Annotated in this window: 41 protein-coding genes; 15 read left to right on the top strand and 26 right to left on the bottom strand. The window is 68.7% G+C overall.

Annotated elements, in window-relative coordinates:
• Nucleotides 1-78 precede the first annotated feature (78 nt).
• The 11 genes from denD to KL771_RS26430 all read right to left on the bottom strand — a co-directional run bounded on the left by denD (nt 79) and on the right by KL771_RS26430 (nt 10701).
• Nucleotides 79-1059 carry a D-erythronate dehydrogenase gene (denD, locus tag KL771_RS26380; RefSeq protein ID WP_261971503.1) on the bottom strand — a complete coding sequence of 327 codons (981 nt, stop codon included), beginning with the start codon at nt 1057-1059 and terminating at the stop codon, nt 79-81.
• Nucleotides 1060-1099: 40 nt separating this feature from the next.
• The gene (locus KL771_RS26385; RefSeq protein WP_261971504.1) at nt 1100-1480 is read right to left on the bottom strand and encodes a DUF5615 family PIN-like protein; all 381 of its coding nucleotides are present in this window, start codon (nt 1478-1480) and stop codon (nt 1100-1102) included.
• Complete coding sequence (locus KL771_RS26390) at nt 1477-1725, bottom strand: DUF433 domain-containing protein (protein WP_261971505.1); 249 nt, start codon at nt 1723-1725, stop codon at nt 1477-1479. The genes KL771_RS26385 and KL771_RS26390 overlap by 4 nt, the downstream gene beginning before the upstream one ends.
• 58 nt (nt 1726-1783) lie before the next feature.
• Complete coding sequence (locus tag KL771_RS26395) at nt 1784-2539, bottom strand: SDR family oxidoreductase (RefSeq protein ID WP_261971506.1); 756 nt, start codon at nt 2537-2539, stop codon at nt 1784-1786.
• Nucleotides 2540-2713: 174 nt separating this feature from the next.
• On the bottom strand, nt 2714-3172 hold the full coding sequence (locus KL771_RS26400) for a GNAT family N-acetyltransferase (protein ID WP_261971507.1): 459 nt from the start codon (nt 3170-3172) through the stop codon (nt 2714-2716).
• Entirely contained in the window at nt 3169-3837 is a 669-nt protein-coding gene (locus KL771_RS26405; RefSeq protein WP_261971508.1) for a GNAT family N-acetyltransferase, read from the bottom strand. The genes KL771_RS26400 and KL771_RS26405 overlap by 4 nt, the downstream gene beginning before the upstream one ends.
• Before the next feature lie 116 nt (nt 3838-3953).
• The gene (locus KL771_RS26410; RefSeq protein ID WP_261971509.1) at nt 3954-5633 is read right to left on the bottom strand and encodes a methyl-accepting chemotaxis protein; all 1680 of its coding nucleotides are present in this window, start codon (nt 5631-5633) and stop codon (nt 3954-3956) included.
• Between the two features lie 201 nt (nt 5634-5834).
• Entirely contained in the window at nt 5835-7265 is a 1431-nt protein-coding gene (locus KL771_RS26415; RefSeq protein ID WP_261971510.1) for a homospermidine synthase, read from the bottom strand.
• Between the two features lie 268 nt (nt 7266-7533).
• On the bottom strand, nt 7534-8112 hold the full coding sequence (locus KL771_RS26420) for a GNAT family N-acetyltransferase (RefSeq protein WP_261971511.1): 579 nt from the start codon (nt 8110-8112) through the stop codon (nt 7534-7536).
• Nucleotides 8113-8327: 215 nt separating this feature from the next.
• Nucleotides 8328-9458, bottom strand: a complete 1131-nt coding sequence (locus tag KL771_RS26425) for a type III PLP-dependent enzyme (RefSeq protein ID WP_261971512.1) — start codon at nt 9456-9458, stop codon at nt 8328-8330.
• An 826-nt stretch (nt 9459-10284) separates the two neighbouring features.
• Nucleotides 10285-10701: a DoxX family protein gene (locus tag KL771_RS26430; protein WP_261971513.1), complete on the bottom strand. Its 417-nt coding sequence runs from the start codon at nt 10699-10701 to the stop codon at nt 10285-10287.
• A gap of 143 nt (nt 10702-10844) precedes the next feature.
• On the opposite strand from KL771_RS26430, the gene KL771_RS26435 reads away from it, so the two are divergent.
• From KL771_RS26435 to KL771_RS26445, 3 genes are read left to right on the top strand one after another with little or no spacing between them, the layout of a single operon-like run.
• Complete coding sequence (locus tag KL771_RS26435; protein ID WP_261971514.1) at nt 10845-11795, top strand: LysR family transcriptional regulator; 951 nt, start codon at nt 10845-10847, stop codon at nt 11793-11795.
• Between the two features lie 56 nt (nt 11796-11851).
• On the top strand, nt 11852-12520 hold the full coding sequence (locus KL771_RS26440) for a DUF1007 family protein (protein WP_261971515.1): 669 nt from the start codon (nt 11852-11854) through the stop codon (nt 12518-12520).
• Between the two features lie 16 nt (nt 12521-12536).
• Nucleotides 12537-13637 carry a nickel/cobalt transporter gene (locus KL771_RS26445; protein ID WP_261971516.1) on the top strand — a complete coding sequence of 367 codons (1101 nt, stop codon included), beginning with the start codon at nt 12537-12539 and terminating at the stop codon, nt 13635-13637.
• A gap of 148 nt (nt 13638-13785) precedes the next feature.
• On the opposite strand, the gene KL771_RS26450 is transcribed toward KL771_RS26445, so the two are convergent.
• The 7 genes from KL771_RS26450 to KL771_RS26480 all read right to left on the bottom strand — a co-directional run bounded on the left by KL771_RS26450 (nt 13786) and on the right by KL771_RS26480 (nt 21029).
• Nucleotides 13786-14283, bottom strand: a complete 498-nt coding sequence (locus KL771_RS26450) for a MarR family winged helix-turn-helix transcriptional regulator (RefSeq protein ID WP_261971517.1) — start codon at nt 14281-14283, stop codon at nt 13786-13788.
• A 245-nt stretch (nt 14284-14528) separates the two neighbouring features.
• Nucleotides 14529-15110: an NAD(P)H-dependent oxidoreductase gene (locus KL771_RS26455; protein WP_261971518.1), complete on the bottom strand. Its 582-nt coding sequence runs from the start codon at nt 15108-15110 to the stop codon at nt 14529-14531.
• A 278-nt stretch (nt 15111-15388) separates the two neighbouring features.
• Nucleotides 15389-16804, bottom strand: coding sequence for an FAD-binding oxidoreductase (locus KL771_RS26460; RefSeq protein ID WP_261971519.1), 1416 nt, complete (start codon nt 16802-16804; stop codon nt 15389-15391).
• Between the two features lie 3 nt (nt 16805-16807).
• Complete coding sequence (locus KL771_RS26465) at nt 16808-18151, bottom strand: cytosine deaminase (RefSeq protein ID WP_261971520.1); 1344 nt, start codon at nt 18149-18151, stop codon at nt 16808-16810.
• Between the two features lie 10 nt (nt 18152-18161).
• Entirely contained in the window at nt 18162-18992 is an 831-nt protein-coding gene (locus tag KL771_RS26470) for an ABC transporter permease (protein WP_261971521.1), read from the bottom strand.
• 14 nt (nt 18993-19006) lie between these two features.
• Complete coding sequence (locus KL771_RS26475) at nt 19007-19798, bottom strand: ABC transporter ATP-binding protein (protein ID WP_261971543.1); 792 nt, start codon at nt 19796-19798, stop codon at nt 19007-19009.
• Nucleotides 19799-19994: 196 nt separating this feature from the next.
• Nucleotides 19995-21029 carry an ABC transporter substrate-binding protein gene (locus KL771_RS26480; protein ID WP_390867807.1) on the bottom strand — a complete coding sequence of 345 codons (1035 nt, stop codon included), beginning with the start codon at nt 21027-21029 and terminating at the stop codon, nt 19995-19997.
• 249 nt (nt 21030-21278) lie between these two features.
• Here KL771_RS26480 and KL771_RS26485 point away from each other — a divergent pair, with 249 nt between their 5' ends.
• The 6 genes from KL771_RS26485 (at nt 21279) to KL771_RS26510 (ending at nt 25567) form a co-directional block, all read left to right on the top strand.
• A complete protein-coding gene (locus tag KL771_RS26485) occupies nt 21279-21674 on the top strand; it encodes a RidA family protein (RefSeq protein ID WP_261971522.1) in 396 nt (131 codons plus the stop codon).
• A 26-nt stretch (nt 21675-21700) separates the two neighbouring features.
• Nucleotides 21701-22282, top strand: a complete 582-nt coding sequence (locus tag KL771_RS26490; RefSeq protein WP_261971523.1) for a Uma2 family endonuclease — start codon at nt 21701-21703, stop codon at nt 22280-22282.
• An 88-nt stretch (nt 22283-22370) separates the two neighbouring features.
• Nucleotides 22371-22904 carry a Uma2 family endonuclease gene (locus KL771_RS26495; RefSeq protein WP_261971524.1) on the top strand — a complete coding sequence of 178 codons (534 nt, stop codon included), beginning with the start codon at nt 22371-22373 and terminating at the stop codon, nt 22902-22904.
• Between the two features lie 25 nt (nt 22905-22929).
• Entirely contained in the window at nt 22930-24270 is a 1341-nt protein-coding gene (locus tag KL771_RS26500; RefSeq protein ID WP_261971525.1) for an 8-oxoguanine deaminase, read from the top strand.
• 2 nt (nt 24271-24272) lie between these two features.
• Complete coding sequence (locus tag KL771_RS26505) at nt 24273-25073, top strand: creatininase family protein (RefSeq protein WP_261971526.1); 801 nt, start codon at nt 24273-24275, stop codon at nt 25071-25073.
• Nucleotides 25074-25171: 98 nt separating this feature from the next.
• On the top strand, nt 25172-25567 hold the full coding sequence (locus KL771_RS26510; RefSeq protein ID WP_261971527.1) for a DUF4259 domain-containing protein: 396 nt from the start codon (nt 25172-25174) through the stop codon (nt 25565-25567).
• Nucleotides 25568-25601: 34 nt separating this feature from the next.
• Here the strand turns inward: KL771_RS26510 and KL771_RS26515 are convergent, their stop codons facing one another.
• Entirely contained in the window at nt 25602-26366 is a 765-nt protein-coding gene (locus KL771_RS26515; RefSeq protein WP_261971528.1) for a tellurite resistance TerB family protein, read from the bottom strand.
• 103 nt (nt 26367-26469) lie between these two features.
• Nucleotides 26470-27108, bottom strand: a complete 639-nt coding sequence (eda, locus tag KL771_RS26520) for a bifunctional 4-hydroxy-2-oxoglutarate aldolase/2-dehydro-3-deoxy-phosphogluconate aldolase (protein WP_261971529.1) — start codon at nt 27106-27108, stop codon at nt 26470-26472.
• Between the two features lie 189 nt (nt 27109-27297).
• Between eda and KL771_RS26525 the strand changes: the two genes are divergently transcribed.
• On the top strand, nt 27298-28086 hold the full coding sequence (locus tag KL771_RS26525) for a sulfotransferase family protein (RefSeq protein WP_261971545.1): 789 nt from the start codon (nt 27298-27300) through the stop codon (nt 28084-28086).
• 27 nt (nt 28087-28113) lie between these two features.
• Here the strand turns inward: KL771_RS26525 and KL771_RS26530 are convergent, their stop codons facing one another.
• A complete protein-coding gene (locus KL771_RS26530) occupies nt 28114-28593 on the bottom strand; it encodes a DUF2269 family protein (protein ID WP_261971530.1) in 480 nt (159 codons plus the stop codon).
• Nucleotides 28594-28942: 349 nt separating this feature from the next.
• On the opposite strand from KL771_RS26530, the gene KL771_RS26535 reads away from it, so the two are divergent.
• The 4 genes from KL771_RS26535 (at nt 28943) to KL771_RS26550 (ending at nt 33406) form a co-directional block, all read left to right on the top strand.
• Nucleotides 28943-29590, top strand: a complete 648-nt coding sequence (locus tag KL771_RS26535; protein WP_261971531.1) for an exopolysaccharide biosynthesis protein — start codon at nt 28943-28945, stop codon at nt 29588-29590.
• Nucleotides 29591-29804: 214 nt separating this feature from the next.
• Nucleotides 29805-30620: a TrmH family RNA methyltransferase gene (locus KL771_RS26540; protein ID WP_261971532.1), complete on the top strand. Its 816-nt coding sequence runs from the start codon at nt 29805-29807 to the stop codon at nt 30618-30620.
• 140 nt (nt 30621-30760) lie between these two features.
• The gene (locus tag KL771_RS26545) at nt 30761-32281 is read left to right on the top strand and encodes a S10 family peptidase (RefSeq protein WP_261971533.1); all 1521 of its coding nucleotides are present in this window, start codon (nt 30761-30763) and stop codon (nt 32279-32281) included.
• 123 nt (nt 32282-32404) lie between these two features.
• Nucleotides 32405-33406 (top strand): LLM class flavin-dependent oxidoreductase, encoded by a 1002-nt coding sequence (locus KL771_RS26550; protein WP_261971534.1) that lies wholly within the window; start codon nt 32405-32407, stop codon nt 33404-33406.
• A 1169-nt stretch (nt 33407-34575) separates the two neighbouring features.
• Here KL771_RS26550 and KL771_RS26555 read toward each other — a convergent pair.
• The 3 genes from KL771_RS26555 to KL771_RS26565 all read right to left on the bottom strand — a co-directional run bounded on the left by KL771_RS26555 (nt 34576) and on the right by KL771_RS26565 (nt 43198).
• Entirely contained in the window at nt 34576-35340 is a 765-nt protein-coding gene (locus tag KL771_RS26555; protein WP_261971535.1) for a hypothetical protein, read from the bottom strand.
• A 99-nt stretch (nt 35341-35439) separates the two neighbouring features.
• A complete protein-coding gene (gene aroQ, locus KL771_RS26560; RefSeq protein WP_261971536.1) occupies nt 35440-35886 on the bottom strand; it encodes a type II 3-dehydroquinate dehydratase in 447 nt (148 codons plus the stop codon).
• A gap of 226 nt (nt 35887-36112) precedes the next feature.
• The gene (locus tag KL771_RS26565; RefSeq protein ID WP_261971537.1) at nt 36113-43198 is read right to left on the bottom strand and encodes a calcium-binding protein; all 7086 of its coding nucleotides are present in this window, start codon (nt 43196-43198) and stop codon (nt 36113-36115) included.
• Between the two features lie 424 nt (nt 43199-43622).
• Between KL771_RS26565 and KL771_RS26570 the strand changes: the two genes are divergently transcribed.
• Nucleotides 43623-44099 carry a VOC family protein gene (locus KL771_RS26570; RefSeq protein WP_261971538.1) on the top strand — a complete coding sequence of 159 codons (477 nt, stop codon included), beginning with the start codon at nt 43623-43625 and terminating at the stop codon, nt 44097-44099.
• A 105-nt stretch (nt 44100-44204) separates the two neighbouring features.
• Here KL771_RS26570 and KL771_RS26575 read toward each other — a convergent pair whose 3' ends face one another.
• Nucleotides 44205-45008 carry a tetratricopeptide repeat protein gene (locus KL771_RS26575; RefSeq protein WP_261971539.1) on the bottom strand — a complete coding sequence of 268 codons (804 nt, stop codon included), beginning with the start codon at nt 45006-45008 and terminating at the stop codon, nt 44205-44207.
• A 250-nt stretch (nt 45009-45258) separates the two neighbouring features.
• Nucleotides 45259-45700, bottom strand: a 442-nt coding sequence (locus KL771_RS26580; protein WP_261971540.1) for a DUF4384 domain-containing protein, incomplete at its 5' end; no start/stop codon positions are given.

Here is a 45700-nt window from a genome sequence, read left to right on the forward strand (position 1 = left end):
CACCGCCCCCACAAACAGACCCCCCCGCGCCGGCCCCCCGGGCGCGGGGACTTTGCTGACCCGTTCAAGCGTGCCGGATCACTTCACCCAGCTGCCGCCGAGTTCGTCGTCGATATGGACGCGGATGATCTCGTCGAAGGTCCGCTCGGCCGTGAAGCCGAAGCTTTCGGCGCGCGAGGCGTCGAAATTGCGCGGCCAGCCGGCGACGATGCCGCGGATGGTCTGGTCGGGCTCGCGGCGGATGCGGGCGACGACGCCGTCGCCGGCGACCCGGCGCAGGGCCTCGATCTGCTCGCCGACCGTCACCGACAGGCCCGGCATGGTCAGGTTGCGCCGCGCGCCGAGCGGCGCGGTGTCCATGGTCGCCGCATGGATCAGGAAGCCGACCGCCGAGCGCGGCGAGGCGTGCCAGTGGCGGACGTCCTCGTCGACCGGCAGCACGGCCTCATGGCCGGCGAGCGGCTCGCGGATGATGTTCGAGAAGAAGCCCGAGGCCGCCTTGTTGGGCTTGCCGGGGCGGACGCAGATGGTCGGCAGGCGGATGCCGACGCCGTCGAAGAAGCCGCGGCGCGAGTAGTCGGCGAGCAGCAGTTCGCCCATCGCCTTCTGGGTGCCGTAGGAGGTCAGCGGCGTCGTGAAGAATTCGTCGCCGATCGCCTCCGGGAAGGGCGCGCCGAAGACCGCGATCGAGGAGGTGAACACCATGCGCGGCTTGTAGCCGCCGCCGACCAGGCGGATCGCGTCGAACAGATAGCGCGTGCCGTCGAGATTGATCCGGTAGCCCTTCTCGAAATCGGCCTCCGCCTCACCCGACACGATCGCGGCGAGATGGAAGATCGCGCCCGGACGGGCCGCGATCAGGCGCTCGGCCTCGCCCGGCACCGACAGGTCGCCCTGCAGCGCGACGATCGGGAACGGCGCCTCCGGACGGTCCGGCACGATCACGTCGGTCAGCGTCATGGCGGTGATCGGCGCCGCGCCGAGATGGCCGTCGCGGATCAGCCGCTCGGTCAGCTTGCGGCCGACCATGCCGGCGGCACCGATGATCAGGACATGCATGCGAAGTTCTCCTCTTGGGCGTCTTCAGCGTTTCTTGGGGTCAGTCGCGCCGGGCGGTCGACCAGGGTTCGAGCGTGACGGCGCCGGCGGCGTCGATCTCGACGAGGCAATCTGCCGGCGCGTGGTCCTCCAGATGGATCATGATGCCTTCAAAAAGCCGGGCCTGCAGCGCCAGGGCTCCGTTCGGTACGATGACGGCAAGGCCTGGATGCTGCGGCAGGCGCGCATAGATCTGCCGGAAGTCGCGCCGGTTGTTGGTGACCAGCACGGCCCCGCGCCCGACCGCCGCGCCGGCAACCAGACCGTCGGGCGTGCCGGCCAGTCCGAGCCGAACGACATGCTCCGCTCGATGTCCACGCGCGATGGCCGCATCGACAAGGCGCCGGTGCAGGCATTCGTCGATCAGGAAGTCGAGGTTCACGACGCCGACGGCCCGAGAGGAATGCCGCGTGTCTGCGCCCAGCGGCTGACCGCTTCGACCGCATCGACGGGAAGGCTCGGGTAGCCGTCGAGAATCTCCGCCGGCGAGGCGCCGGCGCGCAATTCCGCGACGATGGTCATGGCAGGAACCCGGGTCCCGGAGACGCAGGGCATGCCGCCCAGGATGTCGTCGCGCTCGACAATCAGGCTTTGGCCTGCGGAGCGTTCGCCCGATGCGGTCGCCATGATCCATCTCCTGAAACCCGGGCGCCATCATAGCCCGTTGCAGCCGACCGGCCCAGCCTCAGAGCGCGAAGCCGCCGTCGGCGAGGTGGATCTGGCCGGTCGTATAGCTGGACTCGTCGGAGGCCAGATAGACGGCGAGCATCGCGATCTCCTCGGCCTTGCCGAGCCGGCCCATCGGCTGGCGGTCGACGAAGGCCTGGCGCACGGTCTCGACGGCCTGTCCGGTGTTGCGCGCCAGCGTGGTGATGCGGTCGTCGAGCGAGGGGCTCTCGATCGTGCCCGGGCAGATCGCGTTGGCGCGGATGCCGCGCTTGATGGTGTCGGCCGCGACCGCCTTGGTCAGCCCGATCACGGCCGCCTTGGTGGCGCCGTAGACGTAGCGGTTCGGGATGCCGCGCACCGAACCGGCGCCCGACGCGATGTTGACGATCGAGCCGACCCCCTTGTCGAGCATGCCGGGCAGGAAGGCCTTGATGGTCCGGTGCATGGACTTGACGTTCAGGTCGAACGAGAAATCCCAGTCATGCTCGGTGCAGTCGAGCACGGTGCCGTGATGCACGAAGCCGGCGCAGTTGAACAGGATGTCGACCGGGCCGACCGCCTCGGCCAGCGCCATCACGGCCGGAGTCGAAAGAACATCGAGCTTGTGCACCTCGGCGACGCCGCCGTCCTTCAGGTCGGCGATCTTGGCGAGATCGAGATCGGTCGCGATCACATGCGCGCCCTCGGCCGCGAAGGCGAGCGCGGTCGCCCTGCCGATGCCGGCACCCGCAGCCGTGCAGAATGCCCGCTTGCCTGCCAGTCTCCCCGCCATTCCATCCTCCCGTGACGTTCTTGGTGACGGGACCTTCATAGGCCGGAACGGATTCGGGGAAAAGCCGGAATGCGGTATTCCTCTGATGATTGAAATGCGCGGCCCGCTCGGCGGCCACAAGCCGCTCGGCGGCCACAGCCCTGCGGCGCTCCGCTCCCGGGCCTCGCGACCGTCCTAGAGCCGGCGAACCATATGGGTGATGCGCCGGCCGTCATCCTCCTCGATCCGCTCGATCGCGAAGCCTTTGCGGGCATACCAGTCGACATTGCGCACCATCAGGGCGTTGGTCAGCAGGCGCAGCGAGTCGCGACCGCATTGCCCGGCGCGCAGTTCGGCGGCCGCGAGAAGGCGGTTGCCGAGACCCGAACCCTGCGCCGCAGGCGCGACCGACAGGTTTTCGATATAGAGATCGTCCGGCCGCAGATCGAGGATCAGCGCGCCGGCCAGCCCGCCGTCCCGGTCGGCCAGCCAGACCTCCCAGTCGCGCAAGACCGCGCCATAGTCCCATTCCAACGGGATCGGCGTGCGGCCGATGATCCGCTCATTCGCCGCATAGGCGGCCCGCTGCAGCGCTTCCAGCGCCGCACGGTCCTCCGCCCCGGCACGACGCAGGCCCGCGAGGGTTTCGGTCATCCCCGCGTCTTGCCGGTCAAGGCGCCGAGCGACTGCTTCTGGCGTCCGTCGGCGTCGAAATTCTCCGGCGCCAGCCAGGCCGCATAGGCGGCCTTCAGGGCCGGCCATTCGCTGTCCAGGATCGAGAACCAGGCGGTGTCGCGGTTGCGGCCCTTGACGATCATGTGCTGGCGGAAGACGCCCTCGGGCAGGAAGCCGAAACGCACGGCCGCACGCTTGGACGGGCCGTTGCCGTTGTCGCATTTCCATTCGAAGCGGCGGTTGCCGAGATCCTCGAAGACATACTGCATCAGGAGGTGGATCGCCTCGGTGGCGATCGGCGTCTTCTGCAGGGTCGGCGAGAAGAAGATGTGGCCGACCTCGATGACGCCGTTGGCCGGCCGGATCTCCATCAAAGTGGCGCAGCCGAGCGCCTTGCCGGTCGCCTTGTCGAGAATGGCGAAATAGAGCGGATCGGTCAGGCCGTCGCGGGTGGCGAGCCAGGCCTGGAACGCGGCCTCGTCGGCGAAGGGGCCATAGGCGAGCCAAGTCCAGACGGCCGGATCCGCAACCCCGCCGGCCCAGATGTCCGGCCCGTGCCGCGCCGCGTCGAGCTTCTCGATCCGGGCGAAGCGGCCCTCCCGCGTCACGGGTTGCGGCGGCAGGGCGGGCTTGGGCGCTGTCATGCGGGCATGTCCGGTCGTAAACGGGTTTCCGAAGCGTCAAACTAGCGCCGGGGCCGGTCGGAAGACCAGCCCCGCACAAGACATGCCCGGAATGCGACAGAACCGCGGGCCGGCGCTCAGGCCGCCTTGATGCCGGCGAAGAAGCCGTCCATCCGGGTCTCCAGCCGCTTGGCCTCCGCGGTCAGGGATTCGGCGAGCCCGAGCAGGCCTTCGGCGCTCTTCGCGGTCTCGCCGACGCCCTCATCGACGCTGCCGATGGTGTGGTCGACCTCGCCGGTCGCCCGGGCGGCCTCGGAGACGTTGCGGGCGATCTCGTTGGTCGAGGCGCCCTGCTCTTCGACGGCCGCGGCCACCTGCACGGTCAGAGCGTCGATGGTGCGGATCGTGGACTGGATCTCCTCGATGGCGGCGACCGACTGGCGGGTCGTGGCCTGGACGGCGACGACCTGCTGGGCGATCTCCTCGGTCGCCTTGGCGGTCTGGCCGGCCAGCGCCTTGACCTCGTTGGCGACCACCGCGAAGCCGCGGCCCGCCTCGCCGGCCCGCGCCGCCTCGATGGTCGCGTTGAGGGCCAGGAGATTGGTCTGGGCCGCGATCGACTGGATCAGGCCGACCACGTCGCCGATCCGCTGGGCGGCCGTATCGAGGCTCTGCATGGCGCCCGACGAGCGTTCGGCGGTGACCACGGCCGCCCGGGCGGTGGAGGCAGCCTCGGCAACGCGGCGGTTGATCTCCCCGATCGACGCCGAGAGCTCTTCGGCGGCGGCCGCGACGGTCTGCACATTGACGGTCGTCTGTCGCGACGCCTGGGCCATGGTGCGGGTGCGCCGTTTGGAATCCTCGGCCGTGTCGATCTGCGAACGGGCCGAGCCGGCGACGCGCGCGGCCAGGTCGACGACGCTCGACAGCGCGGCGGCGGCATCGCTCTCGAAATCGCGCACCGAGGTCTCCAAGCGGGTCTGGCGTTCGCCGCGCGCACGGCTTTCGCCTTCCAGCGAGAGCTTCAGGCGTTCGGAATTGGCCACCGCCTCGCGGAAGACCTCGACGGTCCCCGCCATCGTGCCGATCTCATCGCTCCGCCCGCGCTCCGGCACCGTCACCGCTGTGTCGCCGCGCGCGATCCGCTCCATCGCCGCCGACAGGGCGATGATCGGACGGGCGATGCCGGCACGGGCCATCCACATGCCGAACAGGCTGAGCAGGAAAGCCAGCAGCACCGCCCCGGCCACCAGCATGACGCCGGTCGCATGAAGCGCCTCGCCGTCGTCGGCGATCCTGTTCGACGCCCGGTCGAGCGAGGCGGCCAGAGTCTCGAGATCCTTGTTCAAGGCCGAACGGACCGCCCTGTTCTGGTCGTTGTCGCCGAGCGCCCGGGCTGCGGCCGGCCCCTCAGCCAGGCCGCGGGCCGCCATGTCCAGGCGGAACTGGCGGAACTGGTCGACCCGGCTCCGCATCTCGGTGAAAAGCGCGCGATCCTGCGGCTCCACGCGCGCCTCCCAGCCGCGCACCACCTCGACCATGCGGTCGAGATTGCGGGCCATTCCGTCGGCGAACGGCTTCGCGGCGGCGGCATCCTTGGCCATGTAGATGCCGCGTGAATCCATCACGACGGCATAGATCAGGCCGTTCAACTTCTCGATGTCGGCATTGCTGCGAAGGACATTCTCCAGGCGAACCGCCAGCTTCTGATCGCTGTTCGATTGCCAGATCGCCGCCACGCCCGTGACGAGTGTGGCCACCAAGACCAGCGCGAACAGGGCCGATAGCCTGGTCGAAATGCTCAAACGTCTCAGCATGGGAATCCAACGCGTTAACACATGTCAATTACTTGATATATTGAAATCATGAAGCGACCGTAAATTACAAAATCACATAAGAATGTGCTGATCTTTCCGTGCCCCTTCTTTCCATGTTCCCGTGGCGCGGAACGCCCAGGCAGGCGGGTCGCCTGCATCACAGCGCGAATGAGCTGCGATGCAGGCCGGTCCCGTCGGCGATCACTTCACCAGGATGTTCTTGAACAGCCAGGGATCGCCCTCGTCGATGTCTTCCGGAAACAGGCCCGGGCGGCCGACGAGCGGGGTCCAGTCGGTATAGACGCCGACGACGGGCCCTAGATACGGCCTCTGCACCTCTAGGCAGCGTCGATAGTCCATCTCGTCCGCCTCGACGATCCCCGCATCGGGATTGTCGAGCGCCCAGACCATGCCGGCGAGCACGGCCGAGGAAACCTGAAGACCCGTGGCATTCTGGTAGGGGGCCAGCATGCGCGTCTCCTCGATGGAGAGCTGCGAGCCGTACCAGTAGGCGTTCTTGGCGTGGCCGTAGAGCAGCACGCCGAGTTCGTCGATGCCGTCGACGATCTCGTGCTCGTCGAGGATGTGGTTGGCCGCCTGCTTGACGCCGGCCGCGCCGAACATCTCGTGCAGCGACAGCACGGCATCGTTCGACGGATGGTAGGCATAGTGGCAGGTCGGCCGGTATTTCGGGTTGCGGCCCTCGCCGACCGTGAAGTAGTCGGCGATCGAGATGGACTCGTTGTGGGTGACCAGGAAGCCATATTGGGCGCCCGGGGTCGGGCACCAGGAGCGCACCCGGGTATTGGCGCCCGGCTGCATCAGATAGATCGCGGCCTGACAGCCGGTCTCGTGCCGGCGGCCGTTGGAGGGCATCCAGGTCTCGTGCGTGCCCCAGCCCAGTTCGGCCGGCTGCAGGCCTTCGGAGACGAAGCCCTCGACCGACCAGGTGTTGACGAACACGTCGGCCGGCTTCGGATTGCGGGAGCGTTGCGTGTCGCGCTCGGCGATGTGGATGCCCTTCACGCCGGTGCTGCGCATCAGTTCGGCCCAGCCGGCGCGATCCTTCGGCTCCTCGAAGGCGCGGCCGGTGTCGCGGGCGATGTCGACCAGCGCCTGCTTGACGAACCAGGAGACCATGCCCGGATTGGCGCCGCAGCAGGAGACTGCGGTGGGGCCGCCCGGCGAACGCGCCTTCTCGGCGCGCACGGTCTCGCGCAGCGCGTAGTTCGAGCGCGCGGCCGCGCCGGCATTCTTGTCGAAATAGAAGCCGAGCCAGGGCTCGACGACGGTATCGATATAGAGCACGCCGAGTTCGCGGCAGAACTTCATCAGGTCGAGCGAAGAGGTGTCGACCGAGAGGTTGACGCAGAAGCCCTGGCCGCCGCCCTCGGTCAGGAAGGGCGTCAGCAGTTCGCGATAGTTCTCGCGCGTGACCGGCTGGTGGACGAAGCGATAGCCGCGTTCGTCGACCAGCTTGCGGTCGCCGTCGAAGGGATCGATCACCGTCAGGCGCGACTTGTCGAAGGAGAAGTGGCGCTCGATGAGCGGCAGCGTGCCCTTGCCGATCGAACCGAAGCCGATCATCACGATCGGACCGGTGATGGTGTGGTAGACGGGCCAGTCGGTCATCGGGCTACTCCGTGCGCCACCTCGGGCGGGCGTTTGTGATTATCGGATTGCTGCGTCGCAATAGCGCGAAGGGGCCGACCGAATCAATCGAATCGACGGTCGCAGCGTGAATGAGAGGCCGGGCTGCAACGTCGCACGCCCGAAAGGGCCGCGCGGCCAACCCATGCGGGACAGGAAACGCCCGACCGCCCGGCCGCCGTCCGCATCAGGGACGTGGCCGGGCAAGGTCCCGCACCGCAGGGACGGGAGTACGGCCGGACGCGCGGCTTCAGCCGGCCTGCCGCAGTGCGTCCGCGACCGGTGCTGTGCCGAAGACGGCCTCGACGGTCTCGACCCGTTCGGCCGGGGCGCCCGTCGGCAGGACGAGGCCGGCCGCACCGGCGAGCGCGCCGGGCTCGAGTTCCAGCGCCAGCAGACGATGCTGCTCGAAGGGACCCGGCAGGCGCATCGCTCCGGTCGCCGCCGCCGAAAAGCCGAAGCGCTCGTAATAGGTCGGATCGCCGACCAGGATCACCGCCGCATGGCCGGCCGCGGCCGCCTTGGCGATGGCCAGCCGCATCAGTCCGGCGCCGATGCCGCGGGCGCGGCGCGACGGATCGACCGCAAGCGGGCCGAGCAGCAGCACCGGACGCACATCGCCCCGCCCGAACACGGCCGCATGCCACAGGCGCACGGTGCCGACGACCGCGTCGCCGTCGCGCGCGACCAGCGACAGGCCGGCGGCCGGACGGCGGCCGTCGCGAAAACGGGCCGAGGTCTTGGTGAAGCGGGCCTGGCCCATCACGCGGTCGAGCAGGGCCTCGCGCGCGACCGCATCGGCCGCCGCCTCGGTGTCGTAGACGATCATGGCAGTGACTTTCCGGGAAACCCGCAGCGCCGGTCGGTTCCGGCTGGGATCGGACAAGCCGGCGGAGGGGTCCGCCGGACGCTCGTCGCGAGGTCGCAACGCGCCGTCAGGCGCGCCCGAACTCCTCGGAAAGGCCGGCGAGGCCGGCCGGAGGCCCGTGAGCCTCGAAAGCGGGATCGGTCGGAGGCCGTGAGGGGCCTCTGCCGGCATCCGTCTCAGATCACGTAGGCCTTGAGCGGCGCGAAGCCGTTGAAGGCGACGGCCGAGTAGGTCGTCGTATAGGCGCCGGTGCCTTCGATCAGGACCTCGTCGCCGATCGCCAGCGAGACCGGCAGATCGTAGGGGGTCTTCTCGTAGAGCACGTCGACCGAATCGCAGGTCGGGCCGGCGATCACGCAGGGCGTCTTTTCGTCCGCGTCGCGCTCGGTCAGGATCGGATAGCGGATCGCCTCGTCCATGGTTTCGGCGAGACCGCCGAACTTGCCGATGTCGAGATAGACCCAGCGCACGTCGTCCTTGACCGACTTCTTCGAGATCAGCACCACCTCGGCCTTGATCACGCCCGCGCCGCCGACCATGCCGCGACCCGGCTCGATGATCGTCTCCGGAAGGCGGTTGCCGAAATGCTTGCGGATCGCCGAGGTGATCGACTGGCCGTAGGCGCCGACCTCCGGCACCTGACGCAGATACTTGGTCGGGAAGCCGCCGCCCATGTTGACCATCTTCAGCGTGATGCCGCGCTCGGCCATCTCGCGGAAGATCGACGCGGCCGACGCCAGGGCGCCGTCCCAGGCCTCGGTGTTGCGCTGCTGCGAACCGACATGGAACGACACGCCATAGGCTTCCAGGCCCAGACGATGCGCATGCTCAAGCACGGCCGGCGCCATCTCCGGATCGCAGCCGAACTTGCGCGACAGCGGCCACTCGGCATCGGCCCCATCCGACAGGATGCGGCAGAAGACGCGGGCGCCGGGCGCCGACCGGGCGATCTTCTCGACCTCGGCCTCGCAATCGACCGCGAACAGGCGGATACCGATCTGATGGGCGCGCGCCACGTCGCGCTCCTTCTTGATCGTGTTGCCGAAGGAGATGCGGTCCGGGGTCGCGCCGGCGGCGAGCGCCATCTCGATCTCGGGGATCGAGGCGCAGTCGAAGCACGAGCCGAGATCGGCGAGCAGCGACAGCACATCCGGCGCCGGGTTGGCCTTGACCGCATAGAAGACGCGGGTGTCCGGCATGGCGCGGGCGAAGGACAGGTACTTTTCGCGCACGACGTCGAGGTCGACCACCAGGCAGGGACCCTCGGGACGGCGGGTGCGCAGGAATTCACGAATACGAGCGGTCATGGGGTCAGACTCCCGATCCTCGACGGCCACGAAAACCCCCGATCGCGCCGCCCTTTCGGGGCCTGTCGGATCGGGCTCTCGCCTGCGGACCCGCTCCTGCGGAACCGAAGGCTTTTCGGGAGACGGCCACGCGAGCGCCGGACCGCGATGGAGACGGTCCGTCGGCTCGGGGAACGCGCCCCGATGAGCCGGCTCTTCGCCGGCGGTCCCATCGACGCCTGTGCGGGGCGACGATGGCCCGACTGCCTCTGCGCCCGGACCGGTCGGGACTGGACCCCGACAAGTCCGAATGCGAAGCATTCGGTCGTTGCTGCCATGGATTGGAACGGGAAACCCGATCCGCACGTCCGGCAAGGAAGTAGTTGCCTCTTCAGTGACCCCGGCCTTTGGAGAGCCGGCAGAGACCAAAAAAGCCCTCTACGTCGTTGCTTCAAGCCGCGTTCCCGGCGTGAGACGCCGAGTGCGCCGGTTCTGATCTCCGGCTGCCGGTTTGCCCAGGCGACCTCCGGGCCTCTTGTCCCTCGGGTGTCGCCTACCGGCACGCAGCCACAGGCACGTGCGAAATTGGGCGAGGGGTGAAATAGGTCCAACCGACCCCGGATGCAAGCGCTATTTTCGTCATAATTCGATTTCGTGGATTCCGCATATCCGCCAAGGCGCTAGAGCCGGTCTGACGGACCCGTGACGGCCCGCCCGGCATCACCCGGGTTGCGGCGTCCCGCAGGCTGCCCGCGACTCGTCGGCAAAGGCCCGGCCAGACGCGGCTCGGCGCCGGATTCCCCTTCGGGAGCCGGCGCCGAGCAAGATCTTCAGAAGGCGTCGGGCGTCAGGCGAAGGCGGGCTTGCGGCCGGCTTCGGGCAGCAGCGCAAAGGCGCCGGCGCCGAGGAAGACCTGCGCCAGCGAGGCGACCGCCAGGAACACCGGATATTCCCAGCCGCCGTTCGGGGCGGAGAAGACCCAGCCGTTGCCGCCATGGCCGAAGATGGCCGCGCCGAGCATCAGCGGGACATAGAGGGCGGCGATCGGGCGGACCAGGACGCCGACGATCAGGGCGAGGCCGCCGCCGACCTCGAGCGCGATGGTCGCATAGGCGGCCACGGCCGGCAGGCCGAGGCTGCCGAAATAGCCGACCGTACCCGGAATCGTGAAGACGAGAACCTTGAGCAGGCCGTGGGAAAGGGCCATCACACCAAGGGCGAGACGCAGCGCGAGGGCGCCGTAGGCGGGATCGAGACGGTTCATGACGGGACTCCAATCTGGAATGACGGCCCGGTCAGGATCGGGAGGCGGGGGCCGTTCTTGAGCCGACAGATACCCATCCAACCCATCTATTGACAATCTTCGTATCAAGAGACGTATTGTTCGACAAACGGAGACGATCGATTTTGGATACCGTCACGCGCATGCAGGCCTTCATCGCGGTGGTCGAGGCCGGCGGCTTTTCCGCCGCCGCCCGCCGCACCGCCAAGTCGAAGGCGCTGATCTCCAAATATGTGAAGGATCTCGAAGACGAGCTCGGCGTCCGCCTGCTCAACCGCACGACCCGACAATTGTCCCTGACCGAGGTCGGCCAGGCCTATTTCCGCGAAGCCGGCGAGATTTTGCAGCGGATCGACGATCTCGCCGACAGCGTGCGCGACACCCATCGCGAACCGCGCGGCCTCCTCAGAATCTCCGCGCCGCGCAGCTTCGGCGATGCCGAACTCGGCCACGCGATCATGGAGTTCCTTGTCGCCCAGCCGCAGATCGCGGTCGACCTGCGCCTCGACGACCGCTTCGTCGATCTGGTCGAGGAGGCCTTCGATGTCGCCATCCGCATCACCGAACTGACCGATTCCAGCCTGATCGCCCGCCGGCTCGCGGATTTTCGCAGCGTGCTGACCGCCTCGCCGGCCTTCCTGGCGGAACGGGCGCGGCCGCAAGTGCCGTCCGACCTGATCGGCCAGCCCGGCATCATCGACACCAACTATCGCGGCCGGCACAATTGGGCCTTCCGGGACGGCGAGGAACGGGTCGTCATTCCGATGGCGCCGCGGATCGAGGTCAACAGCCCCGAGGTCGCCCGTCTGGCCGCGCTGAGGGGCCTCGGCTATGCACGGCTGCCCTGGTTCACGGCGCGCGAGGCCTTGGCCGACGGCCGTCTCGTCGCCCTGCTCGAAGACTACGAGCCGCGCTCGACCGCGATCTACGCGGTCTATCCGCACCGCCGGCATCTGTCCGGCAAGGTCCGCGTATTCGTCGATTTCCTGGTCGGCTGGTTCGACAGTTGCCGCCAGAAAGGCTTCTCGGCCACGCCGCCGCCGGCGCGCGTTGCCGCTCTGGTGCCATCTTCGTGATCTTCATGCTCGCCAAGACTCGGCGCACTCTTCCGCCCATCCGAACGGCAGGTCCCATGGTGAACCTCTCCCGCGCCTCCATCGCGTCGCTCGCCATCCTCGGCGCCCTGTTCGGCGCCGCCTTGCCGGCGGCGGCCCATCCGCATGTCTTCGTCGACGCCCGCGCCGAACTGGTCTTCGACGCCAAGGGCCAGATCAGCGCGATCCGCCAGGTCTGGCGCTTCGACGACGCCTTCTCGGCCTTCGCCACGCAGGGCCTGGACACGGACGGCGACGGAAAGTTCTCCAAGGAAGAGCTGCAGCCGCTGGCCAAGATCAACGTCGAATCCCTCAAGGAATACGACTATTTCACCTTCCTGAAGCTCGCCGGCAAGCGCAAGGGCTTCAAGCTGCCGTCCGAATACTGGCTACAGATGCGCGACGGCTTCCTGACCCTGTTCTATACCCTGCCGCTGATCGAACCGATCGCCGCCAAGGGAGTGCAGGTCGACCTGGAAGTCTACGATCCCGGTTATTTCGTCGACTTCACGCTGGTCGACCAGGAGCCGGCCCTGCTGGTCGGCAGCCCGCCCGGCTGCAGTGTCAACGTCCACAAGAAGGGCGAGCCGGAGGGTGCCACCGCGGCGATCCTCAGCCAGATTCCGGCGACGGAGCGCGATCTGCCTTCGGACCTTCAGGCGATCACGCGCGAACTTGCCAACCGCATCACCGTCAAATGTCCGTGACGGTCAGGAGCCGGCCATGACCCGATCGCGCCGCGTCCTGCTCCTGCTTCTGTTGGCTGCCATCGGCCTCGCCGCCGCCTCGGGCCAGGCGGACGCGGCGGGGCCTTTCGGGGTGGCGGCCCCGGAAGCCGGCGGCAGCGGAGGGTCCGGCATCTTCGGCTGGATCGCCCAGCAGCAATCCGCCTTCTATCGGGCGCTGACCGGCGCCGTCCGGGCCTTGAAGACCGACCCCACCGCCGTCGCCGGCCTGGTCGGTCTCTCCTTTGCCTATGGGGTCTTCCATGCCGCCGGCCCCGGCCACGGCAAGGCGGTCATCGCCTCCTACGTGGTCGCCAACGGCGAGACCCTGAAGCGCGGCATCCTGCTCGCTTTCGTCTCCGCTCTGTTCCAGGCATTGACTGCGATCCTGTTCGTCGCGGCCGCCGTCTTCGTCCTGAACCTGACCAGCATGGCCATGACCGAGGCGACCCGCGGTCTCGAACTGGTCAGCGGCGGCCTGATCACCGCGCTCGGCCTGTGGCTGATCTGGACCAAGGCGCTGCGGCGGGGGCGCGTCTTCGCCCCGTTGGGGCAGCCGGCCATGGCCGGCGGACCGGGTGCCCTGTCGGCGCCGGGTGGTTTCGGGCATGCCCATACGCCGACATGCGGCCACGGCCCGGCTTTCCGGCTCGCGCGGTCCGGGGAGGCGGTCGCGCGGCCCGCCGCATTCGCGCCCGTGGTCGCCTGCGAGGATTGCGGGCATCTGCACGCACCCGATCCTCGCGGGCTAACCGGGCCTCTCTCGCTGCGCCGTGCCCTCTCGGCAGTCGTGTCGGTCGGCATCCGGCCGTGCACCGGCGCCCTGATCGTCCTGGTCTTCGCCTTCTCGCAAAAGCTCTGGTGGGCCGGCGTGCTGGCCAGTCTGGCCATGGCGGTCGGAACCGGCGTGACGGTCGCCGTGCTGGCCAGCCTGGCGGTTTCGGCGAAGAGCTTTGCGGTGGGCCTCGCCGGGATCGACAGTCCGTGGAGCGCACGGATCGTGCGCGGGGCCGAGATCATCGGCGCCCTGGCAATCCTGACGATGGGGCTGCTGATTCTGGGGGCGACCCTGGTCGGCGGCGCATCGATGGCCGGCTGAGGCGCGCTGGACCATCAGACGGCACCGGGGGGCGGCGACATTCGAGCGGCAGCTCAGCGCCCGACACCGCTTCAGGCCGGGTCGACCCGCCACGCCGACCAGTCGTCATGCGACACGAGGCGGCCGTTGCCGGGTCGGGAGGACGCGGTCACTCCGCGCTTTCCTCGTCCGGAACCGCTTCCTCTTCGGCAGCCGGCTCCTCGTCCGGCGGAATGACGACGCCGGTCAGGTTGCGCTCGATTTCGCGCAGCAGCTTGCGGATGCGCTTGCGGTCCTTGTCGTCCAGTCCCGCCAGCGCCTCCTTCTCCAGACGCTTCCAGGCCTTGTCGACATCCTCGATCCGGGCGCGGCCGATCTCGGTCAGATGGACCCGGGCGAGGCGCCCGTCGGTCTCCGACGCGGCCCGGCGGACCAGACCCTGCGCAGCCAGCCGCGTGATCATCTTGGTGACCGTCGGCGGCTGCACGCTGAGCGCCTGGGCCAGTTGGCTCATGGTCTGCCCGTCGGTCTCCGCCAGCGACTTCAGGACCGTTTCCTGTCCCGGATGTAGGCCGATGCGGGCGAGATGCGTCCCGGAACGGGCGCGATGGGCCTTGGCGGCCTGGGCGAGCCGATAGGTGATCGTCTTGCGATAGCTGAAGCTCATGATGGATTGTCGCGTAACATCCTTGCATGTCAATTTCGTATCAGTCGGACGCGGATTCCGCCGCGGCAGTCAGGTCCGGCCCGACCGTGCTCCCCCGGCGCCGTCTCGATCGAAAATGCCACATTGCCGGTTCGGATCGGCCGCCTCATCCTGGCCGCGCTCGGAGGAAATGGAGCGCGGGCCGGCTCTCGGGCCGGTCCGCGTTTCCTCGCCGGGGCGCGGGCCCCCGAACCCGCGACCGAACATCAGAACGCTCTCATTTCCCGCTCGACCTGATCCAAGAACGCCTTGCGGCGCTCCGGCGTCGTGTTGTTCATGTCGTAATGGGCGATATAGCGCACCGATCCGGTCCGCCGGATCACGGCGCGCATCGAACGGGTGACGATCTTGCGCGGCGGATCGCCGGCCAGGAAGGCCCGCCAGCGGGTGCCCCCATAGGTGGTCACCGCCGCGATCTTGCGGATGTTGAAGAGGTTCGGTTTCCAGCTCCCGCCCTCCATGCGGAACGAGACGCCGGGCAGGAAGACCTTGTCGAAGAAGCCCTTGAGGATGGCCGGAAAGCCGAAATTCCAGATCGGCGTCGAAATCACGATCGCCTCGGCCGCCAGCACCCGCTCGACATAGCCGGCAACCGGGCCGCGATTGGCCGGAACCGCATGATAGTTCAGCCGATCCTCCCGGCTCATCACGGGATTGAACCCTTCCGCGTTGAGGTCGCAGTCGTCGACCTCATGCCCCGCTGCCCGCAGGGTCTCGACGATCCGGACATGGATGGCGGCGTTGAAGCTCGTTTCGACCGGATGGGCAAACAGCACAAGAATCTTCATCGGCAATCACGCTCCAAGTGGGATTCAACTTCACCGCCGATCCCGCACCCTCCCCGTCTCCCGCAAGGGGAGAAGGGGAAGGAACCGAGGGTTCACGGGCCGTTGTGGCGCCGCGATCTTCGCCTCCCCCGACCCCGATCCCGCAACCTCCCCTTCTCTCCCCAAGGGGGGAGAAGGTGCCCGAAGGGCGGATGAGGGGGACGATGGCGACAGGCGCGCGACCCCGGCGGTTCGCGGGCGATGCCGGAACCGGCAGGCCGGCCGGGGACGTGCGATCGTTACGCACCGGCGGCGGCTGCGGCGAGGCCGGGGAAGAGGAACAGCTTGCCGGACGAGAAATCGAAATCCGGGTCTTCCCAGGCGATCATCTTGCCCGGATTGAGCAGCCCCTTCGGATCGGCCTCGCGCTTGAAGGCGAGTTGGATCGGGTCGGACTGCTTCATGCCGCCCTCCTCCAGCGTATAGCGGTGCGGATTGAAGATCGGGCAGCCGTTGGCCTCGTGCAGGCGCATGATCTCGTCGAGCCGCGGCTCGCTGGTGTAGCGCACGATCGGCAGTCCAAAGCAGGTGACGCGCCCGTCGAAACGGACGAATTCGCAATGCGCCGGCACCTCGTCGCCGAAGAGGCCGACCATCCGCTCGACGCTCTCGACATGGGTCGGAAAGGGATAGAGCACCTGCAGATAGGTGATCGACGGATCGACCCTGAGGCCCCGCAGGGTGGTGTGGTTCCAGGCCAGTTCGTAGGCCGGCGGCAGGCTCTTCAGCTCCTCCGCCGTGGCCCTGTCGGAGCGGTAGACGATTTCGGCCTTGCGGCGCGCCGCGAAGGTCTCGAAGGCCCCCATGGCGTGCGGGGCGACCATCACCACGACGACCGACTGGTCGCGGCGCAGAAACTTCTGGTGGCGCAGGAAATAGTCGTAGGGCACCGGCGCGGCGATCGGGGCGATCTCCTTGACCAGGATACCGTCCTCGTTGCCGAGATCGTCGCCGAAGCGCACCGCGGCCATGAAGTCGTCGAACGCGACCAGCACGTCGATCCAGTCATAGGCGGCGGTCAGCGGCATCTCGACTTCGGTGATCACGCCGTTGGTGCCGTAGGCATGCATCACCTTGGAGAGATCGTCGCCGGTGATGTCGAGCACGCGCGGGCTCGCCTCGCAGGTCACCACCCGGGCGCGGATCACATTGCCGAGGTCTCGCAGGCCGCCCCAGTTGATCGAGCCGATGCCGCCCGATCCGCCGGCGATGAAGCCGCCGATCGTGGCCGTGCGATAGGTCGAGGGATGCAGCCGCAGCTCCTGGCCGGAATGGGCGCGGGTCGCGGCATCGAGTTCGGAGATGACGATGCCGGCGCCGGCCGTCACCGAACCGGGGCGGATCGCGCCGACCTGCTTCAGTTCGGTCAGCGCCATCACGACGCCGCCCGACAGCGGCATGGCCTGGCCGTAATTGCCGGTACCGGTGCCCCGGGTCGTGACCGGCACGCCGGTCTCGTAGGCCGCGGCCAGGATGCGGATCACCTCGGCCTCGTCACGCGGGGTGACGATCAGGTCGGCGGTGACATGGTCGAGCTGGCGCTTCAGGACCGGCGAATACCAGTAGAAGTCGCGGCTCTTCTGCTTGACGATCTGGGCATTGTCCTCGATCCGGACGCCGTCGATCAGGGCCCGGAACTTCGCGAGATCGGCCATGGGTCACTCCGCTGACGGCTCGGATCGGTTCTGCATCAGATCGTCCAGTTCGCGATAGTCCGGCAAAGTGCGGTCGATCGCCCGGCCGCGCCGGAGCACGGTGCGGTCGGCCTGCGGGCGCGACAGGAATTCGGTCCAGCTGCGTGCCCGGAACAGCACCAGATCGGCCGGCGCGCCTTCGGCGATCACGCCGAGATCGGGACGGCGCATGACCGCGGCGGGGGTTCGGGCGATTACGGCCGGCCAATCGCCCATCGGGTGGTCGAGATGCAGGATGCGCACCGCCTCGCGAAACACCTCGACCGCATCCAGATCGCCATAGGCGTAGAATGGATCGCGGGTGTTGTCGGAAGAAACCGAAACCTCAATACCCCGCGCCTTCATCTCGTGCAGCAGCGTGACGCCGCGCCAGCGCGGCGTGCGGCCGGGCACGCGGTCCTGCAGGTACATGTTGCACATCGGCAGCGAGACGACCGCGATGCCCGCCCTGGCCATCATGTCCAGCGTGCGGTCGACGGTCGCCTCGTCCTGGCGGGCGAGCGAGCAGCAATGGCCGACCGTGATGCGGCCCTGGAAGCCGGTCGCCAGCGCCGTCTCGGCGATCACCCCCAAGGTCTTGACCGTCGGATCGCCGGTCTCGTCGACATGGAAGTCGAGGTCGAAACCGTGCTCGGCCGCCTTGCGGAACAGGGTCCCGAGCCCTGTCTCCAACTCCGGCACCATATAGGTGACCGCGCCGAGGATGCCGGTGCCGTGCGCCAGCACCTCGGCCACGATCGCATCGACGAAGGCCTCGTCGACGGCGAAATTGATGCCGAACAGCGGCGAGCCCTGCAGGTCGATCCGCCCCTCCCAGGCCTCGCGCATGGCCCGGAAGACCGGCCAGGAGATGCGGTGCTGCGGGGCGATCGAGTCGATATGGGTGCGGATCGCGGTGGTGCCGTGCGCATAGGCGCTGCGCAGCGCGAAATCCATGCGCCGGCGGACATCGTCGGCCGTCCAATGCGCCAGCCGGTCGGCCAGGACGTTTTCGAGCGCGCCCTGGAAGGTGCCGTCCGGATTGCGCCGGCGCGGCCAGATATGGCCCTTGTCGAGATGGGTGTGCAGTTCGACGAAGCCAGGGAAAACCAGGCCGCGATCGAGATCGGCGACCGCGATGTCCTGCGGGGCGGCCGCGCCGGTCGGCGCGATGCGGGCGATGCGGCCGCCGGCGATCAGGATGTCGACCACGGCGAGGCCGTCGCGGTCGGGCGCCAGCTCCACGCCGTCGACCAGCGCGGTCGGCACGGTGGCGCGGGCCAGGAACAGGGTATCGGCCTCGATCGGCTTCAGGAATCCGGTCTGCATCGGTCTCGTCTCAGCTTTCGCGCCGGATCGCGCTCTCGTGCCAGCGCCGCAGCGCCAGATGGGTGATCAGGCTGGTCAGACCGTAGATGGCGACGCCAGTCAGGGCGAGCAGCAGCAACGCCACGAACATGCGCGGCACCAGCATGCGGTATTGCGCCTCCAGGATGCGGAAGGCGAGGCCGCCCTTGGCGCCGGCCGCACCGGCGGCGAATTCCGCCACCACCGAAGCGATCAGCGCCAGACCGCCGGCGATGCGCAGCCCGGTCAGCAGATAGGGCAGGCTCGACGGTAGCTTGAGGAGCCACAGGGTCTGGCCGGGGCTGGCGCGGTAGAGCTTGAACAGGTCGAGCAGGTTGTGGTCGACGCTCTTCAGGCCCTGCGTGGTGTTGGCCAGGATCGGGAAGAAGGTGACCAGCAGCGCGCAGGAATACAACGTTGTCGTGGTCTCGAAGAAGATCAGCAGGATCGGCGCGATGGCGATGATCGGCGTCACCTGCAGGATGACCATGTAGGGGGCTAGCGCGTAGTCGAGCCAGCGGAACTGGACGACCACGATCGCCAGGGCCACGCCGGACACCATGGCGATCAGCAGCGCCACGCCGGTAATGGTCAGCGTCGTCTGCAGCGCGGGCAGGAGCGACGGGATATCACGGAAGGTGGCGAGGTAGACGGTGATCGGGCTCGGCAGCAGGTAGCCGGGCACGGCATTGAGCCGCACATAGGCCTCCCAGGAGCCGATCAGCACCACCAGCAGCACCAGCGGCAGCACGACCTTCGGCAGCCAGGCGGGCAGGCCGGCCCCGGCGCGCGGCACGCCGCCGCCTTCTTCATCGTCGATCACGGGTCCGGTCGCGGTCATAGGTGATCGTTGGCTCCCATGGCGGCGTGCAGGGCGTCGGAGGCCTTGCGGCAATATTGCGCATAGACCTCGGAGGTGCGGAAATCCTCGCCGCGCGGGCCGGGCACGTCGATATCGATCTCGGCGACGACGCGTCCGGGCCGGGCGGCCATGACGACGATGCGGCTCGACAGATAGACGGATTCGAAGACCGAATGGGTCACGAAGACGACCGTCCAGCCGAGTTGCTCGCGCAGGCGCAGGATGTCGTTGTTGAGCTTGAAGCGCGTGATCTCGTCGAGCGCTGCGAAGGGCTCGTCCATCAGCAGGATCTTCGGCTGCGTGACCAGGGCGCGCGCGATCGAGACGCGCATCTTCATGCCGCCGGACAGTTCGCGCGGATAGGAGTCGGCGAATTTCGCGAGCCCGACCAGCTCGAGCGCGTGCATGATGTCGGCCCGCGCCGCCGCCTTGGAGATGCCCTTCAGCCGGAGCGGCAGCCAGACATTGCCGAACACCGTCGCCCAGGGCATCAGCGTCGGCTCCTGGAAGACGAAGCCGATCTCCCGGTCCGGGCGTCCGTCGGGATCGTAGCTCGCGGACGGCCAGTCGACCGTGCCGGTCGAGGCGGTGGCGAGACTTGCAATGATCCGGAGCGCGGTCGACTTGCCGCAGCCGGACGGTCCGAGCAGCGAAATGAACTCGCCCTGGCGGATGTCCAACGCCATGTCGGACAGCGCGACCGTCCCATTGGAGAATGTCTTGGAAATCGCCTTCAGCGAGACGATCGGCTTGCGGCTGTCGGTCATCAGGGATGCGGTATCCTCGGTCACGGACCTTTCGGTCCCGGGCGACGCAGCGCAGGGCCGCGTCCTCGTATCGTCAATCGGCCGGCCGGGATGTCGGCCCGAGATGTTCGGGCGAACCGGCAGGGTCCGGGGACCGCCGATGCCGGCACCCCCCGGAAGGTTCGTCGAACCGCGCCGCTCGGGCGCGCGCGCCGGATCAGCCGCCGGCGAGCTTCTTCTTCACATCCAGGCCGACGCCCTTGCAGACGAACTTGGTCGTGAAGGACTTCTTGTAGTCGACCGCGCCGTCGACCACCTTCGCGGACACCATCTTGTCGAAGAAGGACTTGTGCTGCGCGTCGACCATGCAGCCGATGCCCTTGGTCAGGGCTTCGCCGGATTCGACGATGCCATATTCCTTCATCTTGGCGATCGAATAGGCGATCTGGTCGTCGGACATGTCGGGATTGTCGGCCTTGATCGCCGCGTTGGCGGCCTTGTTGTCCCCGTAGAGATAGTTATACCAGCCGATCATGGTCGCATCGACGAAGCGCTGGACCAGGTCGGGCTTCTCGTCGACCAGCTTCTGGGCCGTCTCGATGGTGGTCGAATAGGTGTCGAAGCCGTTGTCGGCGAGCAGGAACAGCTTGGGCTTCCAGCCGGCCTGCTTCTCGACCTGATAGGGCTCGGAGGTGATGTAGCCCTGCTGGGCCGACTTCTTGTCGGCGATGAACGGCGCCGGATTGAAGGTATAGGGCTTGTACTGCTCGTCCTTGAAGCCCTTGTAGGCGACCTTCATCCACTGGAAGTAGGAGATGTAGCCGTCCTTGCCCATGAACAGGGTCGGCAGCTTGGCCAGATCCTCGAACTTCTCCAGGCCCTGGTCGGGATGGGCGATGAGGACCTGCGGGTCCTTCTGGAAGATCGCGCCGACGACCACGAAGGGCACGTTGTTCTTCACGCTGTCGAGCGACTGCAGCATGTTGCCGCCCATGTAGAAGTCGATCTTGCCGGCCAGCAGCAGCGTGCGGTTGGCCGCCTGCGGCCCGCCCTGCTTGATGGTCACGTCGAGGCCGTACTTCTTGTAGGTGCCATCCGCGACGGCCTGATAGTAGCCGCCATGCTCGGCCTGGGCGAGCCAGTTGGTGCCGAAGGTGACCTTGTCCTGGGCGCTGGCGCCCGCGGTCATCGCCCCCGCCAGAACGGCCGCGATCGTGCCGGTTGCCGTGATCCTGCGATCGAACAGACCCATCTTCCACTCCTCCTTGCGGAATCACGGACGCCTTGACCGCGCCGCCACCGATTTGACCGTACGGTTGAGCAAGCGACGTGCCAGTCCCGCAGCGGCATGTCCGTGCAGTCAGCCCCGCCCCCTGTGGCACCGTCCCTCCGCATACGTTCGGGAGCACGCCCAGACCGTAAGCATATGCGCGTATTTTATGCAGGTCGAGCCGATTGCTGGCGCCTTGAAGGCACCGCGACAACTGCCTAGGCTCTGGTCATGACCACGAAACGCCCGCTCGCCCCCGCCGCGATCCGCCCGCCCTTCGCCCGCTACAGCCACGGGGTGGAAGTCGCCCCCGGGGCGCGGCTGGTCTTCGTCTCCGGCCAGCTCGGTGTCCGCGCCGACGATACCGTGCCGGAAGACGCCGGCGAACAGGCGCATCTGTGCTTCGACAATATCGAGGCGATCCTTGCGGAAGCCGGCATGAGCCTCGACGACGTGGTGCAGGTCCGCGCCTTCGTCACCGACCGGGCCGACATGGCCGCCTACATGGCCGTGCGCAACGCCCGGGTCGGCACGCCGCCGCCGGCATCCACGCTGATGGTCGTGTCCGGCTTCAACCGCCCGGAGATGAAGGTGGAAGTCGAGGTCTTCGCCGCCCGCCTGCCGTGATAGGATCGGCCCGAAGGGAGCCGCCGATGGCAGAACCCGAAATCCGTCGGATGAGCGTAGACGAGTTCCTGGCCTGGGAGCCGGGGGACGGCGAGCGTTATGAACTGGTCGACGGTCAGCCGCGGGCGATGACCGGGGCGCGGATCCGGCACGATCGCATCGTGCGCCGCGTGCTGCGCCTCCTGGAGGACCGCACCGCTGGCGGGCCCTGCGAGCCCTTCTCGTCCGATATCGGCATCCACACCCCGCGCGGCGACCTGCGCCGGCCCGACGTGACGGTCGATTGCGGGCCGCGCGACCCGGACGACACCGTCGCGCGCAGGCCGGTCGTGGTGGTCGAAGTCCTGTCGCCGTCGACCAAGCACTATGATCTCCTGGTCAAGATCATCGACTACAAGGCGATCCCGTCGCTTCGCCATATTCTGTTCGTCGAGCCCGACGATCTGCGCGCGATCCTCTACAGCCGCAGCCCGGACGGTTCGTGGACCGAACTGTCCCTGATCGGCGCCGACACGGAGGTCGACCTCGCAGCGATCGGAGCCCGCGTCCGGCTCGGTGCGCTCTACGGCGGCGACCCGGGCCTTCTGGGGGGGACGATCGATGTGTGACCCTCAACGGGCGGAAGCGACGCCGGGGCTCACGCCCTCAAGCGCTCTCTGAAAGGTCGCGCCGATGGCAGAACCCGAAATCCGACGCATGAGCGTAGACGAGTTCCTGGCCTGGGAGCCGGGGGACGGCCTGCGCTATGAACTGGTCGACGGGTCACCGCGGGCGATGACCGGCGCGCGCCGGAACCACGATGACGTGGTCGTCAATGCCCCGGTGGCCCTGCGTCAGGCGTTGCGTGGCGGTCCCTGCCGACCGCATACGGACGATATCGGCGTGCGGACGGGAAGCCACACCATCCGTCGGCCGGACGTGACGGTGGATTGCGGCCCCCGGGATCCAAACGATCTCCTGGCGACCGGTCCGGTCCTGATCATCGAAGTCCTGTCGGACTCGACGCGGAAGCTCGACACGCAGTTCAAGGTGATCGAATACAAGGCCTTGCCGACCCTCCTGGCCATTCTGCTGCTCGATCCCGACGACTATGCCGCATTGCTCTATGCGCGCGAGACCGGCGGTTCGGATTGGCGCGAGATCGCGCTGATCGGGCCGGACACGATCGTTCCTCTGGCATCGCTCGAACTGTCGTTGCCTCTCGCCACCTTCTATGCCGACGTCCTGTGACGAGCGGCACCCTCGCGGAGTTGACATGCGTCTCTGGCTGAAAGACCCGATCGCCGTCCTTGCCGACGGTGCCGAACGCGGCCTCGTGGTCGAGGGGCGCCGCATCGTCGAACTGGTCGGGCGCGGTCGCGAGCCGGTGATGCCGGTCGATGCGGTCTACGAGGCCGGGCGGCATGTGATCATTCCGGGCCTGGTCAACACCCACCACCACATGTTCCAGACGCTGACGCGCGCCCATCCGGACGCGATCAACAAGGAACTGTTTCCCTGGCTGGCGGCGCTGTTCCCGATCTGGGCGCGCCACGTCAAGCCGGACAATCTGCGCCTCGCCACGCGGCTGGCCCTGACCGAACTTCTGATGTCCGGCTGCACCACGGTCTCCGACCACCAGTACCTGTTCCCGCCGGGGCTGGACTCGGCGATGGACATCCAGGCCGAGGAGGCAACCGCGGCCGGCATGCGCATGACGCTGACGCGCGGCTCGCTCAACATGTCGGTCGAGGACGGCGGCAACGCCGTCGCCGAGGCGACGCAGGATGTCGACACCATCCTGGCCGACTGCGAGCGTGTCGCCGGCCGGTATCAAGATGCCGCCGAGGGCGCCATGCTGCAGGTCGCCTTCGCACCCTGCGCACCGTTCAACGTCACCAAGCGGCTAATGGTCGAGACGGCGAAGCTGGCCGAGCGGCACGGCTGCCGGCTGCACACCCATCTCGGCGAGACCCGCGACGAGGACCAGTATTGCCTCGCCAACTTCCAGTGCCGGCCGGTCGACTATCTCGAGGAGGTCGGCTGGCTCAGCGACCGCGTCTGGCTCGCGCACGGCATCCATTTCAACGACGAGGAGGTCGCCCGGCTCGGCCGGCACGGCGTCGGCGTCTGCCATTGTCCAACCTCCAACATGGTGCTCGCCTCCGGCCTATGCCGGACGCGCGAACTGGAGGCGGCCGGCGTGCCGGTCGGGCTCGGCGTCGACGGCTCGGCCTCCAACGACAATTCCAACCTGATGGAGGGCTTGCGTCACGCGCTGATGATCGGCCGTCTCGCCTATGACGCCACGCTCAGCCACACAGACGCCCTGCGCTGGGCGACGGAGGGCTCCGCGCGCTGCCTCGGCCGGACCGATATCGGCCGCATCGCGCCCGGCCTGCAGGCGGATCTGGCGCTCTTCACGCTCGACGAACTGCGCTTCTCCGGCGCCGGCGATCCGATCGCCGCCCTCGTCCTGTGCGGCGCGCATCGCGCCGACCGGGTGATGGTCGCCGGGGACTGGCGCGTCGTCGACGGCCTGCCGGTCCATCTCGACATCGCCGAACTGCGCGCCCAGCACGGCGCCGCCGCCCGCGCATTCCTCGAAAGGCTCTGAGCATGCCCCCCAAGCGCTACTGGCACGAACTGACCAGCTTCGACTTCCGCACCCCCGACGTGGCCGACTGGATCGCCGTCCTGCCGGTGGCGGCGATCGAGCAGCATGGGCCGCATCTGCCCGTGGCGACCGACATGGTGATCAACGAGGGGCATGTCGCGCGCACGCTTGCGATCCTGCCGGCCGACCTGCCGGTCCTGTTCCTGCCGACCCAGGCGATCGGCAAGTCGAACGAGCACATCTCCTTGCCCGGCACGCTGACCTTCACCTGGGAGACGGTCACCAAGGCCTGGCTGGAGATCGGCGACAGCGTCGCCCGGGCCGGGATCCGCAAGCTGGTGATCATCAACAGCCATGGCGGCAACGTGCCGATCATCGACATCGTCGCACGCGAATTGCGGGTGCGTCACGACATGCTGGTCGTCGGCACCGCCTGGTCGCGCTTCGGCCAGCCGGACGGGCTCTATGGCGAGAAGGACCGCCGCTTCGGCATCCATGGCGGCGAGATCGAGACCTCGATCATGCTCGCGCTGCGGCCCGACCTGGTGAAGATGGCCGAGGCGCGCGACTTCCGCTCGAACCAAGAGAATTTCGAGCAGGAATTCAAGCATCTGCGCGCCCACGGCCTGAGCCAGTTCGGCTGGAAGGCGCAGGACCTGAACCCGGACGGCACGGTCGGCGACGCCTCGATCGCGACCGCCGCCAAGGGCGAGGCCTCGCTCGACCATGCCGCCCGCACCATGGTCGAGCTCCTGGGCGACGTGCACCGCTTCGATCTGGCCCGCCTGTGGCGGCCGGCCTGACGTCCGCGCCGCGCCCTCCTGTGCCGCGGTTGCGCCGTCATACGGCTTGCAGCCAGGTCGGCTAGTGTGGTCCCACAACGTTTGAGCGGGAGAGTCGGATGGGCGTCTGGGGACCGAACGTATTCGAAAACGATTCGGCGCTCGATCTGATCGACGAGATCGTCGACGGCGGCGGCCTCGCCGGCATCGAAGAGGCGCTCGACCAGGTCCTGGCGGCGAAAGACTATCTCGAGGCGCCGGAGGCCGAGGCCGGACTGGCCGCCGGCGCGATCCTGGCGCTGATGGCCGGACGCGGGGACGGCAGGGAGGTCTCGGACGATCTCGCCGCGTGGCTCGGGGCGGCGGGCGCAGCCCCGCCGGCACTGTTGGCCAAGGCCCGCAGGGCCGCCGCGCGGACCCTCGCCGAGGGCTCGGAACTGGCCGAACTCTGGAACGAAGGCCCCGACGCGGAAATCTGGCGCGACGCGGTCCACGACCTGATCGAACGGCTCTGAACGGGGCCGCCGAGCGATCGGAACGGCGCCCGGATCAGCCCGCCGCGCGGGCGGCCGCGATTCGGGCCTCGACCTCGGCGACGAGACCGGGCTCCAGGCCCAGCCGGCTGGCCAGTTCGGTCAGATAGGCCTTTTCCGAATTGCGATCCGGCGTGATCGCCAGCGCCGACGCGGCATAAAGCTGGACCGCCATCTGGGGCGACGTCGACGCGGCCACCACCTTGTCGATGTCGACCGGGCTCGACAGCTCGGCTTCCAGGAAGGCATTGGTTTCCAGATCGAGCCCGGCCTCCGAGGCCTTGCCGAGAATGGTGCGATATTCCTTCGGATCGACGACGCCATCCGCCTTGGCGGCACTGATCATGGCCACGATCAGTGCTGTCGCCACGCCCTGTTCGCCACCCGGATGCTCGATCGCCGGCGGCGCTTCGCCGGTTGCGGCCGGCTGGCCGCCCTTGCTCGCCTGCCATTGGCTATAGGCCTTCCAGGCCAGACCGCCGATGGCCGCCAGGGCGCCCGCTTGCAGAACCGTTCCGCCGACCTTGCGGCCGGTGTCGGAGCCCAGCAATACGCCGAGCAGTCCGCCCGCCGCCGCGCCGATGCCCAGTTGCTCCGCATTGCGGGAGAGATAGTCACGGGCCTTGTCGACGGTCTCCTGGCCGAAGGCCTGGCTCGCCTGACCGGCGATGGCGTCGGTACCCTGGCCGAGCAGATCGCGCCCCTTGGTCAGAAGATCGTCGGCCAGCGCCCCGCCCTGGGGGCCGACCAATTGATCGAGAAGCTTACGGGCGTCGAACATCGCATGGTCCTCCCTGAACACGGGAGAACTGTGGGGATGGCCACCGACATCTGCAAGACGGGGACGGGCGTCGGATCGGCCTTGGCGGGGCGAAAATGCCAGATCAGGGTCGCGCCAGCGCCGCCGCCTCGCGCGCCAGGGTCTCGATCCGGGCCCAGTCGCGCGCCTTGACGGCGTCGGCCGGGACGACCCAGGAGCCGCCGACGCACATCACGTTGGGCAGGGCGAGATATTTCGGCGCCTTCTCCAGCGTGATGCCGCCGGTCGGACAGAAGCGGAGATGCGGCAGCGGCGAGGACAGCGCTTTCAGGTACTCCGCGCCGCCGGCCGGCTCCGCCGGAAAGAATTTCATCCGGCGATAGCCGTGCTCGGCCAGCGTCATCGCCTCGCCGGCCGTCGCGACACCGGGCAGCAGCGGCACCGGCGAGCCTTCCGCGGCATGGATCAGCTTCGGCGAGGCGCCCGGCGAGACCAGGAACTCGGCCCCGCAGGCGACTGCAGCGGTCAGCTGGTCGATGTCGAGCACCGTACCGGCGCCGACCACCGCGCCCTCGATCGCCTTGCAGGCCGTCAGGCAATCGAGCGCGGCCGGCGTGCGCAGGGTGATTTCGAGCACCGGCAGGCCGCCGCGGACCAGCGCGCGGCCGATTTCCACGGCGCTCTCCGGATCGTCGAAGAGCAGGACCGGAATGACGGGGGCCATCGCCACGATGGCATCAAGACGATCGATATCCTGGGTCATGCCCTTGCTTAATCCATCACATCCGCGATGAGAAGGCTTTGCCGCACCGACCCGCCGGGTTCCAGCCTTACCGCCCGGCTTGCCGCCGGCGGCCGGATCTGAAAGTTTCCCGGCAGGTTCGGATGCCATGCAGCCGGCCCGTCGATCGCCGGGCGCTGGCGCGGGAGGAAAGAGACCATCGTGACCTGGATGCAGCGGCTCGCCGAAATGACCGGACTGGCGGCGCGACCCGAGCGCCATTTCGTGGTCGTGCCGCAGTTGCGCCTCGCCTATGGGCGGATCCCCAAGGTCGCCAACACGTCGATCCGGACGCTGCTCGCCCGCCATGTCCGCCGCACCCCGGAAGGCCGGGAGATGCCGCCCAACACCGACGCCTTCTGGCAGACCGGCACGGAGGATGCCGCGATCCTGAGCGCGGCGGAGCTGAAGGCGCGCCACCCGGATGTCTTCGTCTTCTCCTTCGTGCGCGATCCGTTCGACCGGCTGGTCTCCTGCTGGTGCGACATGATCGACCGGCCGCGCAGCGTGCTGCCGGCGCTGGCCGCCAACGGCTTTGCGGCCGGAATGGATTTCGGAGCCTTCCTGCGCCATGCCGCGACCGTGCCCGACCGGCGGGCCGACCTGCATGTCCGCGCCCAGGCCGCCATGCTGGTCGAAGGCGGGCGCGCGGTGCCGGATTTCGTCGGCCGCTACGAGCGGCTGGCCGAGGACTGGACGGTGGTGATCGGCGAGGTCCGTGCGCGCAGCGGCGTCACGCTCGACCCACTGCCGCAATCCAACGTCCGGCGTCGCGACCGTTCGGACGTGCCGCTGCTCTTCGCCGATCCCGCCCTGGTCGAGATCGCGCGCAGCCGCTACGCCGAGGACTTCCGGCTTTGGTATCCGGACCGGACCGCGCCGCGCGCCGGCATCGCCCCGCCGCCGCCCGCGCCCAAGGCGCCGCCCCGCACGCCCCGCCGCAAGCCCGAACGGGCCTGACGGGCATGCGCGCGCCGGGCATGCGTGTCAGTCCCAGCCGGGGATTGCCGGCCGGGCGATCATCAGCGCCAGGATCGCCATCACGGCCGCGAAGGCCGGAAAGCCGAAGGCGAACCACCAGGCGAACAGGCGATGGTAGAGCGGCGGCAGGACGCTGCCGGTGGCGAGGGCCGCGGCCGCCAGATCGCGCATCTTCATCTGCATGGCGACCACTGGCAGCCACAAGGCCCCGGTGACCAGATAGAGCAGCAGCGCCAGCGCGATCCAGCCGTCGCCGAGCGACAGGCCGAGGATATGGACGAGGCCGAGACCGGTCAGCGGCTGCAGAACCACGGCGGTCGCCGTGAACAGGAAATCGGCGACCACGACGATCCGGGCCACGCCGGCGATCGTCGCCACCTCACCGGTGCGATGCGCGGCGAGCATGAAGAAGGCGATGCCGGCCCCGGTGCCGAGCAGCACGCAGGCGCCGATCACATGCAGGAATTTCAACGCGAGATAGAACAACGGCGCCTCCCGGCCCGGCGAGATCGCGCCGACATTCGGACAAGCCCGGAGGACATGCAATCGGCCGGAACGGACCCGGCCTTGCCGCATCCCGGCATCCGCGGCGCCATTTCCGGGTGATACTGGCCGGCATCCGCAGATCTTCCATCCCTTGAATTTCGTCGGCCGAACCCGATCTACGGACCATCGCGGCTCCGGGAATTGCGCCTGTCCGGGCGACGCCGGGCCGCCGGTCCCGGGGCCGCGCAGGCCGCCGGACACCATCCGAACCGGTCGGCGCCAACGACGGACTTTGCGGGACCCGCCGCCGGCCGGGCGACGAAGGGAAGAACGGGGTTCTTGTGCGCAGATGACGGAACAGGACGGCGCGCACCCCTCCCCGCCCGATCTCGCCGCCCTGCCGGCATCGCGTCGGTTGCATGGCCTGGCCGAAAGCCTGAATGCCGAGACGATCGGGCTCGGCGAATTGGTCGACCGGCTCGGTCACGCCGGCTTCGGCTTCTTCCTGCTGATCCTGACCGTCATCGTGCTGATCCCGATCCCCGGGCCGATCGGCATGGTCCTGGGCGTCGTGATCGGCTTCGTCGCCCTTCAGCTTCTCGTCGGCGCCCGGCGGCTCTGGCTGCCGGACTTCATGCGGCGGCGCCACATTCCGGCCGCGCCGCTCAAGGCCATGCTGGTCCGGATCATCCCGAAGCTGGCCTGGGTCGAAGCCTTCCTGAAGCCGCGCCGCTGGCCGCAGCTGACCGGCTTCGGCGCCCGCAGCCTGCTGGCGGTGCCGGTGCTGCTGATGGGCGCGACCATCACGCTGCCGATCCCGCTCGGCAATTTCGTGCCGGCCTTCGCCCTGATGGCGGTGGCCCTCGGCCTGATCATCCGCGACGGCCTCGCGGTGATCGCCGGCCTCGTGCTGGCCGTGCTGGCGATCGTCTGGACCGCCGCCCTGATCACCGTCGGCGCCGAGCTGACCGCTTCGCTGTTCGCCTGGCTGTGGTGATCGGGGCCGGGCAGGCCATCGTCCGGCCTGCGACCATGACGGTCGCGGTGGCGCCGGACCGGCGGCGGGGGCTCGACCGGTCCGGGCACCGTGACGGGTCCTCGACCGCATGACGAACCGGACCCGGGAACGATCCTCGTCCATCACCCCTGTCACCGCGCCGACGCGAGCCGTAATCTTCCTGCCAGCCTGACGCAGCGAAACTGGAGGGTCCGTGCCGCCCCTGATTCCGATCGACGATCCCGACGATCCGCGCATCGCCGCCTTCCGCGAAATCCGCGAGCGCGATCTCGTCCGGCGCGACCAGCTCTTCGTCGCCGAGGGCGAGGTGGTGCTGAATGTCCTGGTCCGCTCGCCCCTGTGCCGGCCGACCGCGCTCCTGCTGCTCGACAGCCGCGTCGATGCGCTGGCCGCCGTCCTGGACGCGCTGCCGCAGGACGTGCCGGTCCATGTCGCCCCGCGCGCGGTGATCGATCGGATCGTCGGCTTCCCGCTGCATCGTGGCATCCTGGCGCTCGGCCGGCGGCTCGCGGCGCCGACGCCGGACGACCTCCTGGCGCGGCTGCCGGCGGGGCGGGCGCGGGTCCTGGTGCTGGTCGGCATCGCCAATCACGACAATATGGGCGGCATCCTGCGCAACGCCGCCGCCTTCGGCGCCGATGCGGTGCTGATCGACCATGCCTCGTGCGATCCGCTCTATCGCAAGGCGATCCGGGTCTCGGTCGGCGCGGCCCTGCTGGTGCCCTTCGCGCGCCTCGAAGCCGACCGCGATCCCGTCGACCTCGTGCGCGCGGCCGGGCTGGAGCCCCTCGCCCTGACGCCCTCGGGCGCCGAAACGCTGGCCGACCTGCCTGATCTGCCACGCGCCGCCCTGCTGTTCGGCACCGAAGGCCCCGGCCTGCCCGCCGCCACGATCGCGCGCTGCCGCGGCATCCGCATTCCGATGGCCGGCGGCTTCGACAGTCTCAACGTCGCCACCACCAGCGGTATCGTCCTGCACCATCTGGCCGGAGCGAAAGCACCGCGGTGATCCGGCTTTCGATCTCTTAAGCCGGCTCACAATCTCGATATCGGTATCGCCGGGAGGGCTCCCGCGCCTCGCCATCCCGCCGCCGGCCTCGGTCGGGCCGCAATCGGCCCGGCAGAATCGGTACAGACCGGAGTCTCCTGATGCGCCATAGCCTGACCGCCCTGCTGCTCGCCGCATCGATCCTCGCCGTCCCGGCCACCCCGGGAGCCCTCGCCCAATCGGACACCGCCTCGCCGCCCGCCCGGACGGCCGTCCGGCCCTCCCCCGACAATCCATCCGAACTGCCGCCGCCGAGCGTCACCCGCCACCGGCTGAAACTGCCCGACGGCGAGCTCGCCTTCACGGCCACCGCCGGCGCCACCCGGCTTCATGACGACGGCGGCACGCCGATCGCCGACTTCGTGCTGACCAGCTACCGCCTCGACGGTGCCGATCCGGCCCGCCGCCCGGTCGCCTTCGTGGTCAATGGCGGCCCCGGCGCCTCGTCGGCCTGGCTCCAGCTCGGCGCGCTCGGCCCCTGGCGCCTTGTCCTCGACGGCGCGGCCTCGCCGCCCTCGACGCCGCCGCGCCTGGTCGAGAATGCGGAGACCTGGCTCGCCTTCACGGACCTCGTCTTGATCGACCCCGCCGGCACCGGCTACAGCCGCCTGGTCGGTACCGGCGACGACATGCGCCGGCGCGCCTATTCGGTCGACGGCGACATCGACTTCCTGGCCGCGATCATCCGCCGCTGGACCGAGGACAACCGCCGCGAACTGTCGCCGAAGGTCTTCGTCGGCGAAAGCTACGGCGGCTTCCGCGGGCCGCTGGTCGCCCGGGCGCTCGCCACCGATCACGGCATCGGCCTGAAGGGCCTCGTCCTGGTCTCGCCGGTGCTCGACTTCCGCCTGCGCGACAGTCGCAACATCCAGGCGGAGGCCGCCCTGCTGCCGTCCATGGTCGCCGCCGCGCGCCGGCTCGATCCCGCCCTTGCCGGCCCGCCGATCGCGGAGATCGAGCGGATCGCGGCCAGCGACCATCTCACCGACCTCGCCCGCGGCCCGCGCGACGAGGCCGCGCGCGGGCGGATCGTCGAGCGCGTCGCCGCCTGGACCGGGCTCGATCCTGCGCTCGTCGCCCAATATGGCGGGCGCCTGCCGCTGAACGTGTTCCTGAACCATGTCGACCGGCGCGGCGGCCGGTTCGGCAGCCCCTACGATGCCGCCGCGGTCGGCCTCGATCCGAACCCGTTCGGCGAGAGCCACGGCGCGCTCGATCCGGTGCTCGACGCTCTCAAGGCGCCGTTCACGTCCGCCGCGCGCGAACTCTATGCCGGCAAGCTCGACTGGGCGCCGAAACGCCGCTACGAGCTGCTGTCGAACGGCGTCAACCGGGCCTGGGAATGGGGCCGCTCGCTGTCGCCACCGCAATCCTCGGCCGCGCTCGGCGAGATGCTCGCCGCCGACCCGACGCTCAGCACCGTCGTGGTGCATGGCTCGGCCGATCTGGTCACGCCCTACATGGCCTCTCGCTTCGCGATGGATCAGATCGCGGTGCCCGGCGTCGGCGACCGCCTGCAGCTGCGCGTCCTCGCGGGCGGACACATGTTCTACGCCGATCCGGCCTCGCGCATCGCCTTCCGGGATATCGGCCGCGACCTCGTCGCCGGCGCATTGCGCTGACGCGGGCCCGACCGGGCGGACCCCTGCGCGCATCCCGACGGTCTGCCTCGCGCCGAGCGCCGGTCGCAAGACCGCGCGGTCGCGCCTATATGGAGAAGAACCCTCAGCGACAAGGCAGGCCCGATGGTTCCCGTTTCGGTGCTCGATCTCTCCCCCGTTCCCGAAGGCGCCGACCCGGCGACGGCGCTCGCCAACACGGTCGATCTGGCCATTCTGGCCGAACAGCTCGGCTATCACCGCTATTGGCTCGCCGAGCATCACAACATGACCGGCATCGCCAGTGCGGCGACCGCCGTCGTAATCGGCCGGGTCGCGGCCGCGACGCGCACGATCCGCGTCGGCTCGGGCGGCATCATGCTGCCGAACCACGCGCCGCTGGTCGTCGCCGAACAGTTCGGCACTCTGGCGAGCCTATTTCCGGGCCGGATCGATCTCGGCCTCGGCCGCGCGCCCGGCACCGACCCGACGACCGCCCAGGCCCTGCGCCGCGACCTGCACGCCGCCGCCGAGCATTTCCCGCAGGACGTGATCGAGCTGATCCGCCTGTTCGAGCCGTCCCAGCCGGGGCAGAAGCTGCGGGCCGTTCCCGGCGAAGGCCTGCGCGTGCCGGTCTTCATTCTCGGATCGAGCCTGTTCGGCGCGCAACTCGCCGCCATGCTCGGGCTGCCCTTCGCCTTCGCATCGCATTTCGCCCCGGCGCAGCTGCACGAGGCGCTGTACATCTATCGCAGCCGCTACGAACCCTCCGAACGCTGGCCGCGGCCGCATGCCATCGTGGCGATCGGCGCAGTGGCGGCCGAGACCGATGCGGCGGCCGAATTGCTGTTCACCTCGCAGCAGCAGGCCGTGCTCAACCTGCGCCGCGGCATGCCGGGCCGCCTGCCGGCCCCGGATCCGACCCTGCCGGAGCGCCTGTCCCCGATGGAACGCCACGCGCTCGACCAGTGGCTCGCCTATTCGGTCGTCGGCGGCCCGGACCGCGTGCGCCAGCGCCTCGCCGCGATCGTCGCGGAGACCCAGGCCGACGAGATCATCGCCACCGGCCAGATCTTCGACCACGCCGCCCGCCGCCGCTCCTTCGAACTCCTCGCCGCCGCCCGCGACAGTCTCGCCCTGGCGGCGTGATCGCCTGCGCCGGCGATCGATGCGGGACCGGTGTCGCGGGAGCGCGACACGGCTCCCACCATACTGATTTCTCGAAGGTCCCCCGACCTCCGAGCCGCATCCCCGGACAAGGCCCGTAAGGGCCGCCGATCCGGGGCCTACTCGCCTACCCACGGCGTCAAGATTATTTTTAGAATCAAAGACTTGTGATACGTTTCCAGCAGAGTGGGTCCCGGCTCTCCGCTGCGCTCCGGCCGGGAATGCGTTGCGAGATGGTGCACCATTTCCCGGACACGGGGTCCTCATCGATCTCCGAGCCGCATCCCCGGACAAGGCCTGAAGGCCGCCGATCCGGGGCCTACTCGCCCGCACGCGGCGCCAAGATTATTTTTAGAATCAAAGACTTGTGACACGTTTCCAGCGGAGTGGGTCCCGGCTCTCCGCTCCGCTCCGGCCGGGAATGCGTTGAGAAATGGTGCACCATTTCCCGGACACGGGGTCCTCATCGATCTCCGAGCCGCATCCCCGGACAAGGCCCGAAGGGCCGCCGATCCGGGGCCTACTCGCCTGCACGCGGCGTCAATATTATTTTTAGAATCAAAGACTTGTGAAACGTTTCCAGCAGAGTGGGTCCCGGCTCTCCGCTCCGCTCCGGCCGGGAATGCGTTGAGAGATGGTGCACCATTTCCCGGACACGGGGTTCTCATCGATCTCCGCGCCGCATCCCCGGACAAGGCCCGAAGGGCCGCCGATCCGGGGCCCACTCGCCCGCCAACGGCGTCAAGATCATGAGAAAACACAAAGACTTGCGGCTTGCCTCCAGCAGAGTGGGTCCCGGCGCTCCGCTTCGCTGCGGCCGGGAATGCGCTGCGGGATGGCGCAGACCTTCCCACATGCGAGGGCTCCCAACCCATCTCCCGGCCGATCCCTCGGTCGCATCCCCGGACAAGGCCCGAAGGGCCGCCAATCCGGGGCCCACTCGCCCGCCAGCGGCGTCAAGATCATAAGAAAAAACAAAGACTTGCGGCTTGCCTCCGGCAGAGTGGGTCCCGGCTCCCCGCTCCGCCCCGGCCGGGGATGCGTTGCGAGATGGTATTCCCGCCCCGGCTCCCAGGAGCTCTCACGGTTGCGGCCGGCACAAGACCATCGATTTCCGGAATTGTTTGCGAAAGATCCGACGGCAGGCTGAATTACGGCGCGTGGCCCTGCGCCGGGAAGCCGGGGTCCGGGCAGGCGGATTGCAGGTCCTCCGCAGCGAAGGCCGGCAACGCCCGGCGGGCGGCGCGTTCGGCGGCTTCGCGGCCGGACTTGTCGACATGGGCGGTGCGGTTGACGACCTGGAGGTTGGGGGTGCCCCAGTAGCCGAGCAGGTCCGGCCAGGGCAACTCTCGATGGTCGCGCCAGACCTGGAACAGCGGCACGCGGTGGTCGACCTCGGCCGTCTTCAGGAGCCGTTTGCCCGACAGGGCGCAGCGCCGGCCTTGGCGCTTCTTCAGCGCGGCGAGCCCCGTGACCGGCTGGGTCCAAAGCTTCCAGGCGGCGACGCAGGCGGAATGCCAGCGCGCGGTCCGGTTCGGCCGGCCATCCCGCCACAGATCGCGGTGCCAGCCGAGCCGGAACACCGGCTGGCCACAGACGCAGCAGCGGCCGGGCTCGCCGGCCATCACCTCGGCGCGCCAGGGCGCGGGCGGCAGGCGGAAGCTCATCGCGTCCGTCAGTTCCCAGTGCCAGCCGTCCGGAGTCCCGGACCGCCGCGCCAAAGCACGGGCCAGCGCATCCGCGCGCAGCGGATGGTGGCGCCAATAGGTCTCCATCATCAGGCGCGGCGTCGGCGGCACGAAGGGACGCGCCATCGCGAAGGCGAGCACAGCCGGCGGAAACAGCTCCGGCAGGCTGCGCTCCAGCCGCGCGCGCGACCGCGCATTGCGCTCGGCTCGAAAGGAAGTGTCCGCCATGGTCGTCCCGGCTCCGGCCCGTCCCCGAGCCTCACCCGATTCGGGTGAAGGCATTCTCAACGGACGGGCCGCATCCGCCGCGGCTCGAAACCGCCGCGATCACGCCTTGTCGGCGGTCAGCTTCGCCAGCCGCTGCAGCGCGAGCGGATAGCCCTGGGTGCCGAAGCCGGCGATCACCCCGGAGGCGACGAGCGAGACATAGGAATGGTGGCGGAAGGATTCCCGCTTGTGCACGTTGGAGATATGCACCTCGATGACCGGGAATTCGCAGGTCGACAAGGCGTCCAGGATGGCGACCGAGGTGTGCGTATAGGCGGCCGGGTTGATCACGATGCCGGCGGCGATCTCGCGCGCCTCGTGGATCCAGTCGATGATCTGGTGCTCGGCGTTGGACTGGTGGAAGCGGATGTCCAGGCCCAGTTCGGTCCCGACGCGCCGGCATTCGGCCTCGATATCGGCGAGCGTCTCGTAGCCGTAGATATGCGGCTGGCGCTTGCCGAGCAGGTTCAGGTTCGGGCCGTTGAGGACGAAGACGAGGCGGCTCATGGACGGGTCTCACTTGCGGTTGGGGGCGCGAGACTAGTGCCTTTCGCAGCCGAGCGGAAGCCGGCCGCCGTCCGGACCCGCGTCGATTCAACAGCTTAGAAACGCGCGTCGGCGGGCGGCAGGAAAGGCCGATGGCGGGGCCGGCCGGGCCCGTCTTTGCCGCCGGACAGCGTTGCGCGCCTTCCTGCGGCGGGCGCAAGGACCGCCGCCTCCTGCGCCGCACCCCTCAGAACAGGAACGAACCCGCCTGCAGGTCGTTCGGATCGGCGACGCCGACCAGCAGCACCGTGTCGCCGTTGGGCATCTGCACCAACGTGTCGCTGCCCTGGTCGACGAAGGTCAGGCTGGCATAGTCGGTGGCGTAGGCCGACAGGTCGATCATGTCCTCGCCGACCGTGAAGTCGGAGACCTGGTCGGCCCCGCCGCCCTCGACGAACACGAAGGTGTCGTCGCCGGTGCCGCCGGTCAGGCTGTCGTCGCCGAGACCGCCCGACAGGGTGTCGTTGCCGTCGCCGCCCACCAGGCTGTTGGAGGCCGTGTTGCCGAGGATGATGTTGTCGAGGCCGTTGCCGGTGCCGTCGATTGCCTGCACGCCGATCAGGGTCAGGTTTTCGATATTGGCGCCGAGCGTGAAGGTGACCGAGCTGCGCACCTCGTCGGTGCCGGTGCCGGTCTCGGAGACCACGTCGCCGACATTGTCGATCACATAGACGTCGTCGCCGTCGCCGCCCGACAGGCTGTCGACGCCGAGGCCGCCCTCCAGCGTGTCGTTGCCGGCGCCGCCGTCGAGCGTGTCGTTGCCGTCCTCGCCGTAAAGCTGGTCGTGGCCGTCGAGGCCGGTCAGTACATTGGCGCCGGAATTGCCCGTGAGGGTGTTGTCGAGGTCGTTGCCAGTGCCGTTGATCGCGGCCGTGCCTTCGAGCGACAGGTTCTCGACATGGGCCGAGAGCGTGTAGCTGACGGTCGCCTCGACGCTGTCGATGCCCTCGCCGGCCAGTTCGGTGACCACGTCGCCGGTCGCATCGACCACATAATGGTCGTCGCCGTCGCCGCCCGCCATGCTGTCGGTGCCGGTGCCGCCGTCGAGCTCGTCGTTGCCGAACCCGCCGGTCAGCGTGTCGTTGCCGGCGCCGCCCGAGAGCACGTCGTCGCCGTCCTGGCCGTCGAGCTGGTTGGCGCCCGAATTGCCCGTGATGGTGTTGTCGAGTTCGTTGCCGGTGCCGTTGATCGCGGCGGTGCCGGTCAGGACGAGGTTCTCGACATTGTCGCCGAGCGTGTAGGTGACCGAGGCGTTGACGGTGTCGATGCCGGTGCCCGTGCCGGCATCCTCGACGACCACGTCGCCGGCCGCGTCGACCACGTAGACATCGTTGCCGAGCCCGCCGGTCATGCTGTCGTTGCCGGTGCCGCCGTCGAGGGTGTCGGCGCCGCCGCCGCCCGACAGCGTGTCGTCGCCGGCGCCGCCGGAGAGCGAATTGTTGCCGCCGTTGCCGGTGATCACGTTGGCGACCGTGTTGCCGAAGCCGTTGATCGCGCCGGTGCCGGTCAGGATCAGGTTTTCGACATTGGTGCCGAGCGTGAAGGTGACGGAGGCCTGTATCGTGTCGGTGCCCTGGCCGGCCGCCTCGGTGACCACGTCGGTGGTCGAATCGACCACGTAGATGTCGTCACCGGCGCCGCCGACCATGGTGTCCTTGCCGGCGCCGCCATCCAGGCTGTCGTTGCCGTTGCCGCCGGCGAGGCTGTCATTGCCGCCATTGCCGAGGAGCGTGTCGTTGCCGTCCGCGCCGGTCAGCGTGTTGGCGCCGGTATTGCCGGTGATGACGTTGTCGAGATTGTTGCCGGTGCCGGTCAGGTTGCTCGAGCCGGTCAGCGTCAGGTTCTCGAACAGCGAGCCGAGCGTCCAGCTGATCGTGCTGATGACCGTGTCGATGCCGCCGGCCTGGGTGGAATCCTCGGTCAGCTTGTCCTTCTTGTTGTCGACGTAATAGGTGTCGTTGCCGGTGCCGCCGACCATGCTGTCGTTGCCGGCGCCGCCGTCCAGCGTGTCGTTGCCGGCACCGCCGGTCAGCGTGTTCTTGCCGCTGTTGCCGGTCAGCTTGTTGTCGGAGTCGTTGCCGGTGCCCGAGATCGAGGACGACCCGGTCAGCACCAGGTTCTCGACATTGGCCGCGAGCGTGAAGGCGACCGAACTCTGCACCGTGTCGGTGCCGGCGTCGGCGCCCTCCTGGACCACGTCGCCGCTGGCATCGACCACATAGGTGTCGTCGCCGATGCCGCCGACCATGCTGTCATTGCCGGTGCCGCCGTCCAGCGTGTCGTTGCCGCCATTGCCGGTCAGCGTGTCGTTGCCGGCGAGGCCGGACAGCTTGTTGGCGGAATCGTTGCCGGTCAGCGCGTTGTTGCTGGCATTGCCGGTCGCACTGACCGCGCCGCTGCCGGTCAGGATCAGGGTCTCGACATTGGCGGCGAGCGTGTAGGCGACCGAGGCATAGATGATGTCGGTGCCGGCGTTGGAGGCCTCCGTCACCACGTCGCCGGTCGCATCGACGTAATAGGTGTCGTTGCCGGTCCCGCCGACCATCGTGTCGTTGCCGGTGCCGCCGACGATCGTATCGTTGCCGTCGCCGCCGGAGAGCGAATTGGCGCCGGAATTGCCGGTCAGCAGGTTGGCCAGCGTATTGCCGGTGCCATTGATGGCGGCCGATCCTGAAAGCGTCAGGTTCTCGACATTGGCGCCGAGCGTGAAGGTGACCGAACTGGTCACGGTGTCGGTGCCGCCGCCGGCCGCTTCCGTGACGGTGTCGCCGACATTGTCGACCACGTAGCGATCGTCGCCGGCGCCGCCGGCCATGCTGTCGGCACCGGTGCCGCCGTCGATCGTGTCGTTGCCGCCATTGGCCGTGATGGTGTCGTTGCCGGCGCCGCCATTCAGGGAATTGTCCGCGTCGTTGCCGGTGATCGCGTTGGCGAGATCGTTGCCGATGCCGTTGATCGCGCCGGCGCCGGTCAGCACCAGATTCTCGACGTAGCTGCCGAGCGTCCAGGAGACCGAGCTGTTGACGGTGTCGGTGCCGCCCTGCCCGGTGGAATCCTCGGTCACCACGTCGCTGAGCGAATCGACGAAATAGGTGTCGTTGCCGGTCCCGCCGCTCATCAGGTCGTTGCCGGTCCCGCCGGTCAGCGTGTCGTTGCCGGCACCGCCCGACAGAGTGTCGTTGCCGAGACCGCCGTCGAGCGCGTTGTTGCCGGTATTGCCGGTCATGACGTTGCCGGCATCGTTGCCGGTGCCGGTGAAATTCCCGGTCCCGGTCAGGACCAGATTCTCCAGGTTGGCGGCAAGCGTGTAGCTGAGGCCCGCCTGGACCGTATCGGTGCCCTCGCTGGCATTCTCGACGATCTGGTCGGCGAAATCGTCGACGATATAGGTGTCGTTGCCATTGCCGCCGGCCATGCTGTCGGCACCGACGCCGCCGTCGAGCGTGTCGTTGCCGCCGCCGCCGTCGAGCGTGTCGCTGCCGTCGCCGCCGGCGAGCGAATTGTTGCCGCTGTTGCCGGTGATAGTGTTGGCGAGCGCGTTGCCGGTGCCGTTGACGTTGGAGCCGCCGGTCAGAACCAGATTTTCGATCTGGGCGCCGAGCGTGTAGGCGACCGAGCTCTTGACCGTATCGGTGCCGCCGCCCGCCGCTTCCACCACCACGTCGCCGGCATTGTCGACCACATAGGTGTCGTCGCCGATGCCGCCGGTCATGGAATCGACGCCGGTGCCGCCATCGAGCGTGTCGTTGCCGCCGTTGCCGTTCAGAGTGTCGTTGCCGTCGGCACCGGTGAGGGAGTTGTTGCCGCCGTTGCCGGTGATGACGTTGGCGAGCGCGTTGCCGGCACCCTTCAGGTCGCCGGTCCCGGTCAGGGTCAGGTTCTCGACATAGCTTCCGAGCACATAGTCGATCGAGGCCTCGACGCGGTCCGTGCCGCCCTGGACGGTGGTGTCCTCGACGACCAGATCCTGCGCGCTGTCGACGACATAGACATCGTCGCCAATGCCGCCGGACATGGAATCGTTGCCGGTGCCGCCGTCGAGCGTGTCGTTGCCGCCGCCGCCGAGCAGGGTGTCGTTGCCGCCCGCGCCGGCCAGGCTGTTGTTGCCGTCGTTGCCGGTCAGCCGGTTGGCGAGTTCATCGCCGGTCAGGTTGAAGTTGCCGGTCCCGATCAGGACGATGTTCTCGACATTGGCGATCGAGCCGATATCGACGGTGGTGTAGACCGTGTCGGTGCCGCCGCCGGCGGCCTCGACGACGATGTCGGTCAGGCTGTCGACGAAATAGGTGTCGTTGCCGAGGCCACCGACCAGGCTGTCGTCGCCGGTGCCGCCATCGAGCGTGTCGTTGCCGTTGCCGCCGTCGAGCGTATCGTTGCCGTCGCCGCCGGAGAGCGAGTTCGCCCCGGTATTGCCCGTGATGGTGTTGGCGAGGACGTTGCCGGTGGCGTTGATCTGGGACGAGCCGGTCAGCGTGATGATCTCGACGCCGATCCCGGCCGAGAACGAGACCGAGCTGATCACCGTGTCGGTGCCGCCGGAATCGGTGACCGTGTCGCCGACATTGTCGACATAATAGAGGTCGTCGCCGGTGCCGCCGCTCATCTGGTCGGCGCCGGTGCCGCCGTCGATGGTGTTGTTGCCGTTGCCGCCGTCGATCGTGTCGTTGCCGCCGCCGCCCTCGATCGAGTTGGCGGCCGAATTGCCCATGATCGTGTTGGCGAGGCTGTTGCCGAAGCCGTCGATCGCCGCCGCGCCCAGCAAGGTCAGGTTCTCGACATTGGTACCGGTCTCGAAGGTGACCGTCGAGAAGACGGTGTCGGTGCCGCCCTGGTTGGAGTCCTCGGTCACCGTGTCGGAGGTCGAATCGACGATATAGATGTCGTTGCCGAGGCCGCCGGACATGGAATCGTTGCCGGTGCCGCCGTCGAGCGTATCGTTGCCGGCGCCGCCGTCGAGGGTATCGTTGCCGTCGGCGCCGGAGAGGGAATTGGCGCCGTCATTGCCGGTGATGACGTTCTTGGAGCCGTTGCCGGTGCCGTTGATGTCCCCGGTCCCGGTGAGGGTCAGGTTCTCCAGATTGGCGGAGAGCGTGTAGCTGAACGAGGCGTTGACGGTGTCGGTGCCCTCGCTGGCATTCTCGACGACCGTGTCGGAGGCGCTGTCGACGTAGAAGATGTCGTCGCCGATGCCGCCCACCAGACTGTCGTCGCCGGTGCCGCCGTCGAGGATGTCGGAGCCGTCGCCACCCAGAAGCGTATCGTTGCCGCCGGCGCCAGACAGGGAATTGGCGCCCGAATTGCCCGTGATGGTGTTGGCGAGATCGTTGCCGAGGCCGGTCAGCGAGGAGGATCCGGTCAGGATCAGGTTCTCGATGCCGCTGCCGAGCTGGAAACTGACCACGCTCGAGACCGTGTCGGTGCCGCTCGAATCAACGACCACGTCGCCGGAGCTGCTGACATAGTAGAAGTCGTCGCCGGCGCCGCCGTCCATGCTGTCGCCGCCGTAGCCGCCGTCCAGCGTGTCATTGCCGTCGCCGCCGAGCAGCGTGTCGTCGCCGTCCGCACCCGACAGGCTGTTGGCGAGGCCGTTGCCGGTGATGATGTTGTCCGAACCGTTGCCGGTGCCGTTGGTGGCCGTACCGGTCAGCGTCAGGTTTTCGAGATTGCTGGCAAGCGTGTAGCTGACCGCCGCGTAGACCGTGTCGGTCCCGCTTTCGGTGCCCGAACCTTCGATGATCACGTCGGAGGCGCTGTCGACATAATAGGTGTCGTTGCCGTCGCCGCCGTCGAGCCGGTCGATGCCGGCGCCGCCGTCGAGCGTGTCGTCGCCGGCCGCGCCGATCAGCGTGTTGGCGCTGTCGTTGCCGGTGATCTCGTTGTCGAGCGCGTTGCCGGTTCCGGTCGAGGCCAGCGTCCCGGTCAGGACCAGGTCTTCGAGATAGTCGCCGAGCGTGTAGCTGTCGCCCGAATAGACCGTGTCGGTGCCGCCGTTGGCGGTCGAATCCTCGATGATGACGTCGATATTGGTGTCGACATAATAGGTATCGTCGCCGGTGCCGCCCGACATGGTGTCGGCGCCGGTGCCGCCGTCGATCGTGTTGTTGCCGGAATTGCCGGTGATCGTGTTGTCGAGATCGTTGCCGGTGCCGCTGATGTTGCCGGTTCCGGTCAGGACCAGATGCTCGATATAGGAGCCGAGCGTGAAGGACGCGGAGGCTTCGACCGTGTCGACGCCGCCCGTGGTCGTGCCGTCGGTCTCGACCGCCAGGTCGTTGGTGTCGTCGACGATGTAGAGGTCGTCGCCGGTGCCGCCCTCCATACTGTCGACGCCGGCACCGCCGTCGAGCGTGTCGATGCCGCCGTCGCCGATCAGGGTGTCGTTGCCGCCGGCGCCCGCCAGGCTGTTGGCGCCGGAATTGCCGGTGATGGTGTTGGCGAGACCGTTGCCGGTACCGTCCAGGTCGGCGTTGCCGGTCAGGACGAGGTTCTCGACATTGGCGGTCAGCGTGTAGTCGATCGAGCTCTGCACCGTGTCGGTGCCCTCGTTCGCATTCTCGCTGACCACGTCGCCGACATCGTCGACCACGAAGGTGTCGTCGCCGTCGCCGCCCGACATGGTGTCGGCGCCGGTACCGCCGTCGATGCTGTTGTTGCCGCTGTTGCCGGCGATGACGTTGCCGACCGAATTGCCGAAGCCGTTGATGTCGCCCGAGCCGGTGAGCGTCAGGTTTTCGAAATTCGCAGCGAGCGTCCAGGTGACCGAACTCTGCACCGTGTCGGTGCCCTGGCCGGAGGATTCGACCACCGAATCGCTGGCATCGTCGACCACGAAGGTGTCGTCGCCGAGACCGCCGACCAGCGTGTCGATGCCGGAGCCGCCGTCGAGCGTGTCGTTGCCGTCGCCGCCGGAGAGGCTGTTGCCGCCGCTGTTGCCGGTGATCGCGTTGTCGAGCGTGTTGCCGGTGCCGTCGATGCCGTTGAAACCGGTCAGGACCAGATTCTCGACGAAGTTGCCGAGCGTGTAGTCGATCGAACTCTGGACGGTATCGGTGCCCTCGCCGGTCAGTTCCTTGACGATATCGCCGACATCGTCGACCACATAGGTGTCGTCGCCGGTGCTGCCGACCATGGAATCGGAGCCGGTGCCGCCGTCGAGCGTGTCGTTGCCGCCGAGGCCGTTCAGGGTGTCGTTGCCGCCGAGGCCTTCGATCAGGTCGTCAGACGTCGTGCCGTTGAGGGTCTGCGACGTGAAGTCACCCGTGATCGTAGCCATCGGCGATCCCTACTCAGTCCCTTGCGGCCTCCGGCTTGCGCCGGCACCTCATCGCGCTCTCGGCCGCCGGCCCCGGACCGATCCGCGGTCCCGGCGCCGTCCGCCTCCCGTGCCTTGCCTCCCGCTCAGCCGGTCGGCACGCCTTCGTGCCGACCGGCTGAGCGGGCGACCAAGGCCCCGCCCGGGCGCAACCCGCAGACGGGCCGAACCTTAACAGAACGTCACCCTAGAATGTGTACAGCGCCGGCGGTGTGACGAAAGGCACAGCATCGGCATGGCCGCCGAAGGCGACGCCGGCCGCGGATCTTCGCGAAAGGCGCCGTCCTTGAGGCCGACCGCTCGAGAATTCGACCGGGATCTGTCGGATGTCCGGGATGCGCAGCGTCCTTGTCCCCGGATACCCTGTCATCCCGGGAGGACCCTCATGAGCAAGATCGCCACCTGCCTCTGGTACGAGCGCGACGCCGAGACGGCGGCCCGCCTCTACGTCTCGCTGTTCGCCGATTCGCAGATCGACGCGATCCACCGCAATCCGATCGACGGTCCGTCGGGGCCGGCCGGTTCGGTCCTGCTGGTCGAATTCACCCTGGCCGGACGGCGCCATCTGGCGCTCAACGGCGGCACGGCCATGCCCTACAGCTACGCCGCCTCGATCTATGTCGACTGCGCCGACCAGGCCGAGGTCGACCGTCTGTGGGACGCGCTCCTGGCCGACGGCGGCCGCGAGGAGCAGTGCGGCTGGCTGCGCGACCGCTGGGGCGTGCCCTGGCAGATCATCCCGGCCGCGCTGCCGCGCCTGATCGCCGATCCCGATCCGGCCCGCGCCGGCCGCGCGATGGCGGCGATGATGGAGATGGTCAAGATCGACATTGCCGCGCTGGAGCGGGCGGCCGACGGCTGACCGTCGACGGACGCCCGGGCAAGGGCCGTCGGCGGCCGAAGGCAGACCGGCAGGATTCCCACCGCTGCGGCGCGCCGGCGGGCACGATCGGCTTCCCCAATCCGCCTATTTGCCGGCGTCGAGCTTCGCCAGACGGTCCTTGGCTTCGGCATCGCCGGCGGCCGCCGCCTTCTCGTACCAGGCGCGAGCCGTGGCGAGGTCGATCGCGAGGCCGCCGGTGCCGGATGTGTAGGCGTCGCCGAGATTGAGCATGGCGACCGGCTCGCCCTGCTCGGCGGCCCGGCGATAGAGGGCGATGGCGGCGCGCGCGTCGCGACGGACACCCTTGCCGCCCTCTTCGAGCAGCGCGCCGAGGCTGTTCATGGCCTGAGGCGAGCCCAGCGCAGCCCCCTTCCGGAAGAAGCGGGCCGCCTTGCGGTCGTTGCGCCGGACACCCTCGCCGTCGCGATAGATGACGCCGAGATTGTTCCAGGCGGTCGCGTCGCCGCGCTTGGCGGCCAGGCGATAGAGCTGGCGCGCCCGCTTCGGGTTCGGGGCGACGCCTTGGCCGTTTTCGACCATGTAGCCGATCGAGGTCAGCGCCGCCGCCGAGCCGAAGGCGCCGGCCACCCGGAAATGGGCCAGCGCCGGGCCGAACTGGCCGAGCTTGTGGTGAGCGCGGCCGAGCTGGTGGATCAGCCGGCGGTTGCCTGGCGCGGTGCGGACCGCTTCGGCGCAGGCCTCCAGGGCCGCCGCGCCGTCCATGTCGGCCATCAACAGACCCCGCGTCCCGGCCGGCAGGTCGGGATCGCCCGTGCGCCCCGCGCGGGCGTCGCAGAGTTGCGCGGCCTCCGATTCGGCGGCCGCAGCGGAAGCGGCGGGGAGGCCGATGGCCAGCAGGACGGCAAGGACGGAGACGGCGCGGAACATACTCCACCTCAAGGTTCGTGCGATGACGGAAGCGGCGAAGCGAGGCCGGCGACGTGTCCGTCACCGGCCTCGGCGTGGTCTTGGATCCTGCGGCCCCGCTCCGGACTTTCGGCCGGGGGGCCGGCCCCGCACCCCGGTCAGGGGCGCGAAAGGCCTGCATCGGGTCCCAGGTGCAGGGCGACCGGATGGCCGGTCACCGCTCCGGCGGTGCGTGGGTCACGGGGTGACCTGGATCACCGGGTGACCTTGGTCACGGGGTGACCTGGACGGTGATGCGGGCGAGGCCGAGCTGGGGGGCGGGCTTGGTCGGGACGACGGCGAGGTCGCGGTCGAGCGCGGCCTTGTCGGCCTCGGCGAAGGGCTCGCCGGCGGTCTTCACCGGCGTGATCGGACGCGGGTCGCTGGTGCACAGCGCCGTCACCGTCTCCAGCGCCGGGCCGGTCGCCACCACCGTCTGCGGCGCCCCGCCGCCCGACACGAACAGCGTCTGGCCCGGCTGAACCAGCGGGTTCGGCATCAGCGCCGTCGGGAACAGCTGCCGCACCTGACCGTTCGAATTCGCCGACACCACCGTCAGATGGCACGGCGCCACCGAGGTCACCGCGATCACCAGCGGCTCGCCGACCCGGTAGCTCGCCTTGTCGGCCGCCAGCATCAGCGGGAAGGTCGGCACCGCCGACGGCGCCACCGCC

Origin of the sequence: Prosthecodimorpha staleyi (assembly GCF_018729455.1) — a bacterium.
Lineage (GTDB): Bacteria > Pseudomonadota > Alphaproteobacteria > Rhizobiales > Ancalomicrobiaceae > Prosthecodimorpha > Prosthecodimorpha staleyi.

Coding starts and splice junctions, on each gene's coding strand:
- KL771_RS26525 (WP_261971545.1), top strand. CDS start 27,298: ATGCAGCGGCTCGCCGAAATGACCGGACTGGCGGCGCGACCCGAGCGC.
- KL771_RS26445 (WP_261971516.1), top strand. CDS start 12,537: ATGACCCGATCGCGCCGCGTCCTGCTCCTGCTTCTGTTGGCTGCCATC.
- KL771_RS26395 (WP_261971506.1), bottom strand. CDS start 2,539: ATGGCGGGGAGACTGGCAGGCAAGCGGGCATTCTGCACGGCTGCGGGT.
- KL771_RS26545 (WP_261971533.1), top strand. CDS start 30,761: ATGCGCCATAGCCTGACCGCCCTGCTGCTCGCCGCATCGATCCTCGCC.
- KL771_RS26475 (WP_261971543.1), bottom strand. CDS start 19,798: ATGACCGACAGCCGCAAGCCGATCGTCTCGCTGAAGGCGATTTCCAAG.
- KL771_RS26550 (WP_261971534.1), top strand. CDS start 32,405: ATGGTTCCCGTTTCGGTGCTCGATCTCTCCCCCGTTCCCGAAGGCGCC.
- KL771_RS26510 (WP_261971527.1), top strand. CDS start 25,172: ATGGGCGTCTGGGGACCGAACGTATTCGAAAACGATTCGGCGCTCGAT.
- KL771_RS26565 (WP_261971537.1), bottom strand. CDS start 43,198: ATGGCTACGATCACGGGTGACTTCACGTCGCAGACCCTCAACGGCACG.
- KL771_RS26505 (WP_261971526.1), top strand. CDS start 24,273: ATGCCCCCCAAGCGCTACTGGCACGAACTGACCAGCTTCGACTTCCGC.
- KL771_RS26500 (WP_261971525.1), top strand. CDS start 22,930: ATGCGTCTCTGGCTGAAAGACCCGATCGCCGTCCTTGCCGACGGTGCC.
- KL771_RS26420 (WP_261971511.1), bottom strand. CDS start 8,112: ATGATCGTCTACGACACCGAGGCGGCGGCCGATGCGGTCGCGCGCGAG.
- KL771_RS26570 (WP_261971538.1), top strand. CDS start 43,623: ATGAGCAAGATCGCCACCTGCCTCTGGTACGAGCGCGACGCCGAGACG.
- KL771_RS26495 (WP_261971524.1), top strand. CDS start 22,371: ATGAGCGTAGACGAGTTCCTGGCCTGGGAGCCGGGGGACGGCCTGCGC.
- KL771_RS26450 (WP_261971517.1), bottom strand. CDS start 14,283: ATGAGCTTCAGCTATCGCAAGACGATCACCTATCGGCTCGCCCAGGCC.
- KL771_RS26465 (WP_261971520.1), bottom strand. CDS start 18,151: ATGCAGACCGGATTCCTGAAGCCGATCGAGGCCGATACCCTGTTCCTG.
- eda (WP_261971529.1), bottom strand. CDS start 27,108: ATGACCCAGGATATCGATCGTCTTGATGCCATCGTGGCGATGGCCCCC.
- KL771_RS26390 (WP_261971505.1), bottom strand. CDS start 1,725: ATGGCGACCGCATCGGGCGAACGCTCCGCAGGCCAAAGCCTGATTGTC.
- KL771_RS26515 (WP_261971528.1), bottom strand. CDS start 26,366: ATGTTCGACGCCCGTAAGCTTCTCGATCAATTGGTCGGCCCCCAGGGC.
- KL771_RS26490 (WP_261971523.1), top strand. CDS start 21,701: ATGGCAGAACCCGAAATCCGTCGGATGAGCGTAGACGAGTTCCTGGCC.
- KL771_RS26455 (WP_261971518.1), bottom strand. CDS start 15,110: ATGAAGATTCTTGTGCTGTTTGCCCATCCGGTCGAAACGAGCTTCAAC.
- KL771_RS26480 (WP_390867807.1), bottom strand. CDS start 21,029: ATGGGTCTGTTCGATCGCAGGATCACGGCAACCGGCACGATCGCGGCC.
- KL771_RS26425 (WP_261971512.1), bottom strand. CDS start 9,458: ATGACCGCTCGTATTCGTGAATTCCTGCGCACCCGCCGTCCCGAGGGT.
- KL771_RS26415 (WP_261971510.1), bottom strand. CDS start 7,265: ATGACCGACTGGCCCGTCTACCACACCATCACCGGTCCGATCGTGATG.
- KL771_RS26405 (WP_261971508.1), bottom strand. CDS start 3,837: ATGACAGCGCCCAAGCCCGCCCTGCCGCCGCAACCCGTGACGCGGGAG.
- KL771_RS26400 (WP_261971507.1), bottom strand. CDS start 3,172: ATGACCGAAACCCTCGCGGGCCTGCGTCGTGCCGGGGCGGAGGACCGT.
- denD (WP_261971503.1), bottom strand. CDS start 1,059: ATGCATGTCCTGATCATCGGTGCCGCCGGCATGGTCGGCCGCAAGCTG.
- aroQ (WP_261971536.1), bottom strand. CDS start 35,886: ATGAGCCGCCTCGTCTTCGTCCTCAACGGCCCGAACCTGAACCTGCTC.
- KL771_RS26440 (WP_261971515.1), top strand. CDS start 11,852: ATGGTGAACCTCTCCCGCGCCTCCATCGCGTCGCTCGCCATCCTCGGC.
- KL771_RS26535 (WP_261971531.1), top strand. CDS start 28,943: ATGACGGAACAGGACGGCGCGCACCCCTCCCCGCCCGATCTCGCCGCC.
- KL771_RS26410 (WP_261971509.1), bottom strand. CDS start 5,633: ATGCTGAGACGTTTGAGCATTTCGACCAGGCTATCGGCCCTGTTCGCG.
- KL771_RS26555 (WP_261971535.1), bottom strand. CDS start 35,340: ATGGCGGACACTTCCTTTCGAGCCGAGCGCAATGCGCGGTCGCGCGCG.
- KL771_RS26575 (WP_261971539.1), bottom strand. CDS start 45,008: ATGTTCCGCGCCGTCTCCGTCCTTGCCGTCCTGCTGGCCATCGGCCTC.
- KL771_RS26485 (WP_261971522.1), top strand. CDS start 21,279: ATGACCACGAAACGCCCGCTCGCCCCCGCCGCGATCCGCCCGCCCTTC.
- KL771_RS26460 (WP_261971519.1), bottom strand. CDS start 16,804: ATGGCCGATCTCGCGAAGTTCCGGGCCCTGATCGACGGCGTCCGGATC.
- KL771_RS26430 (WP_261971513.1), bottom strand. CDS start 10,701: ATGAACCGTCTCGATCCCGCCTACGGCGCCCTCGCGCTGCGTCTCGCC.